The sequence below is a fragment of the Stratiformator vulcanicus genome, from assembly GCF_007744515.1.
Classification (GTDB): Bacteria; Planctomycetota; Planctomycetia; order Planctomycetales; family Planctomycetaceae; genus Stratiformator; species Stratiformator vulcanicus.
In genome coordinates, this window is sequence record NZ_CP036268.1 from 4526499 (window position 1) to 4581243 (window position 54745).

General features: G+C 58.8%; 42 protein-coding genes and 1 pseudogene (1 of these 43 running past the window's edge). 21 read left to right on the forward strand and 22 right to left on the reverse strand.

The genetic code is table 11. The features are described from left to right. Positions 1–2380: the 3' portion of a [protein-PII] uridylyltransferase gene (gene glnD, locus Pan189_RS18005; protein ID WP_145365471.1), read on the forward strand. 302 nt of this gene lie to the left of the window's left edge; 2380 of the gene's 2682 nt are visible here — the last part of the coding sequence; its start codon lies off the left edge, out of view; it ends in the stop codon at positions 2378–2380. Between the two features lie 56 nt (positions 2381–2436). Here the strand turns inward: glnD and Pan189_RS18010 are convergent, their stop codons facing one another. Then, positions 2437–3411 (reverse strand): type I phosphomannose isomerase catalytic subunit, encoded by a 975-nt coding sequence (locus tag Pan189_RS18010; protein WP_310821346.1) that lies wholly within the window; start codon positions 3409–3411, stop codon positions 2437–2439. A 273-nt stretch (positions 3412–3684) separates the two neighbouring features. Here Pan189_RS18010 and Pan189_RS18015 point away from each other — a divergent pair, with 273 nt between their 5' ends. Beyond that, complete coding sequence (locus tag Pan189_RS18015; protein ID WP_145365473.1) at positions 3685–3864, forward strand: hypothetical protein; 180 nt, start codon at positions 3685–3687, stop codon at positions 3862–3864. 45 nt (positions 3865–3909) lie between these two features. Here the strand turns inward: Pan189_RS18015 and Pan189_RS18020 are convergent, their stop codons facing one another. The 6 genes from Pan189_RS18020 to Pan189_RS18050 all read right to left on the reverse strand — a co-directional run bounded on the left by Pan189_RS18020 (position 3910) and on the right by Pan189_RS18050 (position 9956). Continuing rightward, positions 3910–4281 carry an STAS domain-containing protein gene (locus tag Pan189_RS18020; RefSeq protein WP_310820751.1) on the reverse strand — a complete coding sequence of 124 codons (372 nt, stop codon included), beginning with the start codon at positions 4279–4281 and terminating at the stop codon, positions 3910–3912. Between the two features lie 122 nt (positions 4282–4403). Beyond that, positions 4404–5003 carry an anthranilate synthase component II gene (locus Pan189_RS18025; protein ID WP_145365475.1) on the reverse strand — a complete coding sequence of 200 codons (600 nt, stop codon included), beginning with the start codon at positions 5001–5003 and terminating at the stop codon, positions 4404–4406. 311 nt (positions 5004–5314) lie between these two features. Next, positions 5315–5746 (reverse strand): hypothetical protein, encoded by a 432-nt coding sequence (locus tag Pan189_RS18030; RefSeq protein ID WP_145365476.1) that lies wholly within the window; start codon positions 5744–5746, stop codon positions 5315–5317. A gap of 655 nt (positions 5747–6401) precedes the next feature. Beyond that, on the reverse strand, positions 6402–6851 hold the full coding sequence (gene dtd / locus Pan189_RS18040; RefSeq protein WP_145366246.1) for a D-aminoacyl-tRNA deacylase: 450 nt from the start codon (positions 6849–6851) through the stop codon (positions 6402–6404). Further along, positions 6848–7960, reverse strand: a complete 1113-nt coding sequence (thiO, locus tag Pan189_RS18045) for a glycine oxidase ThiO (protein ID WP_310820753.1) — start codon at positions 7958–7960, stop codon at positions 6848–6850. The genes dtd and thiO overlap by 4 nt, the downstream gene beginning before the upstream one ends. Positions 7961–8048: 88 nt before the next feature. Beyond that, complete coding sequence (locus Pan189_RS18050) at positions 8049–9956, reverse strand: c-type cytochrome domain-containing protein (protein ID WP_310820754.1); 1908 nt, start codon at positions 9954–9956, stop codon at positions 8049–8051. 225 nt (positions 9957–10181) lie between these two features. Between Pan189_RS18050 and larE the strand changes: the two genes are divergently transcribed. The 11 genes and pseudogenes from larE to Pan189_RS18100 all read left to right on the forward strand — a co-directional run bounded on the left by larE (position 10182) and on the right by Pan189_RS18100 (position 18786). Further along, positions 10182–11057 (forward strand): ATP-dependent sacrificial sulfur transferase LarE, encoded by an 876-nt coding sequence (larE, locus tag Pan189_RS18055; RefSeq protein ID WP_145365480.1) that lies wholly within the window; start codon positions 10182–10184, stop codon positions 11055–11057. A 3-nt stretch (positions 11058–11060) separates the two neighbouring features. After that, positions 11061–11306 carry a hypothetical protein gene (locus Pan189_RS18060; RefSeq protein ID WP_145365481.1) on the forward strand — a complete coding sequence of 82 codons (246 nt, stop codon included), beginning with the start codon at positions 11061–11063 and terminating at the stop codon, positions 11304–11306. A 69-nt stretch (positions 11307–11375) separates the two neighbouring features. Then, the gene (locus Pan189_RS18065) at positions 11376–12293 is read left to right on the forward strand and encodes a hypothetical protein (RefSeq protein ID WP_145365482.1); all 918 of its coding nucleotides are present in this window, start codon (positions 11376–11378) and stop codon (positions 12291–12293) included. A 281-nt stretch (positions 12294–12574) separates the two neighbouring features. Then, positions 12575–13243 (forward strand): hypothetical protein, encoded by a 669-nt coding sequence (locus Pan189_RS18070; RefSeq protein WP_145365483.1) that lies wholly within the window; start codon positions 12575–12577, stop codon positions 13241–13243. 18 nt (positions 13244–13261) lie between these two features. Then, positions 13262–13417, forward strand: a pseudogene (locus Pan189_RS21745) (Ig-like domain-containing protein); the annotation flags it as partial. Between the two features lie 333 nt (positions 13418–13750). Beyond that, positions 13751–15076 carry an AHH domain-containing protein gene (locus tag Pan189_RS18075; RefSeq protein ID WP_375154914.1) on the forward strand — a complete coding sequence of 442 codons (1326 nt, stop codon included), beginning with the start codon at positions 13751–13753 and terminating at the stop codon, positions 15074–15076. A 13-nt stretch (positions 15077–15089) separates the two neighbouring features. Further along, positions 15090–15722 carry a hypothetical protein gene (locus tag Pan189_RS18080; protein WP_145365485.1) on the forward strand — a complete coding sequence of 211 codons (633 nt, stop codon included), beginning with the start codon at positions 15090–15092 and terminating at the stop codon, positions 15720–15722. 283 nt (positions 15723–16005) lie between these two features. After that, complete coding sequence (locus Pan189_RS18085) at positions 16006–16482, forward strand: SMI1/KNR4 family protein (protein ID WP_145365486.1); 477 nt, start codon at positions 16006–16008, stop codon at positions 16480–16482. Between the two features lie 246 nt (positions 16483–16728). Further along, a complete protein-coding gene (locus Pan189_RS18090) occupies positions 16729–17013 on the forward strand; it encodes a hypothetical protein (protein WP_145365487.1) in 285 nt (94 codons plus the stop codon). A gap of 177 nt (positions 17014–17190) precedes the next feature. Continuing rightward, on the forward strand, positions 17191–17373 hold the full coding sequence (locus tag Pan189_RS18095; protein WP_145365488.1) for a hypothetical protein: 183 nt from the start codon (positions 17191–17193) through the stop codon (positions 17371–17373). Between the two features lie 540 nt (positions 17374–17913). Continuing rightward, positions 17914–18786 (forward strand): GNAT family N-acetyltransferase, encoded by an 873-nt coding sequence (locus tag Pan189_RS18100; protein ID WP_145365489.1) that lies wholly within the window; start codon positions 17914–17916, stop codon positions 18784–18786. Between the two features lie 32 nt (positions 18787–18818). Here Pan189_RS18100 and glgP read toward each other — a convergent pair whose 3' ends face one another. Then, positions 18819–20966: an alpha-glucan family phosphorylase gene (glgP, locus tag Pan189_RS18105; RefSeq protein WP_145365490.1), complete on the reverse strand. Its 2148-nt coding sequence runs from the start codon at positions 20964–20966 to the stop codon at positions 18819–18821. Between the two features lie 334 nt (positions 20967–21300). Here glgP and amt point away from each other — a divergent pair, with 334 nt between their 5' ends. The 5 genes from amt to Pan189_RS18130 all read left to right on the forward strand — a co-directional run bounded on the left by amt (position 21301) and on the right by Pan189_RS18130 (position 31276). After that, positions 21301–25968, forward strand: coding sequence for an ammonium transporter (gene amt, locus Pan189_RS18110; RefSeq protein ID WP_145365491.1), 4668 nt, complete (start codon positions 21301–21303; stop codon positions 25966–25968). Then, positions 25965–27098 carry an HD domain-containing phosphohydrolase gene (locus Pan189_RS18115; protein WP_145365492.1) on the forward strand — a complete coding sequence of 378 codons (1134 nt, stop codon included), beginning with the start codon at positions 25965–25967 and terminating at the stop codon, positions 27096–27098. The genes amt and Pan189_RS18115 overlap by 4 nt, the downstream gene beginning before the upstream one ends. 143 nt (positions 27099–27241) lie before the next feature. Then, positions 27242–28231 carry a malate dehydrogenase gene (locus tag Pan189_RS18120; protein WP_145365493.1) on the forward strand — a complete coding sequence of 330 codons (990 nt, stop codon included), beginning with the start codon at positions 27242–27244 and terminating at the stop codon, positions 28229–28231. Positions 28232–28260: 29 nt separating this feature from the next. Continuing rightward, positions 28261–29619 carry an adenosylmethionine--8-amino-7-oxononanoate transaminase gene (gene bioA / locus Pan189_RS18125; protein WP_145365494.1) on the forward strand — a complete coding sequence of 453 codons (1359 nt, stop codon included), beginning with the start codon at positions 28261–28263 and terminating at the stop codon, positions 29617–29619. A 265-nt stretch (positions 29620–29884) separates the two neighbouring features. Then, positions 29885–31276, forward strand: coding sequence for an efflux RND transporter periplasmic adaptor subunit (locus Pan189_RS18130; protein ID WP_310820756.1), 1392 nt, complete (start codon positions 29885–29887; stop codon positions 31274–31276). Positions 31277–31300: 24 nt separating this feature from the next. On the opposite strand, the gene Pan189_RS18135 is transcribed toward Pan189_RS18130, so the two are convergent. The 8 genes from Pan189_RS18135 to Pan189_RS18170 all read right to left on the reverse strand — a co-directional run bounded on the left by Pan189_RS18135 (position 31301) and on the right by Pan189_RS18170 (position 44372). Continuing rightward, complete coding sequence (locus tag Pan189_RS18135) at positions 31301–34492, reverse strand: efflux RND transporter permease subunit (RefSeq protein ID WP_145365496.1); 3192 nt, start codon at positions 34490–34492, stop codon at positions 31301–31303. A gap of 77 nt (positions 34493–34569) precedes the next feature. Then, positions 34570–35934: an efflux RND transporter periplasmic adaptor subunit gene (locus Pan189_RS18140; RefSeq protein ID WP_310820757.1), complete on the reverse strand. Its 1365-nt coding sequence runs from the start codon at positions 35932–35934 to the stop codon at positions 34570–34572. 112 nt (positions 35935–36046) lie between these two features. Further along, on the reverse strand, positions 36047–36460 hold the full coding sequence (locus Pan189_RS18145; RefSeq protein WP_145365498.1) for a hypothetical protein: 414 nt from the start codon (positions 36458–36460) through the stop codon (positions 36047–36049). Positions 36461–36722: 262 nt separating this feature from the next. Continuing rightward, positions 36723–38138 (reverse strand): Gfo/Idh/MocA family protein, encoded by a 1416-nt coding sequence (locus Pan189_RS18150; protein WP_145365499.1) that lies wholly within the window; start codon positions 38136–38138, stop codon positions 36723–36725. 114 nt (positions 38139–38252) lie between these two features. Beyond that, positions 38253–39659, reverse strand: coding sequence for a Gfo/Idh/MocA family protein (locus tag Pan189_RS18155; protein WP_145365500.1), 1407 nt, complete (start codon positions 39657–39659; stop codon positions 38253–38255). Positions 39660–39775: 116 nt separating this feature from the next. Next, positions 39776–40465 (reverse strand): zinc metallopeptidase, encoded by a 690-nt coding sequence (locus Pan189_RS18160; protein ID WP_145365501.1) that lies wholly within the window; start codon positions 40463–40465, stop codon positions 39776–39778. Positions 40466–40684: 219 nt separating this feature from the next. Then, positions 40685–41677 carry a helix-turn-helix transcriptional regulator gene (locus Pan189_RS18165; RefSeq protein WP_310820759.1) on the reverse strand — a complete coding sequence of 331 codons (993 nt, stop codon included), beginning with the start codon at positions 41675–41677 and terminating at the stop codon, positions 40685–40687. Between the two features lie 133 nt (positions 41678–41810). After that, the gene (locus Pan189_RS18170; RefSeq protein ID WP_145365503.1) at positions 41811–44372 is read right to left on the reverse strand and encodes a TolC family protein; all 2562 of its coding nucleotides are present in this window, start codon (positions 44370–44372) and stop codon (positions 41811–41813) included. Positions 44373–44717: 345 nt separating this feature from the next. On the opposite strand from Pan189_RS18170, the gene Pan189_RS18175 reads away from it, so the two are divergent. Further along, on the forward strand, positions 44718–45215 hold the full coding sequence (locus tag Pan189_RS18175) for a DUF427 domain-containing protein (RefSeq protein WP_145365504.1): 498 nt from the start codon (positions 44718–44720) through the stop codon (positions 45213–45215). 27 nt (positions 45216–45242) lie between these two features. On the opposite strand, the gene Pan189_RS18180 is transcribed toward Pan189_RS18175, so the two are convergent. After that, entirely contained in the window at positions 45243–45620 is a 378-nt protein-coding gene (locus tag Pan189_RS18180) for a hypothetical protein (protein ID WP_145365505.1), read from the reverse strand. Between the two features lie 237 nt (positions 45621–45857). On the opposite strand from Pan189_RS18180, the gene Pan189_RS21520 reads away from it, so the two are divergent. Then, positions 45858–46019: an FXYD domain-containing ion transport regulator gene (locus tag Pan189_RS21520; protein ID WP_310820760.1), complete on the forward strand. Its 162-nt coding sequence runs from the start codon at positions 45858–45860 to the stop codon at positions 46017–46019. On the opposite strand, the gene Pan189_RS18185 is transcribed toward Pan189_RS21520, so the two are convergent. The 5 genes from Pan189_RS18185 to Pan189_RS18205 all read right to left on the reverse strand — a co-directional run bounded on the left by Pan189_RS18185 (position 46016) and on the right by Pan189_RS18205 (position 51149). Beyond that, positions 46016–47263, reverse strand: a complete 1248-nt coding sequence (locus Pan189_RS18185) for a radical SAM protein (protein ID WP_145365506.1) — start codon at positions 47261–47263, stop codon at positions 46016–46018. The genes Pan189_RS21520 and Pan189_RS18185 overlap by 4 nt on opposite strands. A gap of 134 nt (positions 47264–47397) precedes the next feature. Then, positions 47398–48519 (reverse strand): glycosyltransferase family protein, encoded by a 1122-nt coding sequence (locus tag Pan189_RS18190; protein WP_145365507.1) that lies wholly within the window; start codon positions 48517–48519, stop codon positions 47398–47400. A gap of 42 nt (positions 48520–48561) precedes the next feature. Continuing rightward, complete coding sequence (locus tag Pan189_RS18195) at positions 48562–49485, reverse strand: UDP-2,3-diacylglucosamine diphosphatase (RefSeq protein WP_145365508.1); 924 nt, start codon at positions 49483–49485, stop codon at positions 48562–48564. Between the two features lie 516 nt (positions 49486–50001). Next, positions 50002–50334, reverse strand: a complete 333-nt coding sequence (locus tag Pan189_RS21525; RefSeq protein WP_310820761.1) for a DMP19 family protein — start codon at positions 50332–50334, stop codon at positions 50002–50004. Between the two features lie 359 nt (positions 50335–50693). Next, positions 50694–51149, reverse strand: coding sequence for a hypothetical protein (locus Pan189_RS18205; protein WP_145365510.1), 456 nt, complete (start codon positions 51147–51149; stop codon positions 50694–50696). A gap of 1869 nt (positions 51150–53018) precedes the next feature. Here Pan189_RS18205 and Pan189_RS18210 point away from each other — a divergent pair. Further along, positions 53019–54745: serine/threonine-protein kinase (locus Pan189_RS18210; protein WP_145366247.1), on the forward strand; the 1727-nt coding region annotated here is incomplete at its 3' end.

Below are 54745 nucleotides of genomic sequence, written 5' to 3' on the forward strand. Positions count from 1 at the left end.
TGACGTCGAGGCCATCGTGGCCGAATTCATTCGAAAGGCTTGGGACAGCGGCCTGAAGATCGGCCACAGTGTCCGCACCGTCGATGAGACGTGGCGAATCGCCCGGCAGGACATTCAGATCGCCACGTCGCTCGTCGAAGCACGCCTGCTGGTCGGCTCGACCGTCCTTTACGACCGCATGAGGATGCTGTTCCGCGAACGCGTCGTGCAGCACCGGTTGGGGGCGTTTCTTTCCGAATGCACCGAAGCCCGGCAGACCGAACGCGACAACTACGGCGGCTCGCCCAACCTGCTCGAACCGAACGTCAAACGGTCGCCCGGCGGATTGCGCGACGTCCACTGGATGCGCTGGATCGCGTACGCGATCTACGGGAGTTCGGACGTCAGCCGCCTTCGCCCGGCCGGCGGCCTGAATGCCGATGATCAACGCATCCTGATCGACGGACTCGACTATTTGCTGAAGGTGCGTGTCGAACTTCATCTGCATGCCCAGCGCGAGCAAGACGTGCTGTCTCGTTCGGAGCAGATTCGCATCGCGGTCAAATGGGGATTCGAGCACCGACCGGGGCAACGCGACGTCGAACAATTCATGCAGGAGTACTTCCGCCACGCGACCGCGATCTGCGACATCGCCGATCGTTTCGCCGAACGCCTACGACCACGCCATGCGATTTCGAGGATCAAGAACGCTTTGCTGACCCGCCGGGTCGGCGGCGTGTTCTTGTTATCCCCCACGACCATCGATGTCCTCCCCAATGCGACGGAACGGATCACCGCGTCGCCGGAGCGGGTGATCGAGCTGTTCTTGTTCGTCGCGCGGGACGGCGTCGATTTGACACCTCGCCTTGAAGAGGCGATCACCCGTGCGACAGGCCGCTTCCCGAACGAACTGACTCACGAGACCTGCCGGCTGTTCTTGCTGGTCCTCGACACGCCGGACCACGTTGGTAAGGCACTTCGCATCATGCTGCGGACCGGGGTGCTCGCCTACCTGATTCCAGAGTTCACGCACGCTCGCTGCCTGATTCAATTCAGTGAATATCACAGTTTCACGGTCGACGAACACACGTTTCGCACCATCGATGCGGCGAACGATTTTCTCATCGAACCGGGGGCGGTCGGCGATGCCCGCCGAAAGTTGGCACACTCCTGGATGCTCAATTTCGCCCTGCTGCTGCACGACATCGGTAAAGGTTTTGACGAAGACCACAGCCTCGTCGGTCGGCGGATCGCGATCCGCACGGCCGCGCGTTTTCGGCTTTCGGAGGAAGAGCAGGAGCAACTCACACTGCTCGTCTATCGTCACCTCTTAATGGTGCATCTGGCATTTCGCCGCGATACGACCGAAGCCAAATTGCTCTACGACTTCACTCACGAAGTCGGAACGCCCGATTCGCTGCGGCACCTGTTCGTCCTCAGCGCGTGCGACCTGCGCGGAGTTGGACCGGGGATTTGGACGGATTGGAAGGCCGATCTGCTCTCGGAATTTTATCGGCAATCGATGTCGGTTCTCGGCGGTGACGTTCCGCAAAGCAACGCCGCACAGATGGACGAAAAACGGGGGCGAATCCGGGCCATTTTGACCGAAGCCGACCGCCCCGTCTCGACCATCGACATTAAAGATTGGGCGACGGCCGAGTTGGACGGGCTGTCGACTCACTTCCTCGCCAATATTCCCGAAGACGCCGTCGCCGAAGATCTGCTCACACTGCTCGATCTAGGTGAGCAGGAGGTTTCGGTCACCGGGACTTACGACGAAGCGACGGCGACCACGACCTATCGCGTCATCGTGCGTCCGCCGTTTACCAATGGTTGCTTCTCGGTTGCCACCGGCGTGCTCGCCGCAAAGCGGATGCAGACGGTCGAGGCGATCATCGAAACGACCGTCGCCGGCATCGCCATCGATCGCTTTCGCGTGATCGACGAAGACTTCGAAGAAGAGGTCCCCGACTGGCGGATCAACGACGTCGCCGCATCACTGCGGGCCGCGATCAAGGGCCAGATCTCCGTCGCCCGACTTTTCCACCATCACCGCCGGTACGGTGATCAGGTCGACTATCCTCCTCTCGCGGCCGGAACCGTCCGCGTGGTTCGGGATGTCGACACCTCCGAAAAATCGACCATCATCGACGTGTTCGCCCCGAACCGTCGCGGCCTGCTTTACACGATCGCGACCGCACTGCTCGAAATGGAGGTCTCCATCGACCTCGCCAAAATTTCGACGCACGTCGACCAAATCGTCGACGTCTTTTACGTGACGGAAATGTCCGGCGAAAAAATCACCGACGAAGCCCGGCTTGATCACATCGTCCGCACGGTGCGCAATGCCGTTGAAGAATACTTGACCAACGGCTACCGCCGACTCTTGAACACGGGTTGACGATCGCCGGTGCCAGTATCAGAAGACGCGAAACCGGCCGCTGCAGTTTTGCATCATCACGCCTGCGGGACGTAGGCCTCCAGAAGGGTCAGCGGCTCAGTCGCCTTGATCGACACCGAGTCTGCCGTCGCGGGCAATAGGACGGTTCGCCCGAGTTCGAGAGGTACTTCTGATTCGTTTACGGTCAGTTGCCCGGCGCCCTCAATGGTCAGCAGCACCCGGAAATGTGCTACGGCATCAAGCGTCGAACCGGCGGCGATGGTGTGACGACGGATGACGAAGTAGTCACTCCGCACGAGTTCCTCGATCCGATGCGGCCCCTCTTCGATGACGGTCGGCGCGACCGGATTGACCGGCCCGCGATCGAAGTCGATGCACTGAAACGACTCCTCGATGTGAAGTTGCCGCGGTTTGCCGTCCGCCCCGACGCGCCCCCAGTCGTAAAGGCGGAAGGTCAAGTCGCTCATCTGCTGAATTTCGGCGAGCACGATGCCTTCGCCGATGGCGTGAACCGTTCCCGCGGGCACGAACACGCAGTCTCCCCGTTTGACCTCGACGGTATGAAGACAATCTTCGACCGTGGTCGCATCGAGCGCCGCTCGTAATTCTTCCGGACCGACGCCCTGTTTGAGCCCGATAAACAATTTGCTTCCCGGGTCTGCCGAAAGAATGACCCAGGCTTCGGTCTTCCCGTTCTCTTGAGGGTCAAACTTCCTGGCGAGTTCGTCGTACGGGTGGACCTGGACCGATAGCCGATCGTTCGCGTCGAGGAACTTGATCAGCAAAGGAAATTGATCAGAACTATTCTGGAGGCCGAATAACTCGTCCTTGTGCGACCGCACGAGTTCGCCAAGCGGTTGACCCTCGAGAGAGCCACGATCGACGATGGTCTGGTCGTCACCGTGATCGGCGATTTCCCAGCTCTCAGCCGCATCGGTCGCATCGCCGATTTCTTTGCCGAGCACTGACGCAAGCCGGGTCCCTCCCCAACGAATGCGTTTGATAATCGGTCGAAACGTCAGCGGCTCCATAGTCTTCACCAAGGTAAGATGGGTCGAATTCGTCCGTGATTCTACTGATACGCCTGACTGCCGAAGGCACTCGTGCCTTCACAGTCTACGCATTTTCTCCGACTCTTCACGTTCGTTTCCACAACATCGAAGATCGGGGAGATGTTCTGCCAGATTCGGTTTGATCGCAATAGCCGGAGGTGTTAGCTTCCCGCGCGCTGTCGGCCCTTTCGTCGGCACCAAACACGATTGCCCGTCTGCGGACGGGCTTTCACCGAAGATCGGAGACGCTCTGTGCGGCAAATCGAAATCGAACTGAGTATCGGCGACGTCGTTCGGGTCGGAGATCAGAACGTCACTGTCATTGATATCGATGATTCGGGCGAAGTCACATTTCGGATTGATCCGGCCCACGAAGTCAACGAATCCGAACAGCTTCCTTCGCGCCCCCGCGCGGAATCAATCGCCCGCTGAGCGGCAACATCGTGCCACGGCACGATCACCGACGATCGTTGCGAACTATTCCTCAGCGATGTCGGCCACGGCCGCCTCGGCCGTCGGATACACCGTCCACAGGCTGCTCAGGTGGGTCACTTCCAGAATCTCGCGGCAGTATTCGGTCACGCCGCTGAGCACGAAGCGTCCCTCCTGCTCTTTCGACACGCGATTCCATGCTCGAAAAAGCACCTCGAGGAAGGCCGACCCGAAGAACTTGGTGTGTGTGAGGTCGATCACCAGCCGCGGCTCCGGGGCGTCGTCGATCACCTCCATCACGAGTTCGCGGACATCGTCCAAGTGGGACTCGTCCAGACTTTCGAATTGAGGCCCGAGCCGCAGGACCGTGACGCCGCGCACGACTTCCACAGATGCATGATTCGTCGGAGCGGCCACTAATTGGTTCCTCAGTAAAAATTCGCCGGGCCATCACACGGCGGGATCGGGCGATCCCGGCGCCCGGCCCGATTCAATACCCCATCGTAAAACTGCGAGCCGCACGCGGCAATCGTCCGAACTCAATTGCCGGCGCAAGTCGAACGGTCGTACGAATGTGACAGATCGACAAAATTTCGGATCAATCGATCGCCGGCCGCCGTGAGAATCGATTCGGGATGAAACTGCACGCCCCGAACGGGAAACGTGCGATGCGACAACCCCATGATGACTCCGCCCGCAGAAGTCGCCGTCACCTCCAGTTCGGCCGGCAGTGACTCGGGTTCGACAACGAGCGAGTGATATCGCGTCGCCGTCACCGGAAGCGGGAGGCCCTCAAATAGGCCCCGGCGATTGTGCGTGACGGCCGAAGTGCGGCCATGCACCGGGACATCCGCACGCACGACTCGACCGCCGAACGCCGCCGCGATCGCCTGATGCCCCAGACAGACGCCGAGGATCGGGATTTCCGATCCGAGATCGCGGATCGCCGCGATGGAAACCCCCGCTTCGTCCGGCGTGCAGGGCCCGGGCGAGATCACGATCGCCGAGGGCTGCCGCTCCCCTATTTCAGCCACCGTGATCGCATCACTCCGCACGACATCGGTCTGCTCTCCGGCGAGCCGAAAATATCGGGCGAGGTTGTGGACGAAGCTGTCGTAGTTATCGAGGAGCAGGATCATGAAGCAGGTAGGAGGTAGAAGTTAGGAGGTAGAAGTCAGAAGTCAGAAGTTAGAAGTCAGAAGTTGGTGAACCGTTGGTTTTGCGTCTGCAGCACTGCGCCGCCATTCGGACCAATTGCCGATATACCAGCATGACCCAAGACAAGCCGCGCGTTCGAAAGAACCGCGGATCGATTAAGGGGACCGGTCTCGGACCATTCTGTGAGGCCGCTGGCTACTGAAGGCGGGAGTCAAAAACCCTTCGCAGAGGATACCGTTAACTGGCGAAGAAATAAGTTGCGTTCACTCCTTTCAGCGGACGCTCGTAATTGTCACTCAGTCTGCTGCCGCGGACTGCGGGGGCGCGTTCTTAAGTAGTAGAGCCGAATGACGCACAGCATCGCAATAAATATAGGCAACGTGATCGACGGCATCACAATGCCACTGCCTTCATCGCTTTGATAAAATTCAAAGAGAAAGAGGTATTGCCGGACACTGCTGAACTCCGACTTCTCCCAAAACGCGGCGACCGGATCTGAGACAAAGATCCGCTCAAGCAAGTAGTTCATTCGATTGCGGCTCAAAATCCGTTCGTTCGGCCCCCATTCGAAATAGTCGATCGTCAGCATCCCATCCACAGCACGCAGAATGCAATCGTCAGAAAAGCCCCGTACATGCACTAAGAAGCCGATCCCCAGCGCATTTAAGATCGGCAGCATCGCCGAAACGATTACAAATAACACCAAGCACTTAAAGAGTTTCACGGCGACCCTGTGTCAGACTTAATACAATTTCCCGTGATCCAACTGCCCCTGACCTAAACATTTCACAATTTCCAGTTCCGCCCGCATATGCTGTCGCCGATTGAAACAATGCAATAACCTGACGGACTTCCAGATGCGGGGGCGACACGCCCCCGGCACCCTGCATCGGGGTCACCTCACTCCTCGATCGCTGAGGGCGGCTCTTTGGGACTGTCCCCTGTCACCGCCGCCAAATCCTCGCTTCGCCGGTTCCGAATTTGGAACAATCGCATGACGGCCAACATCCCAAAGAGAATGGGAAACGTTGTTGATGGCATGTTGAACGACCTGTTCGGGATATCCAAATCGAAGTTGACAAGACTGCTTAACGGAAAGGAATTGGAGTCCCGCCACATCACGGCGACCGGACCGAATTTAATCGCAAGCGAATCGGAACTTAGAATGCTGTCTTTAAGACTTTCAGCCTCGCGAGGTTCCAAACTGAAGGATAACAATGCTATCAGGCCATTTTCGGCGGCGACGCGTGCACCGACCTGCGAAGTGACAACCGGCACGAGTAACCCGCGGCCGCAAACATTCATAATCAGCAAAGCCGCCGATGCGATCGTGAGCAGACTGAGAAGCCAGAATGTCTTCAACACGCACCGCCGAACGTTCAAAATACCTTCCGACTATCCACCAACAACGTCACCGGCCCATCGTTTACCAGAGAGACCTCCATGTGAGCTCGGAATTTTCCCGTCTCAACCGGGATGCCTTGACTTCGCACTTCGTCGCAGAATTTTAAGTACAATTCATCGGCAAGCTCCGGCGGGGCCGCTTCGATGAAGCTCGGTCGGCGGCCTTTGCGGCAGTCGCCCAGCAGCGTGAACTGACTGACGACCAGCATCGATCCGCCGACGTCGGCGAGTGACAAATTCATCTTTCCCTCGGCATCTTCGAACACCCGCAGGCCGCCGATCTTCGCCGCGAGATACGATCCATCGGCTGGCGTATCGCCCTTCTCCACGCCGAGCAACACTAAGAATCCGTGATTAATCGCCCCGATCGTCTCGCCCTCCACGACGACCGATGCCGAAGTCACCCGCTGCACGACCGCTCTCACTTCCGCACCCATTCTCTCGGCAGCGGACGATCGACTTCGAGGCCCGTCATGTCGATCGGTGGCTCGCCGCCTTCGATGATCGCGATAATGATCTTTGCCGTCACCGGAGACCATTCCAATCCCCAACGGAAGTGCCCGCAGGCGAGAACGAGATTGTTATGCTCCGGAGCCTTCCCGAGAAATGGCAACCCGTCGGGCGAGCCCGGCCGCAGCCCCGCCCACGTCCGTTCGACTTCCGCGTTCGCCAATGACGGAATTAAAGACTTCGCCGAGTCGAGCAACCACGCGACGCTCTTGGCGGTATTAATTTTATGGAACCCCGCATCCTCCACCGTCGACCCGATCAGCACGCGACCATCGGCCCGCGGCACGAGGTAAGCATCCCCCTCATGCAAACAGGGCCGGAACGACCGCTCCTCTGTTTTTAACAGCGCGATCTGTCCCCGCATTGGCTTAATAGGCAGCGGCACCCGCAGTGGATCGGGCAACGAAGCCGACCACGCTCCGGCGGCAATCACATAAGTCGCTGAGGCGATCGATCCGGCCTCAGTCGTCAGTTCAACGATGCGATCTCCCTCGCGTTTGCCGCCGGTAACGATCGTGCGAGGTTTCAGCATCACCCCCGCCCCCTCACAGGCTGCCAGCAGGGACTGCAACAAACGCGGGTTGCGCAGTTGGGCGTGCGCGGGGACTTCGAGGGCTCGACTGATTGATCCATCGGCCCCGGGGACGAGTTCCCGAATGCGTTCCGAATCGATGACCGTCGCCTCAATTCCTTCGGCGGCTAGTTCCTCTGCTTCGTGTTCGAACTCGCCGAACACGAGCGACCCGCACCGTTCGAAGCACGGGTCAATGCCGGTGCGTTCTTTCAGGCGCGCTGTATGGCCCGGCCACATTTGAAAGCTGTAACCGCGAAGCCGCTGTTCGACGGTTTTGGCTTGCTCCAGATTGGCGGGACGAAGCATCCCCGCGCCGGCCCACGAAGCCTCCTGGCCGAAGTCGCCGCGTTCAATCACACAGACCGTTCGACCGGCATCGGCCAGTTCCAGCGCGGTGGTGAGTCCGATGACTCCCCCGCCGACAATCGTAACGTCAGTACGCTCCGCCAAGGCTCGCTCCCACAAAATGCGTTCGCCCCAATATAGGACGATCGCCGATAATCTGTAGCGAGAGCGCCCCGCCGATTGATTGAATTGATTATTGTGCGATGGTCCGGCCGAACTGCAGCCCGATCGCCGTCAGGTCGACCCGATAAACGTCCTTTGCGGCATCTTCCGGTTTCACGCCACTGCTCAGCCGAGACAGGAACGTCGCATACTTGTTCGCTCCGCCGGCTCGAATCAGATAATCACCCAAGGCATAGCTGACCGCTTTCGTCTCGGCCGGCGCGAACTGCCCGGCTTTGAACAGATCATCGGGCCGCGCGACCTGTTTGATCGCCTCGACGGCGAGCGACTGCATGTCGCTGAGGTACGCGTTCTCGGTCCCCTGCCCCGGATTGAGCATCGCAAACCCCGCCCCAGCGGTCGCCCAATCGGGGGCCTGATTCCCGCTACGCGACAGCACCGCTTCGGTCAGCAGCGTGCCCAATGTCGTACTCGCATCGGGCTTGCCCGCCGCCGCGGTGTCGCCGGTATCGAGCAGCACGACGTACGCGTCGTTGAAGTCGCCGGTCACCTTGGAGTGCCCGAACACATCCCGCGGCACGGCCCGTCCGCCTTCCATCACCAGATTGAACTCTTCCAGATCGAATCGGTCACCGACCACGACGATCGCCAACCGCCCTTTGAACATCGGCTTCTGCTTAACGCCGAACGCCTCGCGAAGTTTATCGAGATCAGACTGAGCCGCGGCTTCCAGCTCCTTCAACCGTGTCGGCGGCACTTTGCCGAATATCAGGAGTTCGTCGGTCTCGACACGATTCGCCGTGTGATCCGGGAACGATCGCTTCCAAGCCGCCTCGGTTTGTTCCAGCCGATGTTGCTTGAATTCATCCGGCGAGTATTTCGCCAGTTCCATCGCTCGCTTCTCGGCAGCGGTGGGAACCAGATCACGCAGCGGCGTTGTCGGATCACCGCCGTCGTATTTGTTCCCTTCTTCGAACCACTTCACAAGATTGTTGTAGTTCGTTCGCGTCAGCCGAGCCTGATTGTTGGCCGGCATGCGAGGATTCTCCAAGCCGCCGGTCAAACGGAACAGGCGGCTCTCCTCTTTCGGCTTATCGGGATGAATCACGATCCCGCTGTCGCCGCCGCGCATCATGTTTTCGAAGGTCTCCAGATTGAGCCCGCCACGTGGATTATTTCCGCGGTGACAGTTCAGACAGAGATTGATCATCCAAGGCGCGATGTCTTCCTTGAACGAAACGGTCTCATTGCCGGTCGGCTTTGGGATCACGACTTTGACCGGTTCTTTCGGCGTGCCGCCGCCCGTCGATGCCATCGCCCCGAAGTCGGCGTTCTCATCGGTCCCGTCGAACTTCGCCCCGGCGTTGATCCAATCGGAGATCGCTTCGACTTCTTCGGCGGTCAGCCGGTTGCCGTTCGGCGGCATCTGCCCGCGCCCCTGACGCGTGACGCGCTGCATGATCAGGCTGCCGTTCGCGTTACCCGGCGTGACCAACGGTTGGCGCGACTGACCGCCCGCTTTGAGCCCCGCGAAGGTGTCGAGCTTCAAGCCGCCGCGATTCCCGTTGCCGTGGCAGCGGGTGCAGTTGGCGGTGAGGACGGGGGCGACGTCAGAAGAGAAGCTGACGCCCTGTTGCGCAGCGGGCGGCCCCTGTTCCGCCGCCGGGTTCATCGACGCCTTCACCCGGGCGAGCAGGTTTCGCTGAATGCCGATCGCCCGTCTGATGCCGGCCACCGCCGGATGGGTCGCCGGCAACTCCGCATCTTTGGCGATCTGATCGATTTTCGACTCGGCGTCGTTCAGCAGCGTCTCCGCCTCGTCGACTTCCTTGCGGCGAATCAGCGAACTCGCTTTGCCGACATTGCGGCCGATCGTGCGAATTTCGCGCGATTGCTCCCGCGTTAGCGCCGCCTGCAGCGGTGCGAAAGCCGTCAGCGTCAGTACGACCGCGATGGTCACAAGGGTCAGTCGTCGCATCGATTTCATATCCGCCTGCTCCGCCGAGCCATGGAAGGGTGGAAAATGATGTCGCGAATGGATCGGCCGCAGGTGACGACCGTCTTCTCAATCATTCATGCTTTATCATACCCGCGTTCGTCCCCGCAGGTTCGCCGCGACTTCGACCGGAACCGGGTTGCCCGGCCGGCCTCGACCGCGTTCAATACTCTAAGTTACCGCCTGTCTTCGACTTAGCAACCGCCCATGGCTTCCGAGACCGATTTCGCTCCCCTGCCCCAAACGCTGCGAGCCAAAGCCGATCGGCTGCTCAACGCACTGCGGCGATACGAATCGGTCGCCGTGGCGATGTCGGCCGGGGTCGACAGCACCGTCGTCGCGAAAGCGGCTGCGCTCGCGCTGGAGGACCGAGCCGTCGCGGTGACCGCCTCGAGTGCGAGCGTGCCCCGGGCCGAGATCGAACAGGCGGAAGAACTCGCCCGGCTGATCGGCATCCGCCACGTGGTCCTTAGCACCAACGAATTCGACTCGCCCCTTTACGTCGCCAATGCCCCCGACCGCTGCTTCCACTGCAAGACCGAACTCTACGGCGGCATCGCCGCCGCGCAAGAGCAACTCGGTTTCGCGACGATCGTCAACGGAGCCAACGCCGACGACCTCGGCGACCACCGCCCCGGCATGCGCGCCGCCGCCGATCTCAACGTCCAAAGCCCCCTGCTCGACTGCGGCTTCCACAAAGACGACATCCGGGCTCTCGCCAGGTTCTGGAACCTCCCCGTGTGGGACAAGCCCGCCAGCCCCTGCCTCTCCAGCCGCATCGCCTACGGCGTTGAAGTGACGCCGGAACGAACCCACCGCGTGGAACGAGCCGAAGCATTCTTAAAAGAACGCTTCAATCTCCGCGAACTCCGCGTCCGCCACGAAGCAGGCGACCTCGCCCGAATCGAAGTACAACCCAATCGCATCCCCGACCTCGCCGCGCCCGAGGCCTCGCAGGAGATCACCCGCGAACTGACGAGCCTCGGTTTTAAGTTCGTAACAATCGACCTCGCGGGTTTTCGATCCGGGAGTTTGAATGCGGTGGTGCCGGTGGAGATGTTGCGTCACCACAACGGAGCTTAACTCATGACCTACGGCCATCTATTGTACGCGATTCACTTTCCGCTCCTCGATATCCGAAACGATGCAGGGGCCCCTCAACGTTGCGGCAATATCGCAGATGCTGTGCACAATCTCCCTGAAGGTATATATCGCGGAATTGAGCGAGGGATTTCAACCGATGACATACTCGACGAAATCAAAGACTGGCAGAGTGAAAAGCAGAATACGGTTTTACACGGCTATCTAGAACGTGCCACGCAGGTATTTTAGAACGGCCGACGAACCTCTCGCCTCCCACAGGCAGAGTAAGCAAAGAACATCCTTGAATCGGAGTTCGCAGTGCACGGTCTCACCACCAAATTGCCTCATACCCGACTCTGGACACTGCTGATCTTCCCAAGCATTTTAATAACTGCGAACGCTTCATCGGCGGAAGAAGAACCGCAGGTCTTAATTCTCACGCTGAATGTCTTGGCGTTCGAGCCTGATGTTTGGAGCGACCTCGTAAAGTATGGTCCGGGCGAACGCAACACCATAACAGTGGTCGACCGTGCTTATGCGAAAAAGATCGCGCAGATCGCCGCAGGCTTCGTTTCGTTAGATTCAGCCGCCGTGGTTATCGGTCGAGACAACCCCATCAGATTGCCTGACAAAGAACTCCTTGAGGGGGCCGCAGGCAGGACTCTTGACATCAGACCGCTCAATAAACCGGATGGAACTCATATCTTCTTTGCGTTGCGCACGAAGGAATTGAATCCCTCCGAACTAAAGGACCCGGCCAACACTTATTTTACATCGGGATTTGGCATTCCCCCGGATGCAAGACTCGCAAGTGTATTGATTTCTTCCGACCACACCGTCGTCAGCACCTTGCACTTGTGGCCGTCGCGAGCGAACAACAGGATCGCCATCACATTCGCAATCAAGAAATATAATCCACCGTCTGAATTGCGGCGAATCGCGACAGATCGCTTGAGTCGGGTCACCGTGTTCGCAACGGAGAATCAGATTCGACACGGCACGTTCGGGTTGAGAATCAAGCAGCTTCGCGATAGAGGAAAGCGGATTGAGGTAATTTCTCTCGGCAAACATGTGCTTCTGAATTACGCATTCGAGCTTCCGACGATGGTGATGCAATCAAAGGGGCGACCGGCGTACATAAGAGCCGGAGACGCTGCGCTAATCGAAGCCGACCTTCAGTATTTTTTCACTAGCGCCGGAACCCTCCTTCCCGCAGAAGCACACCGTCCGGAATAACTTTCGTTCTTAACGATTGTGAAGCATGGTGAGCGGAATACTCAGGGACCACTCGGCCGAACCACACCGAGAATGGTACAACAACTCTCAGATGATTTTTATTTCGACGACCCTACACCTCTCAGAGCTAGAACAGGAATGTGATCGTTCCGCTTGGCACCTATCAAGCACACAGAAAATAAAGACAGGCAAGCAAAGCTTCACCCTCCAAATCGCGTTCTTGATGAACACTTAAAACTCGAGGTTGACCACATCTGTAGCCTCTTGGCGGAGGATCCATCTTGTATTTCCGCGATATCGGCATTCATTTTCCACGAGATGACGCGACAACACGCGACTACTTGCTGGAGACCGAACATGTTGTCGGCATATTCCTGCAATTCATGCCGCGGAAATACGAATTAGACGGGATGGCGAAAACGAACATTTTTATTGGACCGGCAGTGGATGAGCCAAAATATCACCAAGCTTTGAATGTGAATATATATCACTTCGAAGGATTTGATGAGAATTTGTTCCAGGGGTCATCCAGGTCACACCGCGACGAGATGATGCTCGAAGCGATCGAGGCGAGCCTGCTTGATATCGCCTTGGATTTCGACGCCGACCCTGCCCCGATCAAGAAGGCAGCGGACGCGACCCGTGACTGTAAGTTCGACCTCAAGGTCGAGTCAAAACTTTCGCGGTCAACCAAATCACGCCGACTTCGGCTCTGCGTTTATTGTCGAATGCGTCGCGAAGGGATCGAATGGGGGATCGACATTAAGAATCGCAAGCGCGAGGTCCTTGACACGATCGTTATTGACGCCGATTCCAATTTGCTCCGCTCCTCCTACGATTACCGTAAGTCGAACTGGAAGGGGACCGAGTTCGTAATCCGAGACTTCGTCGATCAGGAGACCTTTCGCATTGATGCCGCACCGCTGGAGTCGAAGCTTGACAATACGTGATCCTGCGACGGCGATGACCTCGCCACGACGACGCAGCGCGACGTCTCGACCGACGGCGGTGTCGCAAAATGGCTGAGCAAACGCGGCGGCCTGTTCTATAAACCCGACGCCGACTATATCGGCGTGGACGAATTGTCTTACACCGTCACCGACGGCGTTTCGAGCGACTCCGCGGGCGTTAAGATCGCGGTCGTCGGCGACATTAATATTACGTTGAGCGAAGACACGGCCGTCGGCACCTATGTCGCCACACCCCTTCCTGCCGGATGGGCTTCCGATCCGTTTTCGGTCTCGCTCAGCAATAGCGAATACTTCGAAATCGAAGAGATCGACGGCGAGCACAAGCTGAAATTAATTAAACAGCTCGACTATGAATCGACCGGCTACATCGACGGCAAATCCTGGAAAGGCGTCGGCTTCACCGAAGCGTTTGAAGTCACCGCGACCGAGGGCGGCGCGGCCGGCTTTGATGCGGCGAGCGGACGGGTGGTGGTGTCGGTTGAGGATGTGAACTCACACTTCAGCAGAGACCGATATACTGCCGATCCTGTCCACGAAGACGCAGCCGGTCCGGTCTCGGTAACGCTTTCTCTCGCCGATCCAACCAGTAGCGGAGTCTCTTATCGCCTCAAAGCAAACCAGACTTTGGGGCACCGCTCGGACGACCGATTCGCTCTCGAAGACCTGATCGAGATCGACGCAGCAACCGGCGAACTTCGTTTCTTGGATCGCCCTTACTATTCGCTAACCGATGAACTTGAGATTGTTGTCGAGGCAGTCATTGACGGGGCGGTGGTGTCGTCAACGACCGTAGCAATCCCAGTAATTGAGAATGCCGCCGACCGGACCCAAGTGACAGATGCGGTATTTTCTTGGGAGCTCTTCTGGCACAACGTGGGTGTTTTGCCGAAAGGAGGCGTCGCCAAACAGTGGTACAATAGCCACAACGTCGAGTTAGTTCGAAAAGCCTATCTATTCAGCTCTGGACGATTAGTTGAGAAAGATGGAAATTTTGTACGGCGAGTTGACATCAAGCGCGGCCATGATGAGTTTGAGGCGGCGATTGCATTCGTACGTGTGGTTACCGACTATGCGGTACTCGGTTTTGCGGCTGAGGCGAATTTGCCGACGGACCCCGGCGATGTTGAAGAGTGGATTGAGTACCGCCAGGGGCTCGCATCGACCTCCGCGGAGATAACCGCCACTGGTGCTGAACTCTATATTTCAGGAATCGCAATCGCTGGGGAGCCGATTGACTGGGCCTTGGCGGTTAGCGACATTGTCGAAGGGGACCTTACCGCCGCGGTAGCGTTTTTGCCGTTTGTGACTGCCGGTGGATTGGTTGTCGTTCGTCGCACTGGCATCGGCGATGAAATAACTGAGGTCGTCTTTCAGAACGGCCGCGAGGCTTATGAATGGTTCCGAAATTCTCGCTCGTTGCGGTCGGCAATGAATGCGATGCCAACCGGTTTCGTCGCACACCACGTGATTCCGGCAGCGTCGATCCAGCAGTCGGAGTTTCTGCTGCACGCGGTTAATGTGAAACACGTTGACCTGAACGCAGCCTGGAATGGTTTCGCCCTGCCGGGGAGCGCAGCGGCACGAAACAGCTGGCTGGCTGCAGGAAATCAGGGAAAATTCTTACCGATTCATAACAGCGGCCACCCGCAGTACCGCCAATACGTCGAGAATGAACTGGAGAAAATTCAACTCAGATGGATTTCCGACAACAAGGACTGGAGCTTGTCGGTAATTCGAACAGAACTATTCAGACTTCGCAATGACCTGATCGATCGAATGAAGAATGGTGCTTTCGGAGACCGCTTACCCTAAAGGAATGATTTCAATGTCAGATTTTTATGTGCTAAGAGATTACTTCGGTGCAGGCCGCAATTTTACCGAACTCGACTATCACGAACCGCTCCAGTTAACGGATGATGTTGTATCGTGTTTTGTAGCCGGAGAACCCTTGCCGGAAAATTACCCACTTCTGAAGATCGGGCTAAAAGTCAAAGGCTTTGGGGTTCCGCAGGCGATGCAGCCCGGATATTACCTCGCAATGCACGAGTCACTCGTACGCTGCATTAGTTCTGTCGGCGAATCGCACGTTCAGATTAAGCCATGCCGCCTCGAAAATGCGAAGAATCAAGAGAAGATAGATGACGAAAATTTTCGGCACGTGCATTTGCTGAGCCCCCTCCCGCAGTTTGAGTTTCTCGACGTTGATCGGTGTCGCGTGGAGTATGGCCACGGACCTAAAGATTTGCGCCGTGTGGATACGCTCGTTCTCTTTGAACACCGAGTGCCCGCTGACCGTCATATTTTCAAGCTGACTCGTATGCCGATAATTTTCGTGCGGCGACGACTGCGCGACCTGATGCTTACCGCAGGGCTTCCCGAATTGGCACTTGAGCCGATTGAGGAATATCGCGGCGACGAGATCTACCCGTACCTAGACCATCCGATCTATCAAGAGTAGGCCAGACTGCTGCCCTTAAATACTGCCATTTTTTCAGTGCTTTGGGACAACGGGCGAACGGCTTCGTGTCGCGGCAAGTAGAAAGCCCACTAGCCGAGGGCAGTTGATCCGATCAACGGAAATGCAGTGGGCCAATCGGCGAATTGCATGCCCATTGCCAACGTCGAATCGTCTGGAAGTTCGTCGCTTACGTTCACCTTGAAGTTGGGCATGCCACTTCGCGTTTATTTCATATTGCATTATGACCCGAATATCTTAATCTGTGAAACATTAAGGGAAAGATTTGGACGAAAAATCCCGCAGCGCGCTGGACGCGAAGTTTGCCCAATTGAAGTCCCGCTTCGGGTCTTGTTATCCGACGGCCGAAGCGGATGAGATCTCTGCCTTTGAAGTTAAGCTGAGCGCCGAACTGCCGCCGGAGTTTCGATATTTCTTGCGATTGCTTGGGGGCGGCTATTGTCCAGACGGGATTGAAATCAGTTCCGAAGTCGAAGAAATTCAAGACGATGCGGTGACCGTATTTCAGTCCCTTAACGCCGAATCGCCTTCATCAAGACTCGGGGCGTTTGCCGCGGACTTCGAGGAAAACAAGAATATAATTCAAGTACTTCAGTTTGCCGATACGGTGGGAGGCGAGCGGCTTGTGATGGACTTACGCCGTAAAAATTACGGCCACATTTTTTATAGCTGCCCGGATGGAACGTGGCGGCAGATTGCCGATTCGTTCGCGCAGTTCATTGATCAGTTGGAATTGACGTAACGGTCGATGCCCAGCGGTCGAGTCTTTCGATTGAATCCGATCGCCGAGCCGGATCCTTCACACGTTTGTGGTTGGACTGCGACTCGATCTGCCCCGCGAGTCGGCTTGCTCGGGCTTATTTCGTCTTCCAGATACCCGCCGAATTTTCACAAGGTTGGCGGCTGGTCCAACCGGCAACCCCGCCCGTTGGCACGACGTTCGCACTCTCTTCAATCGGATTCTTACTTCACGACGAGGGAGCAACACATGGCTGACCATGAGACGAAGCGGACGACGGACGAGGATACGATCAAGAAGTGGTGCGAGGAGCGGGGTGGGCAGCCGGCGACGGTGGCCGCGACCGGTTCAAAGAATGACCCGGGACTGCTGCGGATCGATTTCGACGATTCCGACAAAGACCCCGGGCTGACGATCATCCACTGGAGCGCCTTCTTTGAGGCGATGAAGGAGAACGAGCTCGAATTCGTCTATCAGGAACACACGAAGGACGGCGATATCAGCCGCTTCTGCAAGTTCGTGTCGAAAGAGTAACCCTCGTGGGCGAAGAGAAGGCTCTTCGTTCATTCCGGTTCGTCGAGCGATTTCCCGATTGGGGTGCCGCGTTTATGGCGCTTCAGTCGGCTGGTAAAAACGTACGCGCTGCGGAATGATCGAGCAGGTTGGTCGCTGATCGACCGGTGCGAGTTTATTGTGTGGAGCATGAAAAGCTTGGCGCCGCTGATCTTCGCGAGCCTGAATTTCGTCGCCATGGTCGGGGTAGCGGCTTACTTCATGGTTCAAATGTTGAACCCACTAGGCGATGACGCGGCGTCAAACCTGATTGCGGCATCATTGGCCCTTCTCGCGGGATTCGCTCCACTGGCCTGCGTGGTGCTGAAAAAGTCGGAATAGACGGACGAAATCGCGTGTCCTGCGATCCCAGTGCACGGCCCCTCCCCCTCACGCTGCCGAAGGCCCCCTCCCCGGCGAGCCGCCGGCGCAACAAGGTTGTGGGGGGTAGAGGAATATGGTGCACCACCTCTATTCACCCCGTCGGTGGGCGCGACCGCAAGGTCGTTGTCCGTGCGACGGATGTTGCCGCGGCAAAGCTGCGGACGCGCGTCCGATTTCTTCATTCCGTCGAGCAAAGTTTTTGAAGCAGACTCAGCACTTCCGTAAAAAAGAATGGCAGAAGAACACATGCGTTCCTACGGATCGCCGACGCCGAGCGATGCAGGGGCCATCATGCATGCGACGTCGATGAACTTCGGGCGAGAAACGCTTCCGCCGTTATGTTTGAAATCGACGAGGCGAGGACGACCGTTTGATTGGGCTTTGCGGCAAAGCGTATCTTTGCGTTACGACTGGGACGAAATCTGAGTTATTGCATCCCCGTCGACGAGAGCAATTCCCCCTCGACCGGTTTTTTCGTTACGGCTGAGGACGTTGAATATGAGCGACGCCTTTCACATTCGCCCAATGCGGCGTCCGGAACTTGACCTCGCGCTTCAATGGGCGGCCAACGAGGGTTGGAACCCCGGCAGGCACGACGCCGATGCTTTCTGGGCGGCCGATCCAGAGGGATATGTTGTCGCCGAATGCAACGGCGAGATGATCGGTACCGGAGCGATTATCGCCTACGGGCGCAAGCTGGGAGCGATGGGGCTGTTTATCGTTCGTGAAGACGCCCGAGGAAACGGGCTGGGTCGGCGGCTCTGGTTTTACCGGCGCGATTTGCTGCGGTCCCGACTCGACTTTGACGCTTCGATTATCATGGACGGCGTCCTCGCGATGCAGCCTTTTTATAGTTCCGGGGGCTTTCAATATTCGCACGCCGACACGCGGCGCGAAGGCGTGGTCAACGGCGATCCCGAAACCGAAACCGAAGGCAATATCGTTGACCTGACATCGTTACCGTTTGTGGATGTCTTATCGTTTGATGCCCGGCACTTTGGAGCGAAGCGGGAGTCGTTTCTGCGCGTGTGGATCGACCCGCCGCACGGGTCGGCGAAGGCGCTGATCGATACGGACGGATCGATCGCTGCGATGGGAGTCATTCGAAGTTGCGTCAGCGGCGGCTGGAAGATCGGCCCCCTGTTCGCGACCGATCCGCTCGCCGCCGATGTGCTATTTCGAAACTTAGTTTCGCGGGCCGCCGGGGAGACGATCTATCTCGACACACCCGACCATAACCCAGCCGCCGTCGCCCTCGCCGATCGCCACGGGCTGAAGCCGGTCTTTACCTGCGGTCGCATGTCCTACGGACCGAAGGCGACCATTCCCTGGGGGCAAATCTACGGGGTGACGACGTTCGAACTTGGTTAAGGTGCAGGCCGAGTCTGCGCGAACCGTTTCTCTTAAAGGACCGGCGGCATTTCCGATGACAGACCGCCCGCGGCCGGGACATAGCTCTTTCGAACATAGTCCATCACCATTCGGTCGGCACCGAATCGCCAACCGAGGGTGCGGACGGCACGTTTCATCATGTGGATCCAATCGACCGGCAAATCGTCCTGATTCCGCTCATAGAACAGCGGGACGATTTCGCCCGTCAGGACGTCGACAAGGCTTTCGGCGTCTCTTTGATCTTGAATATCGTTATTGGAATGAGAGCGACCGCGACCGATCGCGAAGCCGTTCTTGCCGTCGTAGCCTTCGGCCCACCAGCCGTCGAGGACCGAGAAATTAAGACCGCCGTTTAAGACGACCTTCTGACCGCTCGTACCGGACGCCTCGAGTGGACGGCGGGGATTATTGAGCCAGACATCGACGCCCTGAATCATGTGCCGCGTGACGTTAATGTCGTAGTTCTCGATCAACACAATTCGGCCGATCAGGTCGGGATCACGGCTGAGCTTGATGATGTTTTGCATCACCTTCTTGCCCATCTCATCCCGCGGGTGGGCCTTACCGGCATAAATTAATTGCACCGGGCGATCGGAGTTGGTGACGATCTGCTTAAAGCGTTCCAAATCTCGCATCACGAGATCGGCTCGCTTATAGGGTGCGAACCGGCGGGCAAAGCCGATCGTGAGCGCTCGCGGGTCGAGCGCATCGGCGGCGGCTTCGAGCAATTCGGGCGACGTCCCCGATCGTTCTCGCTGCTGCTTGAGTCGATCACGGCAGAAACTGATTAAACGCCCCTTAAGCGATTGGTGGGTCTCCCAAAGCTCAGCCGCGGTGACCTTGTCGAAGTCGGACCAAACTTCCGGATCGGCACTCCGGTCATACCAGTCAGCCGGCAGGACGCGATCGTAGATGGATCGCATCTGCGGGCTGAGCCAACTACCCACGTGCACGCCGTTGGTGATATGGCCGATCGGAATTTCTTCTTCGGCCCGCCACGGCCAAAGCGATTGCCACATCCGACGGCTGACGACGCCGTGCAGGTTGGAGACCGCGTTGGCTCGACGAGAAAGTTTGAACGCCAGAACCGTCATGCAGAACGGTTCGTCATTGCTCTGCGGGTCGAGACGTCCGAGGCCGAGCAGTCCGTTCGTATCAAGCCCGATTTCATCGGCCAGCGGGCCGACGTGTTCTTCCACCAAATCGGCCTCGAACCGGTCGTGCCCGGCTTCGACCGGAGTGTGCGTGGTGAAGACTCCCTGCCGGGCGGTATCGCGCATCGCATCGGCGAACGACATGCCGTCGTCAGCCATTCGCAAACGAATCATTTCGAGCGGGGCGAACGCGGAGTGCCCTTCGTTCATGTGAATGACGCTCGGCTGGATCCCGAGCGCCGTCAGCGCCCGGAGCCCGCCGATGCCGAGCATGATTTCCTGACGAATCCGGGTCCGGCTGCCGCCGCTGTAGAGTCGGCTGGTCAGGTTGCGATCTTCGGCTGCGTTCTGTTCGACGTCGGTGTCGAGCAGGAACAGGCGAATGCGGCCGACGTTAATGAGCCAGACCTTGGCGAAAATTTCACCGGTTCTCGTTTTGACGGAGATCGTGATGGGCTGGCCCGAGGGGTCGAGCGCGGGCTCGATCGGCAACTTGTCGACGTCCAGGCGCGTGTAATGTTCCTGCTGCCAGCCCTCTTCATCGGCTGACTGCGTGAAATAGCCTTCGTCGTAGAACAGCCCGACCGCGACGAGGGGGACGCCCAGGTCGCTGGCGCTCTTGAGATGGTCACCAGCGAGGACGCCGAGACCGCCGGAATAAATCGGCAGCGATTCATGCAGGCCGAACTCCGCACTGAAATAGGCCACCGGCTGATGTCCCAGCAGCGTGGCGTGCGTGTCACCCCACGTCTCGTCGCTGGCGAGATATTCCTGACATTTGCGGTAGTAGCGGTTGATGCTGGAGTGCAGGACCAGTTCGCGAAGCCGTGGCTCCAGCTTTTCCGGCGGGTAATGCTTGAGCAATTTGACCGGGTTGTGGTCGGTCTTCCGCCACAACTGGGGGTCGATCGAGCGGAAAATGTGGCCGATCTCGGGCTGCCAAGACCACCAGTAGTTTTGTGCGAGGCGACTGAGTTTGTCGTAGGCCGAAAGTTGTTCAGACATAGGGTCGCTCGAAAGAAAGCTCTTGATCAGTGAATGTTGATGCCGGTCGCGCTGTTTGTGCCGCATGAGCCGACAGGGACCGGCCAGTATACCGGCGGACTGCGCCGAATCGAGCGGCTGTGGCGATCTGCCCGAAGGAAACGATTTTTCGGCTCGGGCCGCGATGTTGCCGAAAGTCCGCAACCGGACGGGTTTCCCTCCGTCGCCCATCCGGAACACGTGCTAGCTACAAGAGGTGGTTCGCTGCGCTCCCGGCGACCCCCGCGTTACCTCCGCTTCGAAATCGCTCCCCGCGTTTCGAGAACACACGGACTCAAAATTCGATCTCACCATCATGCCGACCGATACTCCCCTCTCGTTCGAAGACCTCGGACATGTCCTGTGGATGCTGATTGCCGCAGCCATGGTCATGCTGATGCAGGGCGGCTTTTGCTTTCTTGAGAGCGGGCTGTCTCGGGCCAAGAACAGCATTAACGTGGCCATGAAGAACCTGATGGACTTCTGCCTGGCGGCGGTCGTCTTCTGGCTCGTGGGCTTCGGGTTGATGTTCGGTGCGACCTACAACGGTTATGTCGGAACGTCGCTGTTCGCGATTGATGAGCACGGCGGCCCGTGGCTGCTGGCGTTCTTTCTGTTTCAGCTCGTGTTCTGCGGCACCGCAACCACGATCGTCTCCGGCGCCGTAGCCGAGCGAATGAAGTTCGCCGGCTATCTGATGGTCAGCGTGCTTGTCTCGCTCATCTTCTATCCGATCTTCGGTCACTGGGTCTGGGGGGGCGTCGTGCCCGGCACCGACCCCGGCTGGCTGGCCGAGATGGGCTTCATCGACTTCGCTGGGTCTACAGTCGTACATTCGGTCGGTGGGTGGCTGGCGTTGGCAGCCTGCCTTGTTGTGGGCCCGCGACTGGGACGATTTACGTCCGACCGCCCGATGAACGCGCACAACGTTCCGATGGCGACGCTCGGCGTCTTCCTCTTATGGTTCGGATGGTTCGGCTTCAACGGCGGCAGCACCCTCGAGATCAATGCCGATATCGCGCTGATTCTCGTGAATACCAATGTCGCCGCCGCGTGCGGCGGATTGGCGGGACTGCTCGCGAGCTGGACCATCACCGGTCGACCGCAGGTCGGCGAGATGCTCAACGGCGTTGTCGCCGGTCTGGTCGGGATCACCGCCGGTTGCCACATGCTGTCCCCCGCGGCGGCGATTATCGTCGGTCTCGTTGCCGGGGCGCTCTGCTCTCTGGCAACCCGTGTGCTAATCCGGCTCAAAATCGACGACGTCATCGGAGCGGTCCCCGCCCACGCCGTGGCCGGAGCCTGGGGCACGATGGCCGTCGCACTGTTTGCGAATGCCGATCAATTTTCCGAAGGCGTTTCGCGATTGGATCAGATCATCGTGCAGGCCACCGGCGTTGGCGTCTGCTTCGCGTGGTGCTTCGGCGGCGGGCTGATCGTGTTTAAAGCGGTCGACATGGTTCTGCCGTTCCGCGTGGAGAAACTGGCTGAACTGCAAGGCCTCAACGTCAGCGAACACGGCGCATCGACGGAGCTCATCGACCTTCTGGTCGAAATGGAAGGCCACCGCCAACGCGGCGAGTTTGGTTCCGAAGTCAGCGTCGAGCCGCACACGGAAGTCGGACAGGTCGCGACGGCCTACAACCGTGTTTTAGCACGCGTCAACGAAGAGATCGCCGCCCGAGAAGAGGTTTCCAAGGCACTGCGGCGGGCCGAAGAAAAATACCGCGGCATCTTCGAGAATGCGGTCGAGGGGATTTATCAGACGAGTCCGGAGGGTCAGATTCTCGACGCGAACCCGGCCTTCGCCAAGATCCTCGGCTTCGACTCTCCCGACCGCCTGCGGCACCGCATCAGCGATGTCGGGCGTCAGATCTATCTGCGGCCGGAGCGCCGCGAGGAATTCTGCGAAGCCGTTGATCGCGATGGCGAAGTCATCGGCTTTGAGTCTGAGATCCGTCGGCGGGACGGCTCGACCTGCTGGATCAGCGAAAACGCTCGGGCGGTCCGAGATTCGAAAGGCAAGGTCCGCTTCTATGAGGGAACGGTCGAAGACATCACCGACGGCCGCGACATCCAGCAGAAACTGCGGCTGACTCAGTTCTCGATTGATCGGGCTTCCGACTGCGTCTTTTGGCTCAGCCGTGAAGGCCTGTTCCTGTACGCGAACGAAGCGGCCGCCAAAGCCTACGGATATGAAGACGGCGAACTGCTGCTGCGAAGTTTTGCCGACATCTCCGTCGAGCATGACTCCTCCGATGCCTGGCACGCCTATTGGAACGAGGTCAAGCGCCACGGATCGTGTGTCGTGGAGACGGTTCACCGCACGCGGACCGGGCGGGTCTTCCCGGTCGAGCTCGCCGCTAATTACCTCAGCTTTGACGGGAACGACTACCTATTCGTCTACGCCCGAGACATCACCGAACGAAAACGGGCCGAGGTCAACCTGCAGCGGACGAACGCCGTTCTGCAAGCCCAGCAGGAGGCCATCCTCGACGGAATGCTGATCCTCGATGAACGCCAGCGAGTCGTCTCGTACAACCAGCGGTACCTCGAGCTTTGGCAGTTGCCCGCGGAATCGATGGACATGCCGTCGGAAGAACGCGTGCGGGAGTATATCGCCCCGCAGGTCGATGATCCGGTCGAGTTCCTCGAGCGCATGCACGACTTGAATAATGATCCGCGCCGCACCGGGTTTGATGAAATCGAACTCAGCGACGGTCGCTTCCTGGAGCGGTATACCGGACCTGTGATCGCCCCCTCGGGCGAGACGCTCGGTCGCATCTGGTCGTTCCGCGACGTTACCGAAAAGAAACGACAGGAATTGCTGCGGCAGGAGAAAGAAGCGGCCGAGGCAGCGTCGACCGCGAAGAGCTCGTTCCTCGCCAACATGAGCCACGAGATTCGCACGCCACTCAACGGCGTGGTCGGAATGCTCGACCTGTTAAAACTGACCGAAATCGACGATCGGCAACAACGCTACGTGTCGCTGGCTAAGAACTCCGCCGGTGCCCTGCTTTCATTGATTAACGACATTCTCGACTTCTCGAAGATCGAAGCGGGCAAGCTCGAAATCGAACAGATTCCGCTCGAACTGCGCGAGTTGATCGAGGACGTCGCGGACATGTTCAGCCTTCGCGCCGCTGAAAAGGGCGTCGAACTCGTGCCGCGTGTCAGTTCCGAATTGCCCGACGTCGTCAAAGGGGATCCGGAACGCATTCGTCAGATTCTCATTAACCTGCTCGGCAATGCGCTCAAATTTACTGAGAAGGGAACGATCACGCTCGAAGCCGAGCCGGTCCGCCATGAAGGCAAGAAATACTTCCGGCTCGCCGTCAGCGATACGGGCATCGGCATTCCTCCGGACCGTCTGAAGTCGCTGTTCAGCGCGTTCACGCAAGTCGATGCCTCGACGACCCGCAAATACGGGGGAACGGGACTAGGCCTAGCGATTTGCTCGCAACTGACCGGCCTGATGGGTGGCGAGATCGGCGTCGAAAGCGAAGTCGGTCATGGATCAACGTTCTGGCTGCGAATTCCGCTTGAAGCCGTCGATGATGCGAATCGCCCCCGCCAGGAAGTGCCCGAAGAGCTTCGCGGGCTCGAAGTCCTCTGCATCGATGACCACGAAACCAACCTCGAAATTTTTCGCGATCAGCTTCGCTCGTGGGGATTGCGAGTTCAGACGGCGGAATCGGGGCACGAAGGTCTGGAGCGACTTCGCAACGCCGAGTCGGCCGGCTCACCGTTCCGGCTGGTCATTCTCGACCAGAACATGCCGGTCATGGACGGGCTCGAACTTTCCGCAGCCGTCCGCGATGACGAAACCCTGAGCGGAACGCCGCTTCTACTAGCGACCAGCGCCAACGCGATCTTGAGTCCGAAAGAATGCCAAAAAGCCGGGCTGACCGGCTGCATGACCAAGCCGATCCGACAGTCACGGCTTAGAGAGGCCGTCATCGCGGCGCTGATGGGAGACCGACCGATGGCGGGAATGCCCGATGTCGCGACCGATGCCGCCGGAGAGGCCGAACATGCCACCGCCCGAATTCTGGTGGCCGATGACCATGAAGTGAACCGCATGGTGACCGAGGAAGTGCTGACTTCAGCCGGCCACAGCGTCACCCTCGTGGTCAATGGCGAGGAAGCCGTCCGCGAAGCGAAGACGCAGCAGTTTGACCTCGTCCTGATGGACTGCCAGATGCCCGTGATGGACGGGTTCGACGCGACCCGTCACATCCGGATGGCGGAAGATCACGAGTTGCTCGGCCGCACCGGCGGTCGACTGCCCGTGATTGCCCTGACCGCCAACGCCGTCAAAGGCGACCGCGAGCGTTGCCTCGAATCGGGAATGGACGGGTATCTGACCAAGCCGATCGAACGCGACAAACTGCTCGAAGCGATTCGTGATATTACGGACAAGATCAGCGATGCCCCCGTCGCGAAGAACACCGACGATTCCGGCACATCGGGTTCGGCACAGCCGGCGCCTTCAGCGACACCGCCGCAAGAGTCGATTACTTCGCACGATGAGCAGCGATCCGATGAGCCCCGGCGATCCGATGAGCTCGTGCAGTCGGAAGCGACCGCGGCACCGATTGAACCGGAAGAAGCCGATCGTCCGAATTCGGGCGTCATCGACTTTGAAGAGTTTCAGACCCGCTGCGGTGGGGACGAAAGCTTCATGCGGCGAATCCTCGGGAAGTTCGACTGGCGTCTGCAGGCGGAGATCGAAGAGCTTCGCTCCGCGGTCGATGCCGGTCGGTGGGACGATGTCGCCAAGCAGGCACACTTGCTAAAGGGGTCATCCGCCAACATCGCCGCCCACGAGTTGTCCGACGCTGCTGATCGCCTGACTGAACTGTCTCGCGCTTCGAGTTCCGAAGCCGCGCTCGCCGCGATGGAAGAAGTCGAGTACGCCGCCACCCGCGTCGCGCGAACCATCGCAGCGACGATTCAACAGGAGGAGGTACCGCAGTCATGAACAGTTCTAGAGAAAACGAACTCGAAGCAGCGATCCGCACAGTGGAATTGGCCGAGGCACCGGCCACGCGCATTCTGATTGCCGATGATGACGCGCTTCAGCTCGAGATGCTCGAACACTTCCTGCACCACCGTGGATACGAAGTCTATACGGCGTCCAATGGCGCCGAGGCCTATCAGATGGCGCGAGAGCATGACATCCGGCTGATCGTGACCGATTGGATGATGCCGGAGCTGACCGGCGTCGAACTATGCCGCAAACTTCGTGAAAACGAGATGTCGGGCTATGTCTACGTCATCCTTTTGACGTCGCGCAATCGCTCCGACGAAATCATCGAGGGGATGTCCGCCGGGGCCGATGACTTTATCGCCAAGCCGTTCAACCCCGAGGAATTGCGGGTTCGCCTGGAGGCCGGGCAACGGGTCCTCGCGAATGAAACGCGAGACATGGCGATCTTCATGCTTGCCAAGCTGGCCGAATCGCGCGATCCGGAAACGGGGCAGCACCTTGAACGCGTTCAACGATACGCCAGCGTGCTGGCCCGGACGTTGGCCAAAGGTCGGCGTTATGGTGATCTGATCGATCCCGGTTTCATCCGCACGGTCTACCTCACCTCTCCGCTGCACGATGTGGGCAAAGTCGGCATCCCCGACGCCGTGTTGCTCAAACCGGGTCGATTGACGCCGGAAGAGTTCGAGATCATGAAGCAGCACACGCTGATCGGTGCCCGCACGATCGAGGCGATCATTCAGGAATATCCGGGCGTTCGCTTTTTGGAATTCGCCCGAGACATCATCCGCAGCCACCACGAAAAGTGGGACGGCACCGGCTACCCCGACCGCTTGGAGGGAGAAGATATTCCCCTGCCCGCCCGCATCGTAGCAGTGGCCGATGTGTACGACGCTTTGACCAGCAAGCGGGTCTACAAAGACGCGTTCAGTCCGAAGAAAGCCCGCGATATTCTCGTTTCCGACGCCGGGTCGCACTTCGACCCGGAGGTGGTCGAAGCGTTTCTCGCCTGTGAGGACGAGTTCGACCAGATCCGACGACGGTTCAACGACGCCGCCGGTCCGTCGGAGTTGGAATTGGCCGAACTGGTCCAGCAGGCAGAATCGATCTCGGGTGACTGAGTAGGATATAGGTACAGGGCCATTCCGGATATTTTCGGTCTGGTCGCCTGCCGGTTGCCGAGGCGGCATCGACGGTTTACAAGAGGCGACAAACGGGCTGCAGTCAGCCCGCTCGATGTCGTTTTCTTCGAAGGACCGTCTTGATGAAGTCACCCATCCGTGTTGCCGTCACCGGAGCCGCCGGTCAAATCGGATATGCCCTCGTATTCCGGATCGCATCGGGGGAAGTCTTCGGACCCGACCAACCGGTCATTTTACATCTCGTGGAGCTGCCGCAGGCGCTCGGTGCATTGACCGGCGTTGAAATGGAACTCGACGACTGCGCCTTTCCCACGCTGGTCGGCATCAAGAAGGGCTCGAGCGACGACCTGCAGGATGCGTTTGCCGACTGCAATTACGTACTGTGCGTCGGCAGCGTTCCGCGAAAAGCCGGCATGGAACGGGGCGACCTCATCAAGGTCAACGGCCCGATTTTTGTCGAAACCGGTGAAGCGATTCAGGCGACCGCGGCCAAAGACGTCAAAGTGCTGGTCGTCGGGAATCCCTGCAATACCAACTGCCTGATCGCGATGCACAACGCCCCGGACGTGCCGCGAGATCGCTGGTTCGCGATGACCCGGCTGGACCAGAATCGCGCGTTGTCACAAATCGCCAAACAGTCAGGCGCACCGGTCTCCGAAGTGAAGAAGCTCGCGATTTGGGGCAACCACTCCGCGACACAGTTCCCCGACTTCTTTCATGCCGAGGTCAACGGCGATCCCGTTCCGGAAGTGATCGAGAATCACGATTGGCTCAAGGGCGAATTCATCGAGACCGTGCAGAAACGTGGCGCGGCGATCATCCAGGCGCGCGGGGCTTCGAGCGCCGCCAGTGCCGCCAACGCGGCCCTGCACACGCTCAAGGACATCATCGCGCCGACGCCCGAGGACGATATCTTCAGCGCCGCGATCTGCTCCGACGGCAGCTACGGCATCGACGAAGGGCTGCTGTTCTCCTTCCCCCTCACCACCGACGGCACCACCCACAGCATCGTCCAAGGCTGGGAGCACGACGAATTCGCCCAGCAAAAGATCGACGCCACGCTCAAAGAGCTGAGGGAGGAACGGGACACGGTGAAGGATCTGCTGAAGTAATTCGTCCCGCCCGTTTAGCCGCGACCGACATGAAGAGCGCCGAATCACCCCCGCGCCCTGATGCCCTCTGGCACCCCTTCACCCCGATGCAGGCGTTCTCAACCGAGGACGCTCCAATCATTGCGGCGGGGGAAGGGTTCGACCTGATCGACGATGCGGGCCGTCGTTATCTCGACGGCATCTCATCCCTGTGGTGCAATGTGCACGGGCATCGGGTGCCCCAGATCGACGACGCCGTCCGCGGGCAACTCGATCGGATCGCCCATTCGACGCTGCTCGGGCTGCGATGCGATGTGGCGGAAGAGTTCGCCGCCGAACTGGTCCGCATCACTCCGCCAAATCTGACGCGGGTGTTCTACTCCGACAGCGGGGCGACGTCGGTCGAAGTCGCCCTCAAGATGGCCTTCCAGTACCACCGGCAGAAGTCATCCGGAGCCGAGCGCCGCACGACCTACCTGCGGATGGGCGACGCCTATCACGGCGACACCGTTGGCACCGTCTCCGTCGGTGGCATCGACCTGTTTCACGGCGTCTACGGCGACCTGCTATTCGACACCGTCCACGTCCCCTGCCCCGCCGGGCTGCATCTGCCGGAGGGGCATGACCGCGACAGCTACACGCGGTGGTGCTTCGATGAAGCCCGGCGGCTCGTGATCGAGCATCACAAGAACGCCGCGGCCTTCGTGATTGAACCGCTCGTCCAAGGGGCGGCGGGCATCCTCGTTCACACACCCGGCTTTCTGAAGCACGTCCGACAATTGACCTCCGAATACGGCATCCCTCTGATCTGCGATGAGGTCGCCGTCGGCTTCGGCAAGACCGGCACGATGTTCGCCTCCGAGCAGGAAGAAGTCCGCCCTGATTTCATGTGCCTCGCCAAGGGCATCACCGGCGGCTACCTGCCCCTCGCTGCGACGCTCGCAACCGACGAAATCTTCGAAGCATTTCTCGGCGAGCCGCACGAAGGGCAAACCTTCTATCACGGGCACACCTACACCGGCAACGCGCTCGGCTGCGCCGCCGGTCTGGCGTCACTGCGATTGTTTGAAGAGCGCGATGTCCTCGCGAACGTGGGCGAACTTTCGCAGGCGATCTCCGAATCACTCGCCCCGCTCGAAGATCATCCGCATGTCGGTGAGATTCGGCAGAAGGGCATCATGACCGGCATCGAACTCGTCGCCGATCGAGACGGGATGAAGCCATACGATGCGGAGCTTCGCATGGGCCATCGCGTCACCCTCGCCGCCCGCAAGCGCGGTGTCATCATTCGCCCGCTCGGAGATGTCATCGTTCTCATGCCGGCAGTCGCCATGCCACCGGCCCAGGTCCACCGGCTGTGCGAAGTCACCGTCGAAGCCATCAACGAAGTGACACACCGTCCCGTTTAGCCGCGACCGACAGGGGGCGTATCCGCGGGTGCCGGGGTGCGTGTCGCCCCCGCAGCTTGATGCACTCCTGCTTCTTGCATCGCTGATCGACCGAAAGGTTTCGAAGTTGAAATGGCCGGCGATGCAATCACGATTCCGACTCGACACTGCGGGGGCGGCACGCCCCCGGCACCCACGTGATTCAACCGGCCAACCATCCGCTGTGGCGAATCACCGCGTTGTCCCGCGTTGTCTCAGGGGCGGCTGCATCGATACGATTCGACCCATGAGAAAATCACAACCTCATTCCAGAAAGTCCCGTCGCGGTGCGACCCAATGGGTGATCAGCATCGTGCTGTCGGTCGTATCGATCGCCCTCGGCTTGCTGGGCTTCAGCGTGCTCGCCTCGCTCAAGCAACCGCCGAGTGAACGCCCTGCCGTCGAACGGAGCTTCAATGTCGATGTGTTCGAGGTCGAACCGGTCACGCTGCAGGAGGTCGTCTCCGGCTTCGGTACGGCCCGGGCCGATCGGGAAGTCACACTCGCCGCGCAGGTGTCGGGCGAGATCATCTTCGCCCACGAACGGCTCGAAGAAGGGGGACGGTTCGACGGTCCCGCCTCCGGCCCCGATGCCGACGGCCGCGGCGGTTCGTCACCCGGCGAGACGCTGATCGTGATCGACCCGCGGACCTATGAGTCGCGCGTCCGCCAAATCGAGGGCCGACTCGACGAACTCGACGGGCAGATCGAACGCCTTCGAAAAGAGCAAAGCAACAACGAGCGTCTGCTCGCCAAAGCCAAGAAGGATGTCGAACGATTCCGCGAGGAGTACGAACGGGTCCGTAACCTTCGCCAACGCAACGTCACCACGGCCAGCAGCGTCACGACCGCCGAATTGGAACTGTCTCGCTACGAAGACACGCTGGTCAAGATGGAGAACGAAGCCGAACTATTCCCCATCCGCATTGCCCAGGCGGAGCGGACCCGGGATGCCACGGCCGAAGAGTTGGCATCCGCGAAGCTCGACGAAGAACGGACCGTCGTGAAAGCCCCCTTCAACGGTGCGTTGTGCGAAGTCTATGTCGAGCAGGGCCAATACCTCCGCGCAGGAGATCAAATCGCCTGCCTGACCGACCCCACCGTCGTCGAAATCCCCGTCGCCATCACGCTGGACGACTTCGCGAAAATCTCTGCGCGGATTGGAAGCGCTTCGCCGCCCGAAGCACGGCTGGCCATCAACGAAACCGATCCGCCTCGGTGGGGCGGCACCGTCGTTCGGGCTTCACCGAAAGCCGACTCGTCCAGCCGAACGATCAGCGTCTACATCAAAGTTAATAATTCAGAGCAGGACACCCCATTGCTGCCCGGCACCTTCATCCATGCGCGGATCGACGGCCCGATGATGGCCGGTGCCGTCGCCCTGCCTCGCGACGCCATCGAATCGACCTCGGTCTACCTTGTCAAAGAGGGTCGAGCGAAGCGACAGGAAATCGAGATCGAGCGGTCGCTCGGTCCGGTCGCGGTCATCGCCGACGGTATTGAAGCGGGTGATCAAGTCCTGCTGACCAACCTCGACGCGGTATTTGACGGGGCCGCTGTTAAGCCCCAAGGCAGCCGAACTCTCGAACAGGAACTCGGCCCCTCGGCCCAACGCTTCGCCCGCATTGTTAATGAGTGACCGGACGTGCTTCGCCGTCAGATGTCAGGTTGAGGCCGACCCGTCTTGTGCGGGCGACGGCTCTCCGGTCTGCGAGCCGAAGAACGTCTCGACGAACCACATCACGAGCACGTAGAACACCGGCGTAAGGAACAGCCCGAAGACCGTCACACCGAGCATCCCGCTGAAGACGGCAAGGCCGAGAGCGTAACGCATTTCGGCCCCCGCTCCCGTGGCGGTCAGCAGCGGGATCACTCCCAGAATGAACGAGAAGGCGGTCATCAGGATCGGACGCAGCCGCAACTTCGACGCCTCGACCGCCGCATCAAATCGGGACTTGCCTTTCGTCTGCTCTTCCTTGGCGAACTCCACCACGAGAATCGCGTTCTTCGCCGAAAGTGCGATCAGCACCACGAGACCGATCTGCGTAAAAATATTGTTGTCCTGACCCATCAGCCACACGCCGCTGATCGCCGCCGTCAGACAGACCGGAACGATGAGCATAATGGAAATCGGCAATGCCCAACTCTCGTACTGCGCGGCGAGGACCAGAAAGACGAACACCGTTCCCATCGCAAAAACGAAGATCGCGGTATTGCCGGCGAGAATCTGCTGCAGTGACAGCTCGGTCCACTTGTAGTCCATCGAGGGCGGAAGCGTGCTGGCGGCCAGTTCGTCCATGATTGCGATGGCCTGACCGGAACTGACGCCCGGCACCGTGTTCCCGCTCAAATCGGCCGAAGGATAGAGCAGGTATCGGTTCACGATCGCAGGTCCGGTCGTTTCCCGCACGCTGATCAAGGTCCGCATCGGGACCATGTCCCCATTCAGATTGCGTACTTCGAGGCGACCGATGTCGTCCGAGCGAAGTCGATACTTGGCATCGGCCTGCACCGTGACCTGCCAGTTGCGACCGAATCTCGTGAAGTCGTTGACATATGCCGACCCCAAATACGCCTGCAGCGTCCCGAAGACCGTGCTCAGTGGCACCCCCGCCGCCTTCGCTTTCTCACGGTCGACATCAATGAATAGCTGCGGCTGATTCGCACTGAACGTGCTGAACAACCCGACGAGCCCCGGTTGTGCATTCGCTTCTGCGGCCAGCGCCTGCGTGGCCCCCTGCAACGCCGCGTACCCGGCTCCTGCTCGATCGCGCACCTGTAACTTAAATCCGCCGGTATTGCCCAACCCATCGACCGGCGGCGCACCGAATACGACCACGATGCCCTCTTGAATTTGCGCAAACTGCTGACGCAGTTTTGCCATCACCGCGTTGGCGGAACGAGACGGGTCGCCACGTCGCTCCGCAAATGGCTCGAGAACTCCGAAAATCGCCCCGGTATTGGAGAGGTTACTGTTGGCCAACAGCGAAAACCCGGGGACGGCGACAACCGATTCGACGCCGGGAGTCTCAGCCACCGCCGCGGCGGCACGATCGGAGACCTCTTTGGTTCGCTCCAGACTTGCTCCATCGGGGAGCTGGATATTGACGACCACGTAGCCCTTATCCTGCTCCGGAATAAACCCACCGGGGACGGTGCGGAACCCCAACCCGGCCAGCCCCAGCAGTCCCACATAAAGGACCAAAGAAATTACGGTCAGCCGAATCATCCATGCGACCGATACGCCGAACAGGCGACTCGCCCAATCAAAGAAGCGATTAAACCCTTTAAAGAACCATCCGACCGTCCAATCCATCGTGATTTCGAGTGGATCTCGTTTCGCATCTTTCGGCTTAAGCAGCATCGCGGCCCAGGCCGGCGTCAGCGTCAGGGCATTAAAGGTGGAGATCGCCGTCGCCGCGGCGATCGTGAGGGCGAATTGCTTATAGAACTGACCGCTCAGACCGGCGATAAACGCGGTCGGCACGAAGACCACGATCAGCACCAGCGACGTCGCGATGATTGCGGCGAACAGCTCGCTCATCGCCTTACGGGTCGCGTCGCGGGGGGAGAGTCCTAACGCAAGATTTCTCTCGACGTTCTCGACCACCACGACCGCGTCGTCCGTGACGACTCCGATCGCGAGTACGAGGCCGAACAGCGAAAGGTTATTAAGGGAGAAGCCTAGCCCCGTCATCACGGCGAACGTCCCGATTAATGCCACCGGTACGGCGATCATCGGAATGACCGTCGCTCGCCACGTTTGAAGAAAAACTAAAACGACGAGAAACACCAATCCCGTTGCCTGCAGCAGTGAGATTTGCACGTCGGAAATCGATTGCTCGATAAACGGGGTCGTATCGTAGGCGATTTCATATTCGAGGTCTGGCTTCCATTGACCGCTCGAACGCAGCTCGCGCATCGCCTCCTTGACCATTTGTGCGGTCTCGATCGCGTTACCGCCGGGTTGCTGATAGACGGCAAGCCCGACACTGGGGGCGCCGTTGAGCGACATGTCGACGTCATAGTTTTGCGCGCCCAGTTCAATCCGAGCCACGTCACTCAGCCGTGAGATTTGCCCGTCTTCCCCGGTCTTCACGACGACGTTTCCGAACTGCTCGGCATCAACAAGCCGGCCCAGCGTATTCAACGTCAATTCAAAATCGACGCCGGAAGGCGCCGGCTGGGCTCCGATCCGACCGGCGGCGACCTGCACGTTCTGTTCGCGCAGCGCGTCGATGACATCACCTGCCGTCATGCTGCGGGCGGCCATTAAATTGGGATCGAGCCAGATGCGCATCGCATAGTCGCGAGCGCCGAGCAGGCTGACCGAGCCGACCCCTTCGACCCGGGCGATCACGTCCTTGACATTAATTGTCGCGAAGTTGCTTAACTCGATGACGTCTCGGGACCCGTCCGGGGAGACAAAATTGACGATCAGCAACATGTTGGGCGATTTCTTCTCCGTCTTAACGCCCTGCCGCTTCACTTCCTCGGGCAATTTCGCTTCCGCGATCGCGACCCGGTTCTGCACCAGAACCTGTGCCATATCGAGGTCGGTACCCACCTCAAAAGTGACGTCAAGTGACATCTGACCGTCGTTCGACGACCGCGACTGCATATAGAGCATCCCCGGCACACCGTTGACTTCGGTCTCGATCGGGGTCGCCACCGTCGTCGCAACGACGGACGCATTCGCGCCGGGATAGGTCGTCGAAATATTAATAACCGGCGGCGCGATCTCCGGATATTGCGCGATCGGCAACGCGAAATAGGAAACCGCCCCGGCGATTACAATCACGATCGACAGGACCGTTGCGAAAATCGGTCGGTCAATAAAAAAGTGCGAAAACATGACCGCTGTCGTTAAAGGCCGGGTTCAGAATGCGACGGTTTCAAATGAAGACGCGAACGGCGAAAGCCAGCCCACGTTTAATTCTCAGCTTCCTGGTCGGGCGGAGTTTCTGCGGGGGCTTCGGTATTTGTGTCCGTGTCGGACGTATCCTCCCCGACCGAAGCTTCTTCTGACGAAGTCTCCGACGTGTCGAGTTCCGCAGTATTTCCCTCGTATTCGAGAAACTCTTTCCGCACCGCATCGAGTTCTTGAGTCGGATCGGGCAATGACTCGTCGGCCGCCAACGCTGGGGGCGGTTCTTCGGACGTCGGATTGACCGTTATGCCGGGGCGAACTCTCATTGCACCGTTGACAATTAATGTCTCATCACCCGTCAATCCGTCGTCAATGGCACGTAGTCCGTCGATAATCGGACCCGTCTCGACCTTTACATAATTCGCCACGTCGTTTTCATCGACCGACAGCACAAATTTTGTAGCCTGATCGGTTCCGATGATGCGGTCTTCAACTAATACCCGTTCGCGGGCGTCCCCCTTGGGAATGCGAACCCGCACGAATAGACCCGGCGTCAAAAAGCGGCTGTTATTTCTGAACGCCGCACGGCACATCACCGTGCCGGTGGAAGGGTCGATTCGGTTATCGCCGAAGACCAGTAAGCCGACATGCGGAAAGCCATCCTCACTCGGCAATCCCAGATAGATCGGGAGATTCAACTCGATCAGTCGATCGGGACGAGTCTCACGTCCCTCCGCTCGGGCCCGCTCTTGATACTCCAACAGCGCCCGTTCATCGATATTAAATTGCACATAGATCGGGTCCTGGCTGACGACCGTGGCGAGCGGCGAACTGCCGAGCCCGCCGCTGATTAAATTTCCGACATCGGCGGAGGCCCGACCGATCCGGCCGTCGATAGGGGCTTTGATATCGGTAAATTCAAGGTCGAGCGCCGCCTGTCGAATTTCCGCATTTGCGGCGTCGACTTTGGCTTCAGCCGTCAATTTATTGGCCACCGCCGTGTCGAACTCATCCTGTGAGATTGCGCCACGTTTTCGGGCCTCGGTGTAGCGGTTGACGCGGGCGGTCGTTTCGGCCACCTCCGCCCTCGCCGCGGCCAGTTGAGCTTCGGCAGCGGCCAATGAAGCCTGAAACGGCCGCTGATCGATCTCGAACAGCAGTTCGCCCCGTTCGACTTCTTCGCCCTCGGAGAACGGCCGCTTCGTCAGGTAGCCCGATACCCGGGCCTTGATCTCGACCGAATCAATCGCTTCAATCCGTCCGGTGTATTCATAGAAGTCGGTCACCTTCTGGACGAGCGGTTTCCCGACCGTGACCTCCGGAGGTGGGATCTCAACCACTTGCGGCGCGGCCGAATTGCAGCCGGGCAGCGATGCGATGATTGAGACGGCAACGGTCAACAGGCAGAACGATCGAGATATTTTCACCAGACTCTCGCAGTCGCGTTCGGCGAACAAATTGGGAAGCCAATTCCTCAAGCAAGAGCCTGACAAATTGCTGCCCGAAAGAGAAGCAGAGCGGCGCTCGAAAACGAGATATTCAACGATCGAAGGGCCGGTCACTGAACAAAGACTGCGACCGCCGCGGCTCTATTAAGGACGGCTCCCGCCGGTGTGACTCTTTGTCCCGGTAACAAAAAGGGACTGATGTGACCGATGCAACCAGCACGAGGGTTGGCACTCCGTATCGCAAATGCCATCGGGGTACTTCTCGAAAGATCGTCGAGAGATTTTGATGTGTAGTTGAGAAGCCGGGACCGCCGGTCTTCGGCTCGGCGATGGCGACGTATTCGTTGATTCCGTACGCGGTCCACGTGAGTGTCATTATCAAGATCGGAACCCGCATGATATTGACCGCGATCGAACGCCGCAGAGAGTAACACATCGCACCGACCGCCAAGCCGGCGAACATCCATGGAAGGAATGTGATGGCGAAGAAAAAGGCGAGTCGCATCTGATGCTCAAATTCGACGGGATGCACAGTGATGCCTAGCCGCTTCAGATAAGTGAATAGACCGTACTCAGAACTTCCTCACCAGAAACGGTTTCAATTCGTCTTTCATACAAGCCCGAGGCGCCAGCCGTCGGGTGAGTCGCTGATTGATCGACCATCGGCTTGCGCCTCTGGCTGGTATGGTTGCGGCGATTCTACAAAAAACCGCGGCGGAACAAACCGTTCCGCCGCGGTCGAAATTCATAGCGAGCGTGAAGTCGGGTCACACTTTAATTTCGTAACCCTTCCGTTGCTCGCGAGCCTGCATCGCGTTTGCGACCTCGTCACCGATGACGGCCTCGTTCTTGGCATCCCACTCGAGCGGGCGGTTCAGCCGGGCTGAGATGGCCGCGAGGTGACACGTCGTCATTGCGCGGTGATGCGTGTAGACATCGGAGATCGGTGTCTCGCCCGATTTAATGCAATTCAGGAAGTTCAACATGTGGCTCTTGGGCACCTTACCTCCGTAGACCTTCTCGATCGCATCATCCGGGAGCGGATTTTTTGCCAGGTCCTCGACCGGCTTGCCAGCGACCGTTCCGCGGTTGACGAACATCCGGCCTTTGGTGCCTTCAATCATAATTCCATTACGGCCCTGACTTTCGATATACATCTCGACGCCGTTCGGGAAGTCCGCTCGAATCGTGAACTTCGAGGCCGCATTAAACCGGTCATCACATTTCGGATTCCCGTATTCGTCCATCTCGCAGGGATGCTCGACCACCAGCGGCGTGATCTTGGTCGGCCCCTGATCCGGCCCGTTCTGATCAATCAACCACTGGGCGATGTCGACGTGGTGAGCCCCCCAGTCGGTAAACTTTCCACCGCCGTACTCGTACCACCAGCGGAAGCCCAGATGGCAGTTGGTGCGGGTGTAATATTTATTTTCACCGCCTTCTCCAAGACGGTATGGCACTTTCGGGCACTGCCCCAGCCACATGTCCCAATTTAATCCTTGAGGAACTTCGGCGACAGGAATCGATTTCGAGACCGGAGAACCGTCGATAACACAGGTCACTTTTCTTACATCGCCAACTCGCCCGTCACGGACCATCGCGATCGCTTTTAAGAACCGCTGGCCCATTTCGGTGCGCTGCTGCGTGCCGACCTGAAACGTGCCGCCGTATTGCTCAAGCGCCTTAATGACCTGCCGACCTTCGTCGATCGTCAACGTCAGCGGCTTCTCACAATAAACGTCCTTACCGGCCTTCAGGGCTTCGATCGCGATCTTCACGTGCCAGTGGTCGACGGTCACGATCGTGACGGCATCGATATCGTCGCGGTCGAGGATTCTGCGGTAGTCCTCATGTGTTTCGACCGGTCGGTCATCGCCCTTTGAGCGGCGTTGCCGCACGTTCTGCTTCGCCTGCTCGACGTGCGATGCGTCGACATCGCAGACGGCCGCGATGTCGGTGTATTTTAGCACTTGCTCGCCGACGCCGCCGAACTTGCCATCCTTGCGATTGCCCCAGCGATCGCCGGTGCCGATGCAGCCGAAGATCGGACGCTCATTCGCACTCTTATAGTCTTGCGCGGCCGAGCGACTCGCGGTGAACCAATAGGGCAGCGCCGCCGATGCAGCCGCAGCCGTGCTGGTGGTCTTTAAGAATTTGCGTCGGGAATCGGAATATTGAGTCATTAATTTTCCATTCGTAGAGATGTTGATTTCACGGTCTTTGGTCACCGGCCGACACAGTGGCATCGACACAGTGGCATCGTCGATGATCGCCGGGCGAGTGCTCCGGCAACGGCTTTAAACTTCGATTTCGTATCCGGCGCGGCGCTCGCGACTGCGCATCGAATCGGCAACTTCGTCTCCGACGACTCTTCCCTGCTCGGCATCCCATTGGATCGTCCGATTCAGTCGGACGGCGATGTTCGCCAGGTGACAAGTATTAATCGCCCGATTGTGTGTCCAGACGTCGGAGACCGGTTTCGAGCGCGTCTTCACACACTCGATGAAGTTCGCCATGTGAGGTGACTTGCCGTAGTCAGCCGGATTCGTTCCGCCATAGACATCGGCAATGGCTCCCTCGGGCAGCGGATTGGTCTTTAATTCGTCGACCGCCTGCCCGCTGATTGAACCACGATTGACGAAGATCCGCCCTTCAGTGCCCTCGACGAGAATCCCGTTACGACCGTTGCTGTGAATCAGCATTTCGACGCCGTTCGGGAAGTCGGCCTTCACGCGGAATTTCAAAGCCGCGTTGTAGCGATCGTTCTGAAGCGGCTGACCATGATCATCCAAATCGACGGCGTGGACCGCTTCAAGGGGCTCAAGTCGCGTCGGGCCTTGCCCGGGACCATTCTGGTCGATCAGCCATTGGGCGATATCGACGTGATGGGCACCCCAATCGGTCATCTTCCCGCCGCTGTATTCGTACCACCAGCGGAATTCGTAGTGCCCGTTGGTCAGGGGGCGGGTTTTCTTCGGGCCCTTGTCCGTCTGCCGAAATTGCTCTTTGAGACGAAATTCGGTCAGCGGAGCCTGCCCGAGCCACTTCTCCCAATTGAGTTCGGCCGGCGCTTCGACTGCCGGGATCGGCCCGCTATCTCTGACACTGCCGATCGTGCAGGTGACGCGCTTCACCTCTCCGATCCGGCCGGCGCGGACGATCGCGATGGCTTCAAGGAACCGCTGCCCCATTTCCGAGCGCTGCTGCGTGCCGACCTGAAACACCCGACCGGTTTCTGCCAGTGCTTTCTCGATCAGCGTGCCTTCTTCGATCGTCAATGTCAGCGGCTTTTCGCAGTAGACGTCCTTCCCCGCTTTGAGGGCCTCCACTGCGATCTTGGTGTGCCAGTGATCGGTGGTGCCGATCGTGACAATGTCGATGTCGCTACGGTCGAGAATTTTGCGGTAGTCAGCGACACCTTCGACCGTTGCCCCCTTCTGCCGGCCCTCGACATCCTCTCGCGTTTTCCCGAGACGTCCGCTGTCGAGATCGCAGACGGCAGCGACCGAACCGAAGTTCATCGCGTTTCCCATCACCGTCCTGCCACGGCCGCCCAAGCCGATTGAACCGATGACGGGACGCTCCGACGGCGATGTCTCATCCGCGCGAAGCGACGGCGTCCACCAGTATGGCAGCGCGGCCGTGGCGGCGACCGCGGTACCAGTTTTCAAGAAATCGCGACGGGGGAATGCAGATTGACTCATGGCGGAGATCCGACTTCGAACTTCGACGGGCAAATGTCAGCGGGGAGACGGATCATCATGTGTTGATAAGGCCGATGCAAGGGTCGGCCCAAAGCGATCACCCCATATTTCCGCCGTTAGTCTCGCCGAGACGTCAGAATGAAGACGTAATACAGGATGGTCATTGCCACCTGCAGCGTCCCCGCCACGTAGGTCCAAGCCGCGGCGTTCAGAACTTTATTGACCGCTGCGGCGCCTTGCTGATCGACAATGTTCATCTCGGTCAACAGCCGCTTCGCCCGGGCCGAGGCATCGAATTCGACCGGCAGATTGACCAACTGAAAGAACAGCACGGCCCCGTAGCCGACAATCGCCAGCAGCAGGATCGCCGGACCCAGCGGGCCCTTCGACATGAACATGATCATCAGGCCGACGAACGCCAAAATGCCCGCCAAACCGCCACCGAACGTCGCAGCCGGGACGGCGGCGTTGCGGATTACCAAAGGCGTGTATTCAAAGGCATCCTGCAGCGCGTGCCCCGCTTCGTGGGCCGCGATGCCGACCGCCGAGGCCGAGTGATTGCGAAACACCTTAGGACTGAGCCGCAGGACCTTGCCCCGCGGATCGTAGTGATCGGTCAGCATCCCCTGCGTTTCTTCGATCTCCACATTGTGAAGCCCTGCCTCATCGAGAATATGTCGGGCGGCAGCCGCACCGGAGAGATTCGCCGGGACTTCATCGCCAGCGTGAAACGTCGATTTGACCCGCCACTGCGCCCACATCATCAGCAGGAGCGCGGGCGAGAGAAACAGCAAATACATTATCATTTCGGGGATATCTCCATATCAGTTCGCTCGGCGACGTAACGTCATTCAGGCGTCGCCTCGTTATCTTACGGTATTTCACTCATTTGCGATGGAATTTTTCGCGAATGGTGCCGAGGCCGATCTGGCAGTTGGGCTCCGCAAGCGACCAACGCAGCGATTTTTATGCCGGGCAATGACTGATCAGCGTCAAATTTCGATGGCGGACAAGGTTGGCCCGCTCTACGGAGGACCGGGCGAGTCGATCTCATAGGCTTGGGCGAGTTTTTGAACGTGCTCGCCGACCATGTCGCGGAGTTTGTCGGGCCGAATCACCTCGGCCTCTTTGCCGTAGCCGAGGACCCACCACACGATTTCGGACAGACCGTCGACGGTCACTGAAAATTCGATCGAGCCGTCCGGCTTTCGAACAATCTGCTGCGTGCGGTGCCAACGCACCTCAGCCACATTTCCCGCCACTTTGGGGCCGAAACGGATCACAACATCGTGCCGATCGTTCGGTTCGCGGATGAACGACCACGCATCGCCGAAATAGGCTTTGAGGCTGAACCGGGGAGGGATTTCATACGACTCGTCAGTCAGTTCGGCCTTTCGAATCCGACCGACATTGAACGTCCTGATCTCGTCATGGACCGACGAATGCCCCACGACGTACCAGGCCCGGCGCTGAAAGAAAATTCGGTACGGCGAAACCTGCGTCCGGATTTCGCCATCTTCTTCGAAACTATGGTAAGTCAACCGCAGGCATTGCCTCTTGCCGATCGCGTCGATCAGCAACTGGTAGTGCGCCGGCTCGCCCGCATCGGACCGCGGTGCTTCCAACCGGACCGAAATTCGCTCGACGACCTCGCCCAATTCGTCGCGAATGCTTTCGGGCAGACCGCTCAGCAATTTGACCGCCGCCGAACGGGCCGCGGCGTGAAATGGGATTCCGCCGTCACCGCCAAGTTCTTCGCACAATAAAAGCAGCGAAAGCGTCTCGGCGAACGTAAACTCCGCCGGGCGCAAGTACGAACGAACCGGCATCGAGAACCCGCGTCCCTCCTCGTCGTATTCGAGCGGGAGGCCGGCGTCACGCAGCAGATTGATATCTCGAAAAATCGTGCGACGGCTCACGCCGCAGAGTTCGGCTAATTCCGCGGCACTTAAAGTCTTTCCGGATTGAAGATAGCTTGCCAGTTGAAATAAACGAAAGACGCGGCCCGCAGGTTCCATGCAGCTCATTCTCTGTGAAGAAGCGGCTTATCGCGGAAGGGACGCCAAATCCTGACGTGCGGATTTGACGCTTCCTTCCGGGTGAGCAGTTCATGCCCCCGATAGGTAATAGCACGGGGTCGAGTGCAGGACCTTACTTAGCCCGCCACGTGTCCGTTTTCCAGTCAGGACCGAACGATCGCTCATTATGATCGTTCGAAGACTGCATATCAGAGGTCGCCGTGGTGAAGGAACGCGAATCACTTCGGGCTCCCTCGACTGGCCCGGCCGAAATTTTCTGAATGACATCCGATTCGGTCTCGCCGCCGGGCTTCGTCGAGGCGAAATCGCTCGGAGTGAAGTCGGCCCTCTCCACCGCACCGGTCGATCCCGCCGACTCCAACTCTGCAAAAGGATTCATTCGGCTCGCAGTCCGCAGTTTTAGCGGCCCGTACGCTTGGGGACCGGCAGGGGCACGCTCGGCATCTTCCGGAGCCGGGATGGCCGGCGGAGCGAACGGCACGGCGTCCTCAGAGGCAGCAGGGGTTTCGTCGAACGGGTCCGTTTCGAAATCGAGGGCCGGGTCGACCTCATTGGCGTTCATCGGAACCGGCTGCTCGTCTTCCGTAGCGGGAGGAGGCAATTCATCCGGCTCCAGCGGTGACGGCGGCAGGGGAGCCTCGTCAATCGTCGGTCCCACTTCCGGAACGACGAGCACGCGGCTGTCGTCGGGAATCGCGAATGCTTCGGGAGCGTTCTTGAGCAGCGGGTTAGGAATCCCGTGGCTGCGTTCCCAAGCCTTTCGCAAGGCTTGCTTATAGGCCTTCGGTTGCCAACCCCCTTCGGCCAGTCGGATGTTGTTCCAATCGAGCAGCGTCCCCTTGGCGAATTCCAACTGTGCGATCGCCTGGTTATAGCTGACCAGACTCGTGAAGTAAGAACTCTCGGCTTGAGCGAGACTCGACTGCGCCCGCAACACTTCGTCGAGCGTGACCGTTCCGGCACGGTACTCTTCTTCGAACAACTCGACCCGTCGCTTCGCCGCAATTCGGCGGTTGAAGTTCGTTTGGGCCGTTTGATATTGCAGCGCGACCTGCTGAATCGCGTCGGCCACTTCATGGCTGATGTCCTGCTCCTGCACGGAAAGCACTTTTCTCGCCTTCGATATTTGAAGTTCGAGATTCCGTTTTTGGGCGTGAGCCTGACGCAACCCAAGGGGCACGGCGAACTCCATCCCCAACGTCCACTGCGTTTGATCGTTTCGCAGCAGGGTGGCGTAGGCATCATCGAACGGGCCGGTGTTGGCCTTATTGATTAAGTCATCGCCGAATGCGTTGACCCGATAGCCGGCAAAGACGTCGAACGAGGGCTGTACCAAATTCAATGCCGCCCGCAACTGATAGTCGAGGCTCTTAATCCGCCACTTCTGCTGGCGCAGTTCGGTGCGGAACATGATGCCCTCGGTCACGCACGTTTGCCACTCGGGAACAAGTTCGGCGGTTGAGGGTTCGTCGATCGGCCGAATCACGCGGCCGTCGTTGACCACGAGACCGAGCAGCCGTCGCAATTCCGACTCGTTCGTATAAATGTTATTAAGCGCCTGCTCGACGAGCGCCCGGGTTTCGAAGTAGAAGTCGCGGGCCTGTGCTTCGTCTGCGGGTCGGAATCCTTGGACGCCGCCGATCTCAAGCCGCGCTTTCGATTCCCGCCAGCTCCGCAGGGCACTGTTGCGCTGCTGCAGGGCGGTTTCGTAATTGCGATAGTCGAGATAGAGGTCCCAGTAGGTATCTTCGACGCTCTTAAGCAGGTCACGCGTTGCAAGTTCGAATTCGGCGATCGTGATGTCGTTGTTGATCCGTGCGATCACGACACCGTTGGCGACCCCGTTGACGACCCGTGTGATGCCCTGAGCCGCGCCGACCGCACCAAAGGCATTTCCCGCGGGGCCGGCGATTCGGTTGAAATCGACGCCGCCGCCGGCAAGCAGTGGCTGCCGGGCTTCAATCCCGATATTCCCGGTATAGACCGAAGGAAAGATCTGAGCCGGCGAGAATGTGTTGTTACCGTCGTAGTTCCAATTGTGACTGACCTCGATCACGCCACCGGTCGCCACCGTCTTTTGAATGGCCGCGTTGAACTGGGCCGTCTCATTGACAAGTTCGAAGGGCGTTGCGATTCCGGGCAAACCGGCGATGAAGGAGTTGTTGACGATTTGCTCGTTTCGGCCCCAGGTCATGGACGTCGTGAAGTCGGCATCGAAGTCGGAGAGTGCCGCCTCGACACCGCGATTGCCGATCACGTTCGAATTCTGAATCGCCGGATCGTAGACACTCGGATTATTGTTGGCCGCGGCGAGTGACGTTGTATTAAGACCGAATGTTCCAACCGCCCCACGTGATGCCGAGGAAATGCGAATCACCTCATTGTTCTGCAGCGCGATGCCGATCGCCTCCTGCAGCGTGAGGTCCCAGATTTCGTCTTTGCGTCGATTTCGCACCGTCCGAGGCTCGAGACTACTCAGCGCATCGCTGGGGTCCCCCTCCGTGGCGAACGGGTAATCGACGTCGAGTTCGCTGTCCTCGTACGAAGTCAGCTTCGCTTGACCGAGGTATGTCAGCTTCGGCTCGGCCGTCGAGCAACCGACGGCCAGGGCGCACATGGCGACCCCCGCGCAAGCGGCCCCGAGAAGCTGTCTGTTACCGATGCGGCGTGGCATGGTCGTTCCTTCGTCGCCGCGTGGCTGCGGCGTCAGAGGCAGGATGTTCGATCAGCGGGCCGACTCGTCTGCCTGATGGTTGGCAACGGAGGATTTCACGGCGTGAGTGCCGCGCAACCCGGACGGTCCGCATCCTGCCTATCGACGGATCGATCGGCACGGATTGAATACTTCGTACGATCGTTACGCGAAGATTCATCGGTCCGGCAGTCATAACCGGAAAGGTCGGTGCCATGATCGGCGCGCCGACTATGATTCCCCGAAGGAGCTAGAAGCAAGGAGTCGGTCGTTCGCAGCCGAACCTTTGACGAACGGAGCCCGCCTCTCAATTAAAGAAAGTGAGTGATGCTGCACCCTCAACGAATTGAACCGGGGCCCGGCCAGGAATCAGTCTGGGATTACCCGCGCCCGCCCCGGCTTGAATCAGTCCCACAGCGACTGCTCGTTCGCTTTGCGGGCGAAGTCATCGCGGAGACGACCCGCGGCTATCGGGTTCTCGAAACGAGCCACCCGCCGGTCTATTATTTCCCACCAGATGACGTGCAGAGCGACTTCATCGTTCCGGTCGACGGAACGACCCACTGCGAATGGAAGGGCCGGGCTGCTTACTTCGACGTCCGCGTCGGAGAGCAGGTTGCCGAGCGGGTCGCCTACAGTTACCCCGCCCCGGTCGCCCGCTTCGAGGCGATTACAGACTACCTCTCGTTTTACGCCGGTCCAATGGACGAATGCCACGTCGGTGACGAGATCGTCGAACCCCAACCCGGCGACTTCTACAGCGGCTGGATCACACCCGACATCGTCGGCCCAATCAAAGGCGGCCCGGGGTCGAGGGGGTGGTGACGCACTCTTCGGCGGAGCGGGCAGCCCTCACGCGTAGCGATTAAATCCGAGCAGACTGAGCATTACTGCCGTGCAGACAAGATAGATCGCCGTCATAAAAACCACGAGGATCGGCGTAACGACAAGCATGATCGCTCGGCCGCCACGCGTGTTCGCGCGCTCTTTCAGTACCGCGTCCCACCCGACGAACGTCGCGATGCCCATCGCAATGATTGGCCCGTAGAAAAACGCGTAATCACCAACGGTCCAATTGTTTTGTTGGCCGAAGCCGGTCGGGGCGGGAATGACGTGCTTCAGCATAAAGCAAAAACTCGTCACCAGCGGACCGCCCAGAACGGCCACGAACCAGATGTGAGACCACCATCCCTCGGCGGCTGTTGTCGAATCGGCATCGGTTGCGTTCATCATAACTCTCTGTTGGGGCGCGAAGGACCGTCAGAGTTCTCGGTCGGCCGGTTCGACTGTTGGATCGAGTCAAACCTTCAATTTCGGGCCGGCGTCGTTGTCGCCAGCGACTCGTGACGCCACAATCCGTCGAAGTCTTACATCCGCTGTGGCTTCACTTATTGAACGATGCTTAAGTGACCGAAGCCACATCAATGCGGCACGCCCGCCGCCAATTTCCTTGGAGCGAACGATTCGATGGAAGTCATCTTCGGCGGACTGATCTTCGGCGGGCTGCTCACGATCGCCGGTGCCGTCGCAATGACCGTGCGGCCCCTCTACTCGATCGCCGAGGCACTGCAAGCAATCTCGCAGTCATCGAGAACGAACAAAGACGAACCTGAAAAGCGGACTAATTAACCCGCCCCCTGCTCCACCGGTTCGGGCTTCGGTTCTTGCTCCGGTTCGATATCGAGATCGATCAACGCTGGCGCGTTCGGGACGGCATCTTCGGGCGCGACGAGTTCCGGTGAGGCGAAACCTTCGACCGATTGCACGCCTTTCGCCCTACTCGGCCGACCGGGGAGGATCGACTCTTTAAGCAGGTCGAGCGTGTAGATCGCGCTCGGCAGGACTTCACATTCGGCCCAGCAGCCGGGGCAGGCTCGGACCCAGTCGCGTTGCTGCCTAAAGCGGGCGCTCTCCCAGATCTCTTTGAAGCTCTGCTCCTTCAGATTACCGGCGACCTTGCTGTTGAACTGGCACGTCGGAATATCGCCATTGGGAAATAGCCGCAGGTGCGCATTGAGGGCCACACACTTGGGGTTCGGCACGCCCCCCTCCCCCAATAGCCGGTTCTTAATTCCTCGCAGATAATACTTCTTCGCCAACCGTTCGACGAACGGCAGCGACTTCATGTCTTTTTCGACCTCGCCGATCAATTCGCGAACGTTGTCGTCGGTGAATTCGCCGAAGGTCGAAAACTCACCGAATTGCGTCGGCGCGACATCCACGTTCTTTTCGATGTTATAGGTCGCGCTCACGTCATATGCCATGACCATCTGATGCCGGACGCCGAGCGGCCGGAGCACTTCCCGCAACTGTCGATATTGCTCGATCCCGTCGGCGTCGACGATCGTCTGATTCACGGCAAGCTTAATATTCAGCTCTTTTCGCCGCCCGGCCAGAATCGTCAGTGTTTTTAATGCCGCCTTATAGGCGATGTTCGAGCCACGAATGTGATTGTGCTTCTCGCCCACGCCGTCGAGTGAAATCAGGACTTCGAGCGGAATCTTCTTCGGCCGCTGCTCGCAGAATTTCACGATCCGGTCGGTGAGAAAACCGTTCGTCGTGATGTGAATTAAGAGTGGCTTGAGCTTTTCTTCGGCGAGGCGGTAGAGCTCCGGGAAGTCCTTGCGCACGAACGGCTCGCCACCGGTGAGGCGAACGGCGTCCATCGTGGGCAGGTCGTCGAAGATGCGGCTGACCTCGTCGACCGTCAGGTCTCCCTCGGTCGGCATCTTCCACGAGTCGCACATGATGCAACGCGCGTTGCATCCGAATGTGACGGTGTAGGTTAAGAATCGCGGTCGGTCATCGAGCCGACGTTGATTCTTATAGACTGCTCGGGCAAAGCCGCCCGCTCGTAACAGGGTTCGAAACATATTCTTGAATATCTATCTTGCTTGCGATTTCTTCTTAGCTTGTGACTGCGGGCCAGTGGAAACGACTCTAGAAGCGAGAAGAGATGAGCGAGAAGCGACGTTCCCATCTTTCGCCTCGCTCAACGCTTCTTGCGTCATCCCGCCACCGGGACTGCCTTTGGGGAAACGGGAGGTTTAATCGTACCGGCGATGCGGCCCAGAACGCGGCGAACGGCTTCGACCGCGCGCTCATTACCGCAGTAACGGTTGGGGTCGACAATTTCAGCCCGCAGGTCGGGGACGCGTTCGATGAAATCGCCGAGTCGATCGGCATTGAACTGCCCGACGCGGACCCAGTCGCCGCCCCCTTCACGTTTCAAGAAGTGGGCATTAATGAATTGCTCGAAGTTGTTCGGCTCCGGCATCGCAAGTACTGGCTTTCGCAGGTAGAGCGCCTCGCCGACAAGTTGATTTCCCGCGTTCGAAATTAACGCCGAGCATGATGCCAGATCTGCGAGGAAGCCGCTGTCGCTGATCGGTCGATAGATGATATTTCCGTCCGCCGGCTTTTCGCCGAGGCCGTAGAGCCGGACTTCTTTACCGCAGCGCCGCAGCGCCTCGAGCACGTGCGGGTGAGCGAACCGTCTGAGATAGACGAGCAAATGCCCCGCATCGCTCGCTTCGGCGTTCAACACCTCGGTTCGCATCAGATTGCCGACCTGCGTGACGATGTCGCGAAACTTCGGCCGCAGCGGCGGATCGTAAAAAGACGAGACAATCAGTTCCGTCGCGTTGGGACAGAACAGATTGACGAGCGGCGCCGTTGCGGTCGCACGGGCTCGCAGGTGCCACGGAATTCCGGCCAGATCGTCGACGATCAGGAAGTGCTGGTGATTGATGCTGACGACCGGAACCCCGGCCCGCTCGGCCGCCCTCGGCAACGCCGGTTCGAAGTCTGTCAGAACGAGATCGGCCCCGGCATCTCGCAGCCGACGCTCGAAGTCGCGAACAAGCGCGGGTAGTTGCCACAGATAGGCCGCGGCCCCGCGAGCCGTGCGCGGCAGGTTCAGCCTTCGATCGTAATAGTGAAACAGCAGTCCCGGCACTCGATGCACTTCGACGTCGGACTGCGCATACAGCGGGGCGAGGAAATCGTAGGCCGCCTCGGGGGCGAGCAATACGATACGGTGCTCGTGACGGAGCGATTCGACGATCGCCCGCACTCGCGTGGCGTGCCCTCGGCCTTCTCCGGCCATGCTGTAGAAGATCGTCGCCATCGGATTCCCTGGGTCGACCACTCAGCGTCCTTGCCCGGCAGTCTAATTCGCCAGAGCCGGCTCCGCCACAGCCACAGACCCCAATGGGGTCACTTCTTCCTCAGCCAGTTCGTTTCGGGGCCGCAATGTCTCGCCTGCTTGCGCGGTTTGCGGAATCGCTTCGGCCGGTATCGTGGCGATCGGTCGACAGTCTATTCCGTCATATTCGACCAACTGCATCGTGCCGCAGTTGTACTCGATCAACGCCGTACTGTGCTCAATCCAGTCACCGGTGTTGAAATAGGTAACATCGTCAACATCGAGGCGATTGGGACGGTGGATGTGCCCGCAGATCACGCCGTGGCAATCATTGGCGCTGGCGTGCTCACCGAGCGTTTTCTCGAAATCGGAAAAGAACCGCACCAACCACTTGGCTTTCGACTTCAGCGACGCACACAGCGAGAAATCACCCTTCCGGCCGCGGACGAAACTGAGCATCCGATTGCCATAGAGCATGATTTCGTAAGCAAACGTGGCGACAACCGAAATCCACTGGGCTCCCTGCTCGAACCGATCGAACTTGTCCCCGTGCGTCACCAGATAACGGTGACCGTGGGCCGTTTCGTGGACGAATTCGTCCGCGATCGTGATGCCGCCCATCTGCAGCGGGAACGTTCGCAGAAAGTTGTCGTGGTTCCCGGGCGTGTACAGGACATTCGTGCCCGAATCGGCCATCGCGACCAGACGTTGCAGGATCGCGTCGTAGGTCGCCGTCCAATGCCACAGGCGGCGCAATCGCCACCCGTCGATGATATCGCCGACCAAATAGAGGTTCTCGGGCTGATAGGCGTGCAGAAACGTCAAAAAACGCTCGGCACGAGCATGTTTGCAGCCCAGATGCACATCGCTGACGAAAATCGAACGGACGTCAGACCCGTTCTGTTCCGAAAGCGGCATCGCGTCACCGGCCAAGGTGGCGCTCGTCATAAGACGACTCCCGAACGGACAGGGGTTGGAATTGCGGAGCGGAAAGTTCCGACGGACTCCGCCTGCATCAGTGTTCGTCGACTGTGACCCTACTACTGCAAAATTGATTTTCAATGAAGTTCTGGTGAAAGCCAGCGCCGAAATTGTGAAGAATGTGGAAAACCTGCTTTCAGCCGCCCACGGCTCATGCCTTCGCACCACGTAGAAACCCTAATTCGCCCCCCACCAAAGCAGTCAAGCCGCCGGGAATCGCTGTAGATCACCCCGAAGCTGCGACCCAATGGGCTTGGGCGACAGCACGTTTCGCTCGGGGAGCGACATCATCGCCCCGGAATTCGGCGTTGGCGCGACTCCATGGATGCGGAGACTTGCTTCAGCGGTGACCTTGGCTCGATAAGGACACGCTGCTTGCCGTTGAGCAGATAGTCAGGGAAATCGGGAACTGGCAGGATTGCCGGGTAACGACCTTGGCGTTCAGCCGCGGACGCGCAGTGACCTGCCCGCTACAACGGCCTGTTAGCTGTTGTCATACGCGTTGAGAAGTTGTTCCAAGTCATCATCGTACTCCAAGAACGCCTGGTCCTCCTCCTCGAACGCCTCTCCGTCCGGGGAGATTAGGAGAAGCTGCTTCTGCCGCTCTGTTCTATCCCGTGGGGGCCCCTCTCCGGGGAACTTCGCAGCCGCCCTCTCGACAATGGCGGCCGTGTGCTCGGCCCCAACGGCCCGAATCGCAGAGATTACCTCTGATGTTCGGTCTCCGGCCGAGTTGAAGAAGAACTGGTCGAAGCCACCGTTGTTGACCTCGGCCTCGCACTCTCGTATCAGACTCGCAATTTTAGCTTTGTCCATCGACCCTTCCTGAGTATCCCGTCGTCCGATCTCACCAACTTCGCCGCCGCATGCCGGAAGCAGGACCAAGGCCGTCGCTGCAATCACGAGGAGCGGACACCGTATCATAAACCCCATATGGTAACGTCTGCAACAACCGGGTACGGCTATTGTAAACGCCTCATAAGGTGCTCCGGCGGGGTGGCTGGGGACGGTCCCGAAGAGCCGCCCCCAGTGAGCGCGGGGTGGAGTTGGCATTTCTAGTTGATCTTAATTACTGGGGGCAGGCGGTGGAATTGCGAGAGGTCGCATCTCGACAAAATTGAAGCCGCAATCGCAGAAACGTCCCTCCGAGCCTTCCGCCGCATGGTCCCCCAACTTTATTCTGCGGGTCCCAACGTTACATCTAACGTTGGATTCAAATTTCGTGCATCGGGATTGAAGTATCGCATTAGAATCCCGTTCGGACCGTCTTCAAATTGTGGAGCAAATACCGATGTCGAGTCTATCACATTAAACGGCGGCGAGGTGGCGCCTTGCGAGAGCTTGTGTAGCTCGGCCGGATCAGCCGAAAAATCGATCCACACGTGCTGCTGAAACGTGTCGTATGACCAACCAGAGACCCGGCTGCCTCCGGCATCAAAATACGGTTGCAAATCGGCCCAGCCGTCTGGCCATTTCCCATCGTGATCCTCCATGTAGTAAATCACCATTTCGGCCGCGCCCCACTGCGCATAGGAATCGTCGAGACGCGAAAACGTCATGGCCACGGAGAACCCAAGCAACACGATGGAACAGCCGAGGGTCAAGGCGATATATCGAACTACGCGTCGCATCTTTTGATTTTGGAAACGTCAAAGCTCACAGAATCCCTGCCGGTAGCAAGGGATGACTTGAGGACTCGGGATGAATGGTCATGAAATTTCGACGCGGAGCAACGTAACAAGGCCAACGATGCATGCGCCGCCAAGGAGAGTGCCGAGTACGGCGATTCTTGCAAAACTTGAAGGCTGCTCACCGATTCCGGTCGGTTCGCTATTTGAATTCTCGAAAAACTGTCCGGTGAAGAGCCCGTAAAAAACGGGTGCCAAGCAAGTGAATGAACCCACTAGGGAGGCCGCGAGTCCGAAAGCAACAAGCAGATATTCCACGCCGCCTAACCAGCGTTAATCAAGAACTATTCCGAATAACATGCGTACGTTAATTCGCCAAGTGGCTGTCTACAATTAATTTATTGCGAACTCAAAACAAAATTCCCTGGCGGGTCTTCGGACACGGCTAGGTTGAGTTGGCCTGCAAGGTCCGCGACAAGGTCAGCGGCGGTTGCGCCTTCGAAGGTGAGCGTAACGCCCATGTCGAGCTTAGTCGCGTCTGAGCAAGAAACGCTGGTTTCGGTTGTTTCTGCAATATCTTGCAATAGGTCGCCGAAGTGTGCCCTGACCACTTTATATTTGTAGGTGTCGCTCCCATCCGGGGCCGTTCCGGTTTCCGAGCCCATTGAACCGTAGTTGTTATTTGTGATTGTTACCCAACCGACAGCGCCGGGGTCCGCAGCGGTGCTTGGAGGAGTAGTGGACGAAGGGGCCACTCCAGGGGCGTCACTGTTTGGGGAACACCCTAAACAGAGCGAAAGTAATGTGGCGAGTAACGTTGCCAAAGCTCTCATAGCGCGTCTCCGTGGGATTTCGTGGCTAATGTCCCCGTTCACCGGGCCGCGGCGTTACACGTTGAATCAAGTTCGGTCGGATTCGCCGTCCGGTTCAAGAATAGTTATTTTCAGCTTTCTACTTGGCGTAATGCCCAATTGAGAGCTTCGTCCGATAGCCTGAGCAGCGACTCGTCAACTGTCACGCGTCGTAGTTTTTCCTCGGATAGTCTGCGTGCGAGTATTCGCCGCCGAATGTCTTTGTGGACTTTTTTGAGTTCGTCCACGGAATCAGTCGAATTGGATCCGTTTAACAGTGCAATAGCCTCGCTGTATATGGCGCGAATCTCGGCAGCGTTTCCGGGCACCCTCGGGATGTGTGGGTTTTGTTGCATCAGGATCGTGGATTGGCTGTGCTGAGAAGGTTACATCACACGTCCCGCGCATGACCCGAACGCCGACTCGTAACATCCTTGTGTTTTGGCAAGCATTCTTCACGGCCTAACCAATATCTACCAAGACTTGTTCCGATCAATGTGCTCACGCCCTTCGGAACAAAACTGGCCAAAATCGCCCTAGCTAGAACCGTCGCGATCATATCACCATAGAAGTCCATCATTGCCATCCGAAAATCGCGCAGCAAACTGAAAAACGGGGACCAAGAAGTTTCGGCACGGTTCGGATGTCGTAGCCGTCTTCGATGAGGTGCAACGCGAAAGAAAGATACGCCGCCCCGTGCGATTCGGTGCGGCGTATTGCAGCGACAAAAACTGGGCGATGAGGGACTCGAAGCAAATGCCATAACCAATGTCGTCGAAACGAGTTCAGCGCAGTCCGGCAACAAATGCGGTGCAGATTCCGGTGCAATGACGCCGCTCACGGATTCCGAGTACCTTCTCTACCGATGGCCGCATCTATCGACGGCTGATTTGCAAATCCTCCTCGGCCGCCTCGGTGAAAGTTCCCACGGTGTTCCCCCGTCGATTCCATCTCAGGTTTCGGGAGACTAGCTTGGGCGTGGAAACATCGAAAAGACTTCCCGGTCGAGTTCTCTCCCGCCATGCCTTCCGAAAGTAACCCCGGCTCCGACCGCAACTTGCTCTATGGAATGATTGCGCTCCAAGCGGGGCTGGTCACGAAGAACGCCCTGCTGGAAGCAATGCAGGCGTGGGTGCTCGACAAGGATCGTCCGCTCGGCGACATCTTGGTCGAAAAAGGTGGGCTGAACTCGGAGGCAAAAACTCTGCTCGATTCTCTCGTCGAGATGCAGGTCGCCCGACACAACGGAGACGTCGAAGCCAGCCTCGCTGAGGTGAGTTCAGTTCCCACATCGGCAGTCGAGTTACTCGCCGAAGTCGAGGATTCGGAGGTACAGAACATGCTCGCTTCATTCAAAGTTCCGAAAGCAAATCCGGATCTTTCTGCGGGCGGCGCTGCGACACTCATCGTCGCCTCGGCGGGCGGCGCTGCGACAGACATCGTCGCCTCGGCGGGCGGCATGCGCTACCAGATACTCCGGCCGCATGCGAAAGGCGGCTTGGGGCAGGTTCTTGTCGCCCGAGACACGGAACTCCAACGTGAGGTGGCCCTGAAAGAGATTCTGGATCACGCGGCGTCCAACGAGGAAGCCCGGTCGCGGTTTCTATTGGAAGCCGAGGTGACCGGCAAGCTGGAGCATCCCGGGATTGTGCCCGTTTACGGACTTGGTACCTACGCAGACGGCCGTCCCTATTACGCGATGAAGTTCATCCGCGGGCAGAGCCTGAAAGAAGCCACTGAAGAATATCACAGTCAGAAAGGCCAAACATCGGCTGAACGCAACACCGCGTTTCGCAGTCTCATCGGTCGCTTCGTCGACCTGTGCAATACGATTGCGTACGCCCACAGCCGCGGTGTCCTTCACCGCGACCTGAAACCTGGCAACGTGATGCTGGGAAAGTACGGCGAGACGCTGGTTGTCGACTGGGGAATAGCGAAAGTCGAAGGACGGAAAGATACGGCCGGAGCATCGACGCTCGAAGATGAGAGAAAGATAAACGTCACCTCCGGTTCCAACGCGACGCCCACGCAAACCGGACGTGCGGTCGGAACGCCCGCTTTCATGAGTCCGGAACAGGCCGCCGGTCGTCACGATCTGCTCGGACCAGCCAGCGATATCTACGGCCTCGGGGCAACGCTCTACTACGTATTAACCGGAAAACCTCCGGTCCAAGGCGACAATATCGCTGAAGTCCTCCGCAATGTGGAACAGGGGCGAATCGAGCCACCATCGGCGATCAAGTCCGGCATTGCGCCTGATCTCAGCGCAATTAGCATGAAGGCTCTGACGAACGAGCCGAAAGACCGTTATTCCTCGGCAGAAGATATCGCGGCGGACCTAGAGCGATGGTTGGCTGATGAACCGGTTTCGGTGCGGCGTCCCTCAGTCTTAGAGCGTGCGGGAAGGCTTCTCAAGCGGCATCGCGCGAGCGTACTCGTGGGCACGTCGGCGCTGCTTCTGCTGTCTGTTGGCGCATTAACTGCAATTGTTGCCATTACAAACTATGCGAGCAGTGAGGCAGCGGCGCGGAGCGAGGCTCAGGCGGCCGAATTGGTCGCCGTGGAGAACGAGAAAGCCGCCCGGAAAGCAGAACGCGAGGCCGAGCGCGCCGCTATTGAAGAGCGTAAGGCCAAAGACGTAGCTGTCGTGGCGAAAAACAATATCCAACGAGAGAAACGAAAGCTCGAAAAAGTTCTCTATCGAGAGCAAATCAATGGGGCCCGTCAAGCTTGGGAGGCCGGTGACGT

Excerpts from the sequence above, each read along its gene's own strand:
- Pan189_RS18150 (WP_145365499.1), bottom strand. The coding sequence starts at position 38,138 with ATGACTCAATATTCCGATTCCCGACGCAAATTCTTAAAGACCACCAGC.
- Pan189_RS18010 (WP_310821346.1), bottom strand. The coding sequence starts at position 3,411 with ATGGAGCCGCTGACGTTTCGACCGATTATCAAACGCATTCGTTGGGGA.
- Pan189_RS18090 (WP_145365487.1), top strand. The coding sequence starts at position 16,729 with ATGGCTGACCATGAGACGAAGCGGACGACGGACGAGGATACGATCAAG.
- Pan189_RS18130 (WP_310820756.1), top strand. The coding sequence starts at position 29,885 with ATGAGAAAATCACAACCTCATTCCAGAAAGTCCCGTCGCGGTGCGACC.
- Pan189_RS21520 (WP_310820760.1), top strand. The coding sequence starts at position 45,858 with ATGGAAGTCATCTTCGGCGGACTGATCTTCGGCGGGCTGCTCACGATC.
- Pan189_RS18080 (WP_145365485.1), top strand. The coding sequence starts at position 15,090 with ATGTCAGATTTTTATGTGCTAAGAGATTACTTCGGTGCAGGCCGCAAT.
- Pan189_RS18160 (WP_145365501.1), bottom strand. The coding sequence starts at position 40,465 with ATGATAATGTATTTGCTGTTTCTCTCGCCCGCGCTCCTGCTGATGATG.
- Pan189_RS18120 (WP_145365493.1), top strand. The coding sequence starts at position 27,242 with ATGAAGTCACCCATCCGTGTTGCCGTCACCGGAGCCGCCGGTCAAATC.
- Pan189_RS18115 (WP_145365492.1), top strand. The coding sequence starts at position 25,965 with ATGAACAGTTCTAGAGAAAACGAACTCGAAGCAGCGATCCGCACAGTG.
- Pan189_RS18190 (WP_145365507.1), bottom strand. The coding sequence starts at position 48,519 with ATGGCGACGATCTTCTACAGCATGGCCGGAGAAGGCCGAGGGCACGCC.
- Pan189_RS18100 (WP_145365489.1), top strand. The coding sequence starts at position 17,914 with ATGAGCGACGCCTTTCACATTCGCCCAATGCGGCGTCCGGAACTTGAC.
- glgP (WP_145365490.1), bottom strand. The coding sequence starts at position 20,966 with ATGTCTGAACAACTTTCGGCCTACGACAAACTCAGTCGCCTCGCACAA.
- Pan189_RS18155 (WP_145365500.1), bottom strand. The coding sequence starts at position 39,659 with ATGAGTCAATCTGCATTCCCCCGTCGCGATTTCTTGAAAACTGGTACC.
- Pan189_RS18025 (WP_145365475.1), bottom strand. The coding sequence starts at position 5,003 with ATGATCCTGCTCCTCGATAACTACGACAGCTTCGTCCACAACCTCGCC.
- Pan189_RS18050 (WP_310820754.1), bottom strand. The coding sequence starts at position 9,956 with ATGCGACGACTGACCCTTGTGACCATCGCGGTCGTACTGACGCTGACG.
- bioA (WP_145365494.1), top strand. The coding sequence starts at position 28,261 with ATGAAGAGCGCCGAATCACCCCCGCGCCCTGATGCCCTCTGGCACCCC.
- Pan189_RS18195 (WP_145365508.1), bottom strand. The coding sequence starts at position 49,485 with ATGACGAGCGCCACCTTGGCCGGTGACGCGATGCCGCTTTCGGAACAG.
- amt (WP_145365491.1), top strand. The coding sequence starts at position 21,301 with ATGCCGACCGATACTCCCCTCTCGTTCGAAGACCTCGGACATGTCCTG.
- Pan189_RS18185 (WP_145365506.1), bottom strand. The coding sequence starts at position 47,263 with ATGTTTCGAACCCTGTTACGAGCGGGCGGCTTTGCCCGAGCAGTCTAT.
- Pan189_RS18205 (WP_145365510.1), bottom strand. The coding sequence starts at position 51,149 with ATGCGACGCGTAGTTCGATATATCGCCTTGACCCTCGGCTGTTCCATC.
- Pan189_RS18175 (WP_145365504.1), top strand. The coding sequence starts at position 44,718 with ATGCTGCACCCTCAACGAATTGAACCGGGGCCCGGCCAGGAATCAGTC.
- Pan189_RS18165 (WP_310820759.1), bottom strand. The coding sequence starts at position 41,677 with ATGGAACCTGCGGGCCGCGTCTTTCGTTTATTTCAACTGGCAAGCTAT.
- Pan189_RS18060 (WP_145365481.1), top strand. The coding sequence starts at position 11,061 with ATGACCTACGGCCATCTATTGTACGCGATTCACTTTCCGCTCCTCGAT.
- Pan189_RS18180 (WP_145365505.1), bottom strand. The coding sequence starts at position 45,620 with ATGAACGCAACCGATGCCGATTCGACAACAGCCGCCGAGGGATGGTGG.
- Pan189_RS21525 (WP_310820761.1), bottom strand. The coding sequence starts at position 50,334 with ATGGACAAAGCTAAAATTGCGAGTCTGATACGAGAGTGCGAGGCCGAG.
- larE (WP_145365480.1), top strand. The coding sequence starts at position 10,182 with ATGGCTTCCGAGACCGATTTCGCTCCCCTGCCCCAAACGCTGCGAGCC.
- Pan189_RS18145 (WP_145365498.1), bottom strand. The coding sequence starts at position 36,460 with ATGCGACTCGCCTTTTTCTTCGCCATCACATTCCTTCCATGGATGTTC.
- Pan189_RS18170 (WP_145365503.1), bottom strand. The coding sequence starts at position 44,372 with ATGCCACGCCGCATCGGTAACAGACAGCTTCTCGGGGCCGCTTGCGCG.
- Pan189_RS18135 (WP_145365496.1), bottom strand. The coding sequence starts at position 34,492 with ATGTTTTCGCACTTTTTTATTGACCGACCGATTTTCGCAACGGTCCTG.